Genomic DNA, 57,671 nt, shown 5'->3' with positions numbered 1-57,671 from the left:
CTGGACAGGAGAGGGCGTCACAGAGTCTACGGCATCATCAGGCAGGTGGACGATGAACTGGATGCTCTGGCCCGGGAACTTGTTAAGGATGAGAAGGACAATATAGCCATCCTGGCTAAAATAGGACAGATACAGGGGCTCCTATTGGATATCTTTACCTGATAGGCCCATAGCTTAGGGACTTCTTGGTGGAAGCCCCTAATAATCTGCCAACCTTTTCGAACAATACAGATTATGATAGCGTCCATTAAGGAGAAGAGGCGAAATGGCAGATTTTTCTGATATCATAGATCAACAGCAGATGAAGGAGCATATGCAGAATGCTCTTAAGACCGGCAAGGTATCCCATGCGTATATCATCTCAGGGGAGAATGAGGCGGGCAAAGAGTATATTGCAAGGATCTTTGCCAAGGCACTTCAGTGCCAGCACAGGAAGAATGAAGGCGATTATATCGAGGCCTGTAATGAGTGTCCCTCCTGCATCAAGGCACTTTCCGAGAACCATCCGGATATCATCACAATTACCCACGATAAGCCAAACAGCATAGGTGTTGATGACATCAGGGAGAAACTTCGTGATGACGTTGTCATACGCCCCTATGAGAGTGATTATAAGATCTACATTATTCCTGAAGGGGAAAAAATGACCGTAGCGGCCCAGAACGCTCTTTTGAAAACCCTGGAAGAGCCTCCGGCCTATATCGTAATGATAATTCTTACCAATAACATCAATGCATTCCTGCCCACTATCATAAGCAGATGCATAGTGCTTCCCATGAAACCCGCCAGGGACGAAGCCATTACAAAATTCCTGATGGAGACCTGTAAGATTGTGGATTACAAGGCCATGGTATGTGCCTCTTTTGCCAGGGGAAATGTGGGTAAGGCCATCAGTCTTGCCTCCAACGAGAGGTTTGAGAATCTCAAGAACGAGACCATAGAGCTGGTGGGGAAGCTTAAGAACCTTGAGATATATGACATCATGAACAGAGTCCACGCCATTCTGGAGCCGGAGGAGGAAGATTCCAAGACGGCCAAAAAGGGTATCGACCTGGTTGCGCTTGAGGACTTCATGGATGTGCTCCTGTTCCTGTTTCGTGACATGCTGGTTTATAAGGCTACAGGAGAGGATGTTCACTTGATTTTCACCGACAAGGTATCGTATATTAGTAGTGTTACGAAAACTACCACCTACGAGGGGATAGATCGTATTATTAAGAACATGGAAACTGCGAAGAATCGCATTAGTTCCAATGTTAACATAGATTTAGCTCTGGAGCTGATGCTTCTGGGCATTAAGGAGTGTTTATGACAAGAGTTATCGGCGTAAGATTCAGATCCGCCGGAAAGATATATTTCTTTTCACCGGGTAAGTATGAGATCAAAAAGGGTGACCACGTTATTGTAGAGACCGCAAGAGGTGTTGAGTACGGAACAGTAGTGGGCGAGCCCAGAGACATTGAGGACGAACAGGTTATCAAGCCCCTTAAGACAGTCCTCAGAACAGCCAGCACCAAGGACGATGAGCAGGAGAGAAGCAACAGAGAGAAGGAGAAGGAAGCCTTCAGAATCTGTCTCGAGAAGATCAAGAAGCACAATCTTGATATGAAGCTCATTGATGCTGAGTATACCTTTGATAACAACAAGATTCTCTTTTATTTCACTGCCGACGGCAGAATAGATTTCAGAGAGCTGGTAAAAGATCTGGCTTCTGTATTCAAGACCAGAATCGAGCTTCGCCAGATCGGTGTAAGGGATGAGACCAAGATAATCGGTGGCTACGGCATCTGCGGCAGACCACTGTGCTGCCATTCATATCTTTCAGACTTCGTGCCAGTATCAATCAAGATGGCCAAGGAGCAGAGCCTTTCCCTTAATCCCACCAAGATCTCCGGAGTATGCGGAAGACTTATGTGCTGCCTCAAGAACGAAGAGGATGTATACGAGGAGCTTAACCGCAAGATGCCCGGAATCGGCGATTTCTGCAAGGCTAAGGACGGACTTGAGGGCGAGGTATCAAGTGTTAATATCCTTCGTCAGACCCTGAAGATCCTTGTTGAAGTGGACGATGAGAAGGAAGTTCACGAGTACAAGCTCGAGGACATCGAATTCTTCAAGAAGAAGCAGAAGAAAAAGAACAATGGTAAGAAGAGTGCCCAGGAAGCCGAGGAGATGAAGGAACTTGAGGCCCTGGAGAAGATTGAGAAACAGGAAGGAAAGTCAAAGCTTGGCGACAATTGAGCTAAAGAGCACAGAGCGACTGGACGATCTTCAGAGAAACGGATATAAGATCATACAGGATCCTGAGAGATTCTGTTTTGGAATGGATGCGGTTTTGCTGTCAGGCTTTGCCTCAGCTCCCGAGGACGGGAGAGTACTGGACCTTGGCACCGGAACCGGCATTATTCCCATACTTATGGCGGCCAAGACGCCCGCCAGTGAACTGATCGGTCTTGAGATTCAGGAAGAAAGCGCTGACATGGCCAGAAGAAGCGTTCTTCTTAACGACCTTCAGGACAAAGTGAAAATAGTTAACGGCGATATCAAGGAGGCAGGACATTTATTTGATGCTGCCTCTTTTGACGTTGTAACAAGCAATCCTCCCTACATGATAGGAGGACACGGGCTGCAAAATCCCGATGCGCCCAAGGCCATCGCAAGACATGAGATACTGTGTGATCTGGAGGATGTCATTTCGGCAGCAGCCAGATGTCTTAAAAGCGGAGGTAAGTTCTATATGGTCCACAGGCCCTTCAGACTGGCAGAGATCATGGTGCTGATGCATGAGTACAAGGTGGAACCCAAGAGGATGCAGCTTGTTTATCCTTTTGTGGACAAAGAGCCCAGCATGGTGCTGATCGAGGGAGCACGAGGCGGAAAGAGCCGCATTACAGTGGAAAAGCCGCTTATCATCTATGAAGAGCCGGGGAAATATACTCCCGAGATCTATGACATTTATGGCTATTAATACAGATTTATCATGTTATCGTTGTTAATTATTTTGTGCTTTTATAGAAAGAGAAAATATGCAGGGTAAATTATATCTTTGTGCAACTCCAATCGGAAATCTGGACGACATGACCTTCAGAGTTCTTGAGACTTTGAAGGAAGTTGATCTGATCGCTGCGGAGGACACAAGAAACAGCATAAAGCTTCTGAATCACTTTGATATTCATACTGAGATGACCAGTTATCATGAGTATAACAAGTATGACAAGGCACAGTGGCTTATTCAGAAGATGCAGGAAGGCACCAATGTCGCCCTCATCACTGATGCGGGAACTCCTGCCATATCTGATCCCGGTGAAGTTCTGGTGGCAGAGTGCCACAAGGCAGGAATAACCGTAACTTCCCTTCCGGGACCTGCGGCATGTATCACTGCGCTGACACTTTCGGGACTTAGCACAAGGAGATTCTGCTTCGAAGGTTTTTTACCATCCCAGGAGGATAAGAAGGTAAGGAAGAGAATCCTGGAGGATCTTAAGGATGAGAGCAGGACGATAATTGTCTATGAGGCGCCCCATCATCTGAAGGCGGTGCTGAGAGACCTCTATGAGGCTCTTGGTGACAGGCGAATTACCATATGCAGGGAGCTGACCAAGAAATTTGAGGAGGCTAATCCGACAACTATCGCCGCAGCCATAGCTTTTTACGAACAAAATGAACCAAGAGGCGAGTATGTCCTTGTAATTGAGGGGAAGAGCCTGGAGGAGCAGGACGCGGAAAAGCAGCTCTCCTGGCAGGAGATGAGTATAGAGGAGCACATGAAGATCTATGAAGATCAGGGGATATCTCATAAGGATGCCATGAAGAAGGTGGCAGCAGACAGAGGAGTCGGCAAAAGGGAGATCTATCAGGCACTTCTTGAGAGTGAGAAGTAAAGACGAATAGTTTTGGCAAAGTTGGAGGGCATTATGGCAGAAAAGACTTATGTGGCTAAAAGACCACCCATGGGTTGGAACAGCTGGGATTGCTACGGAGCAAGCGTCAATGAGGAGCAGCTTCTTGGAAATGCCAGATACATGGCAGAGCACCTTAAGGAATTCGGCTGGGAATATGTGGTGTGCGACATTCAGTGGTATGAACCCACAGCGGATTCCCACTGGTATCACAAGTTCACCGAGCTTGAGATGGATGAGTATTCAAGGCTTATCCCTGCAGTGAACAGATTTCCTTCTTCGGCAGGGGGCAAGGGGTTTGGACCTATCGCCAAGGAAATTCACGATATGGGGCTTAAGTTCGGAATCCACATTATGAGAGGAATTCCAAGGCAGGCAGTGCATAGGAATACGCACTTACTGGGGACAACAGCAACAGCCAGGGATATCGCCCAGACCGGTTCCATCTGCATGTGGAATACAGATATGTACGGAGTTGACGCTTCTGTAATGGGAGCGCAGGAATACTATAATTCCATTTTTGAAATGTACGCCGAGTGGGGCGTTGACTATGTAAAGGTTGACGATATCGCAAGGGTTGATGTGGGACCGGAGGCTCCCGGAGCAGGTTTTTCTGAGATCGCCATGATCAAAAAGGCCATTGAGAACTGCGGAAGGCCCATGGTTCTCAGTCTTTCACCGGGCCCGGCAAGAGTGGATCAGAAGGACTTCCTTCTGGAAAATGCAAACATGTGGAGAATGACCGATGATTTCTGGGATAAGTGGGAACATCTCTATGGGATGTTCGAAAGGTGCCATGCCTGGGAAGGTATCGGCTGCAAGGACCACTGGCCTGACTGTGATATGTTGCCTCTTGGCAAGCTCTGTCTTATAGAAAAAGAAGGCGGAGGTCATTATACCTCTTTTACCAAGGATGAGCAGAGAGTTCTCATGACGCTGTGGTGCATGTTCAGATCGCCCCTGATGTTTGGCGGTGAGATGAGAGAGAACGATGACTTCACCCTGGAGCTTATGACCAATACAAGGCTTCTTGATATGCACCGCTACGGAAGGAAGGCAAGACAGATATCCAGGGAGGATGATCTGGTTGTCTGGAAGAGCCTGTCCAAGGATGGGAAAAAGGCCTATGTGGCTTTCTTTAACATCAGTGAGGAAAAGAAGAAGTTCAAGATAAGATTCAAGGATCTGGAGATCAAGGCAAAGAACGAGCTTCCTGCTGCAAATATGTGGACCGGAGAGGGCCTTACCTTAAAGAATAAGACCCAGGTTGAGCTCAAACCGCATTCTGTACTTTGCTATGAGTTAGGAATATCAGAATAAGGCGTGAGTTAAAGATTATTGCAGGAAAATGAGAATGAATTCTCAAATAGGGAAATTTACAGTTATTTTATACAAATTTGCCCTGAAATTCTTGTGAAAATCTTGCCTTTGTAGTATAAATGTAGTAGTGGGCTCAATTTGGCCCAACTTTTAACAGTGTATCTGCGAATTTTCTGCATATTATTCAATTTATTAACTGCAAACTGATAATATCAGACTATTTGCGCAAAAAATATTTAAAGAAAAGAGGTCACAGAATGGCAAACATTGATTTAACTCAGTATGGCATCACAGGCACAACCGAGCTGGTTTACAACCCTTCATATGAGCTTCTTTACGAAGAAGAGAAGAAGCCAGATCTTACAGGATATGAGGTAGGTGTTGACACAGAGCTTGGCGCAGTAAACGTTATGACAGGTATCTACACAGGTCGTTCACCTAAAGATAAGTATATCGTAATGGATGCTAACTCAAAGGATACTGTTTGGTGGACTTCTGACGAGTACAAGAACGACAACCACCCTATGAGCGAAGAAGTTTGGGCTAAGGTTAAGGACATTGCAAAGAAAGAGCTTTGCAACAAGAGACTCTTTGTAGTTGACGCTTTCTGCGGAGCTAACAAGGATTCCCGTATGGCAGTTCGTTTCATCGTAGAGGTTGCTTGGCAGGCTCACTTCATCAAGAACATGTTCATCCAGCCTACAGATGCAGAGCTTGCAGAGTTCAAGCCTGATTTCGTAGTTTATAACGCTTCCAAGGCTAAGGTTGATGACTATCAGGCACTTGGTCTTAATTCAGAGACCTGCGTAGCATTCAACATCACAAGCCGTGAGCAGGTTATCATCAATACATGGTACGGCGGAGAGATGAAGAAGGGTATGTTCTCAATGATGAATTATTACCTTCCTCTTAAGGGCATGGCTTCCATGCACTGCTCAGCTAACACAGATATGGAAGGTAAGAACACAGCTGTATTCTTCGGCCTTTCAGGAACAGGTAAGACAACACTTTCTACAGATCCTAAGAGACTTCTCATCGGTGATGACGAGCACGGCTGGGACGACAACGGAGTATTCAACTTCGAGGGCGGCTGCTATGCTAAGGTTATCGGCCTTGACAAGGAGTCTGAGCCTGATATCTACAACGCAATCAAGAGAGATGCTCTTCTTGAGAACGTAACTGTAGCTGCAGACGGCAAGATCGACTTTGATGATAAGAGCGTTACAGAGAACACTCGTGTATCTTATCCTATTAACCACATCAAGAACATTGTTCTTAATGTTAATCCTACATCTTCAGGCCCTGCTGCTAAGAACGTTATCTTCCTTTCTGCTGATGCGTTCGGAGTACTTCCTCCTGTATCAATTCTGACACCTGAGCAGACACAGTACTACTTCCTTTCAGGCTTCACAGCTAAGCTTGCAGGAACAGAGAGAGGAATCACAGAGCCTACACCTACATTCTCAGCTTGCTTCGGACAGGCATTCCTTGAGCTTCATCCTACAAAGTACGGTGAGGAGCTCGTTAAGAAGATGCAGAAGAGCGGAGCTAAGGCTTACCTTGTAAACACAGGTTGGAACGGCACAGGCAAGAGAATCTCCATCAAGGATACTCGTGGAATCATCGATGCAATCCTTAACGGCGACGTTCTCAAGGCTGAGACCAAGAAGATCCCGATCTTCGATTTCGAAGTTCCTACATCTCTTCCCGGAGTTGATCCTGCAATCCTTGATCCTCGTGATACATACGCTGATGCTTCCGAGTGGGAGACAAAGGCTAAGGATCTTGCTGAGAGATTCACCAAGAACTTCAAGAAATATGAAGGCAACGATGCCGGTAAGGCACTTGTTGCAGCAGGCCCCAAGCTTTAATTTGAAGGCTTCTGCTTAATACGATTTTTAATGAGGATGGTTTTCCTTTGGGAAAGCCATCCTTTTTATTTGGGTTAAGTTAAGCAAAAAATGCAATGTTTTTTCCAAAATCCGCAAAAAAACGAGTATAAAATGTGCAATATATCTAATAAACTTGTTATTAATTGAGGAACCGTTAGTAAACTCGTGACATAAACATAAGAGTTTATAGATGAGGTTTAGCTTAAGAAGGAGGATTTATGAGAAAGAACATTAAGACCAAGGCATTATCTGCAGTGCTTACGGCAGCAATGTCCGTTTCAATGCTTACAGCCTGTGGCGGTGCGGCTACTCCCGCAAACACAGATGCCGGCACTGACACTCAGACAGAAGCTCCTGCACAGACAACAGATGCGCAGACTGATACTGCTACTGAGGTTGCTGCTGACCCTGTTGAGGTAACAGGCTATCAGGAAGCACCTATGCTTGCAGAGCAGGTATCAAGCGGCAAACTTCCTGCAGTTGCAGACAGACTTCCAAGCACCAGCGATGTATTCGTTGAGACACTTGATGCAACAGGCAAGCCCATTGAGATCGGTAACTACGGCGGCGTTATCAATCTTACAGGCGCAGGCGGTGGCTGGGGCCTTTCAAGACCTACACTGGAGTCTATTATCAGATATAACACAGATGGATCTTATTATCCCAACGTTATCAAGTCCTTTGAGCACAACGATGACTTCACAGAGTGGGTATTCCACTTAAGAGAAGGCATGAAGTGGTCAGACGGTGAGGACTTTAACGCAGACGATATCACATTCTGGTACTACATGTGCCATCTTACCAACTACGACGGCAAGAAGAGCTGGGCAGCTCTTAAGGAGACCGTTGATGGTGAGGATGCATGGGCTAAGCTTACTAAGAACGATGATTACACAGTAACCTGGACCTTTGTAAATCCCAAATATCCCGCAGACTTCATCGAGAACGGTGACTTCAAGTGGTGCTGGGCTCCCGAGCATTATCTCCATGATCTCATTCCCGACACAGAGGAAATTCCTTATGTAGAGAATGAATATTATGAGTCCACAGGACTTTCCGAGGAAGATGTCCTTGCAAATGCTCAGAAGAAGAACATCGATGCAGCTACAGTTAAGGATCTTGGTAAGGCTGTATCCTATAACTTCTGGAATACATCAGGACTTCCTACACTTAACTCCTTTGTACTTTCAACAGTACCCGGCAACAGCTCCAAGGACGACACACTGTGCATCATGGATCGCAACCCTTACTTCTGGAAGGTTGATGCAATGGGCAATCAGCTTCCTTATGTAGATGCACTTCACTTTAACACAACCTCCGAGGATGGACAGGATCTTCTTATGTTCCGTTCAGGAGAGATCGATATCATCACCATTGCAATGCAGGATATCGCAGCAACCCTTGCTGATCTTGGAGATCAGGCTTCACTTCGTGAGTGGGGAACCACTGACTGGGGTGCTTACCAGATCACCTTTAACTACACAAACACAGACAAGAACTATGCAGAGCTTTTTGCTAACAAGGACTTCAGAGAGGCAATGTCCATCTGCGTAGACAGATCACAGGTATCTGAGCTTCTTACAGACGGATTCCTTGAGCCCGGCCAGGCAGCTCCTGCTGAGGGCAACGTTGGCTACAGCGAAGAGTGGTCTAAGAAGTGGACAGAGTATGATGTAGATAAGGCTAAATCATTGCTTGAGGGCTGCGGCCTTGTAATGGGATCAGATGGCTTCTACGATTTCGCAGACGGCTCAGATCTCATGATCACCTTCCTTGCATACGACGGTGGCGCAGATGATTCTTATCCTGTATTCGAGCAGTACTACAAGGCCGTAGGTATCAACTGTGCACTTAAGGATCTTGAGGTATCAGCATTCGATACACAGATCGATAACAACGACTGGATTGCAGTTATGGGACCTCACACACCAATCGGCGGCGCATCACTTAAGGACAGAGCAGCACCGTTCGTTCCTATCGCACAGGCAGCTGAGTGGTATGGTGAGTACGGCACATATTACAGCACAAACGGCGCACAGGGCGTTGAGCCTACAGGCGATATGGTCAAGCTCGTTGAGCTCTATGACAAGTGGCGTCTGACTCCCGATGAGGCAGAGAGAGATAAGTATCAGGAAGAGATCTTCAAGATCCATGAAGAGAATCTCTGGTCAATCGGTTATCTTAAGGCTGAGAATTCTTACGAGCTTATCAGCAACAAGATTAAGAACTATGCTGACAACCTTGTATGGGCTGACTGCTATCAGTACGCTAACATGGCACATTACGAAGTAATGTTCAAGGCAGAGTAAAATTTTTTCCGGATTCGGATCAATCAAGTAATAAGTTGGGGGCGTGAAGTAAGTTCCACGTCCCCATTTAAATGAGAAGGGAAGATTTCAATGGGAGAGGCGATAAAGAATTTTTTCAAGAAGGACCTTGTTCAGTACATCGTTAAGCGTGTGCTGATGTTTATCCCTACTTTGATACTGATTTCTATATTGGTTTTCTTTGTTATTCAGCTGCCACCCGGGGATTACGTGTCAGCTCACATTGCAGCACTTGCAACTGAAGGAGAACTTGTAGATGCGGATTACGCCGCATCAATGCGTGCGGACTATGGTCTGGATCTGCCTGTCTGGCAGCAGTATCTTAAGTGGGTCAAAGATATCATTTGGACACCTACGGATTCCGCATACTACAGACTGTACCATTCACATCATAACTGGAAATACTCTTTTGCCTATGGTCGTGATGTCTGGAGCGTTGTTAATGACAGGCTCGGACTTACCATAGGAGTAACAGCGATAATCATGCTGTTCCAATATCTTGTTTCTATTCCAATTGCGGTATATGCCAGCACCCATCAGTATTCCGTGGGAGATTACATATCTGCCATCATCGGATTTTTGGGAACGGCCATACCGAACTTTATTCTGGCTATTGTGCTGATGTACATTTCCTATAAATGGACAGGCAATGCCAACGTTGGTCTGTTTACACAGGAAATGCTGCAAAACGGCATTCACTTATACAATTTCGGTGATTTCTTAAAGAGAATGATAATCCCCATCATAGTAATCGGTACCAGCGGAACCTGCGGTATCATCCGTTCCGTTCGTGCCCAGATGCTTGATGAAGTTGCCCAGCAGTACACACTTACAGCAAGAGCTAAGGGCGTATCTGAGGGAAAAATAATTATGAAGTACTGCTTCAGAGCAGCCATCAACCCTACAGTATCAGGTCTTGGCGGAGTTCTCTCAAGCCTGTTCTCAGGTTCAACTGTTACTGCTCTCGTACTTAACATGCAGATTCAGGGCCCTGTTCTGTACAAGGCTCTTCAGTCCCAGGACATGTATCTTGCGGGCGCCATCGTTATGATCCAGGCTGTACTGGTTGTTATCGGTGTTCTTTTCTCCGATATCGCACTGGCCTTCCTTGATCCAAGAATCCGTTACTCAGGAGGTGGAAGATAATGGCAAAAAAGAAAAAGACAAAAGAAGATTATTATCTTGCCTCCCAGTGGACACTGATGGCAAGAAAGCTTAGAAGACATAAGCTTGCAAGAGTATCCCTTTTTATACTGGCAATTCTGTATCTTGGAGCGCTGTTTGCAGACTTTTTGGCACCCTATTCTCTGGATGAGTTCGACGGACTCTACAGAAATTCAGCTCCAACCGCTATCTATACAATATTTGAGGGCGAGCATGTAGGTCCTCACGTATACAAGCTTGATAAAGCAATCGACAAAAAGACCTTTGAAGTTCAGCTTGAGCCGGACCTTTCCGAGTATTACAAGATCGAATGGTTCGTTCACGGCTGCGAATACAAAATCCTGGGACTTATCCCCTGTGACCTGCATCTTTTCGGAGTGGGGCAGGGATCCAACGGAGGTACGGGAGCCAAAGTATTCCTCTTTGGTGCGGACTCCCTTGGGCGAGACATATTTTCAAGAGTCCTGCTGGGAGCAAGGATATCACTGTCGATTCCCTTCGCCAGCGCCATCATCAGTTTTTTCCTTGGCGTAGCGATCGGATCCATATCAGGATACTTCGGCGGAGTTATCGATATCGTGATCCAGCGTATCATCGAGGTTATCGGAGCAGTTCCCCAGATTCCTCTCTGGATGGCACTTTCAGCAGCTATCCCTGCGGGAATCTCAACAATTAAGATGTATTTCTACATGACCATTATCCTGTCCTTCATCAACTGGACCGGAATGGCAAGAGTAGTTCGTGGCAAAATGCTTTCCTTAAAAAATGAGGACTATGTTATGGCGGCAAGGCTGTCAGGTGTATCCACCTGGAGCATTATCTGGAAGCACCTGGTACCCGGCTTTATGAGTTACCTTATCGTATCTCTTACACTGGGAATTCCCGGATCCATCGTAGGTGAGACATCAATGTCCTACCTTGGCCTGGGTATCAAGTCACCTGCCACCAGCTGGGGCGTACTTCTTCAGGAAGCAAGCTCAGTTACTGACGTAGCGGCTAACCCCCACAAACTGATTCCAATTATTTTCGTAACAATTACGGTTCTTGCGTTTAACTTCCTCGGAGACGGAATGAGAGACGCGGCAGATCCTTACAAGTAATCAGGAGGGATTTATGGAAAAAGACAACATTATAGAAGTAAAGGACCTCCATGTTGATATCAAGATGCTGGACGGAACCCTTACTCCCGTAAGAGGAGTTAATTTCGAGATAAAAAGAGGCGAAACACTGGGCCTTGTAGGCGAGTCCGGTTGCGGTAAGTCAATCACCTGTAAGTCAATTCTGGCCATCAACGACCGCAAGTGCATCCCCAGCGGACAGATCATGTTCAGAAACGAGGATGACACCGAGGTGGATATCCTTAAGATGGACCCCAAGGGAAAAGAGATCAGAAACGTCCGCGGCAAGCAGATCTCCATGATCTTCCAGGAGCCCATGGTAGCTTTTTCTCCTATGTACACCATAGGAAACCAGATTAACGAATGTACACTTCTTCATATCACCAAGGATAAGAAGAAGGCAAAAGAGATATCATTAGAGGTTATGAGAAAGGTTGGTATCGCCAATGTTGAAAAGCGTTACAACCAGTATCCTCATGAGTTCTCCGGCGGTATGTTGCAGAGAGCCCTGATCGCTATGGCTCTTGTATGTAACCCCAAGCTTCTGATTGCGGATGAGCCCACAACAGCTCTCGATGTTACAATCCAGGCACAGATCCTGGAGCTTATGAAGGAGCTTCAGAAAGAATTCAACATGGCAATCCTGTTCATCACCCACGACCTGGGCGTTGTTGCAAGAATGTGCGACAGAGTTGCCGTTATGTACCTTGGAAAGGTTGTTGAGACCGGTGATTCCAAGACAATTTATGCCAATCCACAGCACCCTTACACAAGGGGACTTATCGGATCTGTTCACAAGATTGGCGGTAAGAAGGAGGACAGACTCTTCTCAATCGAGGGTACTGTGCCTCTTGCCATGAATCTTCCTGAGCAGTGCGGATTCTATGACAGATGTGATGCCAGAATAGAGGGCCTTTGTGATAAGGCTGAGCCTGAGCTTGTTGAGATCGAGCCCGGACACAAGATTGCCTGCTTTGCCTGCAACAACCCTGCCTGTGCAGCCCACAGAGCTGAGGTAGAGGCAAGAATCAAGGCTAAGGAAGGAGGAAATTAACGTGGAGAATAATGCAATACTTGAAGTAAAAAATGTTCACAAGCGTTTTACCTCCAAGAATGTAGTAGTTAAGGCTGTTACCGATGTCTCTTTTTCCGTTGAGAAAGGACAGACCATCGGTATCGTAGGTGAGTCGGGCTGTGGCAAGACAACCCTGGGCCGCTGCATCGTAAGAGCCTATGAGGCTTCCGAGGGCGAGGTTTACTATAGAACCGAGGCCGGTGAGGAAGTTGACTTTTTAAAGATCGATAAAAAGAAAATGAAGGAGATCCGCAAGGAGATCCAGATGATCTTCCAGGATCCATATTCTTCACTGGATCCCCGAATGACTGTACTTGATATTATCAAGGAACCCCTGAAGGCAAACTATCCCAAGATGTCCAAGGCAGAGATGGATAAAAAGGCAATAGAGATGGCCGTTAAGGTCGGACTTAACCCCTCATATCTTATGAGATATCCACATGCTTTCTCCGGTGGTCAGAGACAGCGTATCGGAATCGCAAGGGCGCTGGTTCTTAATCCCAGGATTATTGTGTGTGATGAGGCGGTTTCGGCTCTGGACGTGTCCATTCAGGCCCAGGTAATCAACCTGTTAAAAGACCTTCAGAAGGAATTCGGTCTTACGTATTTGTTCATTTCCCACGATCTGTCGGTGGTTGAGCACATTTCCGACAGAGTTGGTGTTATGTACCTTGGTAAGATGGTGGAATACGGAGAGACAGAGCAGATATTTGCTCATCCCAAGCACCCTTACACTGAGGCGCTGATGTCTGCTGTGCCGGTTGCTGATCCCACCTTCCGGCAGGAGAGAATTCCCCTTAAGGGCGAGATTCCCAATCCCGCCAATCCGCCCAGCGGCTGCTATTTCCACACCCGCTGTAGGTATTGCCGGCAGAAATGTAAAGAAGTCGCACCTGAATATAAGGAGATTGAGCCCGGACACTTCGTGGCTTGCCACTATGCTAAGGAGCTTAATCTGCGCGGATTTGAATACACTGAATAAGACCTTAACCTAAGACTTTATCAAAGCCGCTTTCTATTATGGGAGGCGGCTTCTGTGTATCGGAAGGAGCGCAGTTCGTGAAAAATCTGCGTTGGCCCAAATCTACAAGAGATAAGGAAGGGAGATATGGAAGAGAGAGAATATGTACTGCGTCATGCCCCAATTATATATATGGACGAAAAGGAACCTTTCAGTATAAAGAGGGTGGGGTATGAGGTGTATGAAGAGGATGGCGCTGTCAGCAGATCCTTCAATCGCAAGTTTGATTTTTTGAACTACAAAGGGGCGGTTAAGGTTATCGAATACGCTTATTATTTGGACTATGATATTCAGCATCTCTACGACCTTGAGCATATCTGGGTATATCTGGATGAAAAGGATAACCTGGTGGGAGCGGAAGGTAGCTACCATGGCAGGTTTCTCAGAGCTACGCTGCCGGAATTTACCAGTGTGTACAAGAAGGATGAGATGGAAGAGGAATATCTTGTACATGATGGAACGATGGCGAGGGTGATATATCCTGACGGCAGCAGGCTCATCATGTACTCTCAACCGGGAAAGCATGCGATGCTGGCTAGTCCCAGGCTCATGCATCTTTATCCGGAACTATTCGAAGCCTGCACAAGGCTTGCGGGAATCAGTGGACTGGATGCGCCTGAGGAATATCTTAAGGACATTCATATCACTGAGGAAGAGAACAGGAAGGTTGTAGAGTATATAAAAGAGAATTTTGTGTTTGAACCCTCAATGAGATTCGAGGAAAACGAGATAAAGCATGAGGATTATATCCCTTTAGCGGAGCTTAAGAGGGAGATCCCGGGGTATATAAAGAAACAGCTGGAGGACATTGGGGTTACGCCAAGAAGCATGAATACAAGACAGTGTATTGTTAGAGAAGACTAAGATCAGAAGACTATAAGCAGGATATCATATTCAGATACTTAGACAGGAGACTAGATGCCGGATTACATTACAAGAATAAATGGTCTTATAGAGAAAAAGAATGCCCTTGGAAAGCAGATTTTTTCTGATGTTATGCCTATTGATAAGGTCATGACAAAGGAAGGAATAAGGTTTACCGAGATTCCCTACGACAGTAGAGAGACCATATTTGAGGAGCCAAAGGACTGGGAGGAATTTAAGGCGGGAGGCGCTTGGGGTAAGCCTGATACCCATTTTTGCTTTAAGCTTAAGGTCCGGATCCCGGAGATATATCGGGGAAAAGAGGTGCTTTTTTTCCTGTCCACCGGAGCTGATGATATCTGGAATACGGATAACCCTCAGATGCTTCTATACATAGATGGCATAAGGCGCTGCGGCATGGATATGAACCACAACAGCGTTGTCGTCTATGAAAAAGAGGATTGGGAAAAGGGTCGTGACAGGGCTGTTGATATTGGAATCTATGCCTATTCCAACCTGGCAGAAAATGAGAATCTCCTGAATATGGAGCTGGCAGCCAGAAATGAGGCGGTGACCAGGGCCTATTTTGACGTACTGGTACTGCTGGAGGCGGCGGAGGCGCTTCTTGGTATCAGGAAAGAAGAGGAACTTCCGGAGGCGTTTTCGGCTGAAGTTCTTGAAGAAAAGATAGATGACCGATTTAGATTTTCCAAGAAGGAAATATTGGATGAGCTGATAGCAGGTCTTGAAGAAGCTTTTCGAATTCTTGGAATGGCTGGGGCTTTTGACGAGGCAGTGATAACAGAGAAGACTGATATCTTAGATGAGCTGGCGATCAAGGCCTCGGAGTATCTAAGGAAGAACCTCTACGGCAGAGATTATCTTCCTGTGACGGTGGCAAGTACCGGTCATACCCATATCGACGTGGCCTGGAAGTGGCAGCTTTGCCAGACCCGTGAAAAGGCCATCAGGAGCTACGCCACAGTGATGGAGCTGATGAAGCGTTACCCCGAGTACCGTTTCATGATGAGTACTCCCCAGCTCTATGAATATATCAGAGAGGATGAGCCGGAGCTGTTTGAAGAGATCAAGGAGAAGGTGAAGGAGGGCAGGTTTGAGCCCGAGGGAGCCATGTGGCTTGAGGCGGATTGTAACCTGACTTCGGGGGAATCGCTGGTTCGACAGATACTTTACGGAAAACGGTATTTTAAAGGAGCCTTTGGAATAGACAGCGATATCCTGTGGCTTCCTGATGTTTTCGGATACAGTGCTGCAATGCCTCAGATTCTTAAAAAGAGCGGAGTCAGAGCCTTTGTCACCACCAAGCTTGCCTGGAATGATACAAATAGACTTCCCCATGACTTTTTTTACTGGGAAGGAATTGATGGGACTAAGATTCCCACCTATCTCATAACAACCTGTGACTATCCCCTGGCGGACAAGGCCATGAAGACCGGCGGCCTTCTGGAGTACACCTACAACGGAAGACAGAACCCGTCGCAGATTCTTGGAACTTACAGGGCTTTCAGGGAAAAAGAGCTGACCGATGAGCTTCTTACTGTTTACGGGTTTGGAGACGGTGGAGGCGGCCCCACCTGGGAGATGCTGGAGATGGACAGGCGCCTTGAAATGGGAGTGCCCGGGTGCCCGAGAACAGAGCTCAAAAGTGTTACAGCCTTTTTTGATGATCTTCTGAAAAAGCTTAAGAAGCCTGAGAAAATTCCTAAGATATCCGGAGAGCTTTACCTCGAATACCATCGGGGAACCTACACCTCCATGGCCAAAAACAAGCGCTACAACAGGCAGCTGGAGTATCTGCTTAAGGAGGCTGAGCTTATTTGCAGCTACGGACTTTTGGCAGGAAGGATCAGATATCCTGAGAACGACCTCTATGAGATATGGAAGGTTCTGATGCTCAATCAGTTCCATGACATTCTGCCGGGTTCCTCTATAAAAGGAGTCTATGAGGATTCCTGGGAACAGTATGAGGATGCCATCAGCGATTGCAAGGGAATTATCCGCTTTGCCTACGAGCAGGCGACAGGCTTTGACTGCGAATTTGACGAGGATTTTGACGAGGATTATGAGGCGGACTTTGAGGCTGATGCTGAAGATGGGCCTGTGGAAGCCCTTAAGCAGGGGCAGAAAACTGAACTGGAGACGCCTTTTTATAAAGTTGTTTTTGATGAGAACGGAGAAATCGAGTCTCTGTTTGATAAAGAGCTTGGCAGGGAGATCAGGGATCTGTCCCAGCCGCCCCTCAACAGGCTGATGGCCTTTGAGGATAAGCCCAAGGATTATGATGCCTGGAACATAGATGCGGATTTTGAAAAGACCAGCTGGAACATCACGGATCTTCAGTATATTGAGCTGCCGGAGGTTCCGAAGGAGGACGCTGAGGATTTTGATGTGGCTGCCTATGTAAATATTGAAAGGAACTTCAGAAAATCCGTTATTGGTCAGAACATCATTTTTTACAAGCATTCAAAGCGAATTGATTTCGAGACCGATGTTGACTGGCATGAGCACCAGACCCTTCTCAAGGCCGCATTCCCGGTGGAAGTGGAGGCTTCCAATCTGGACTGCGATATCCAATTTGGCAATCTTCGAAGGAAGATAAAGAGAGATACCAGCATAGAAAAAGCGAAATTTGAGTGCTGTGCCCACCGTTGGATAGATATGACGGCGGACACCGGTGAATATGGAGTCGCCATCCTGAATGACTGCAAGTATGGCTATGATGCAAAAGAGAAGCTCATGAGACTAACCCTTATCAAATCAGGTATCTTCCCTAATCCGGATGCGGACCAGGGAGTGCATCTTTTCACATATTCGCTGCTTCCACACAGAGGCGATTTCAGGGAAGGCCTTGTTATAGAGCAGGCAGAAGAGCTTAACGCAGAGAGTATTGGATTTTTACCTTTCCTGCAGGAGAGTATGGCCAAGGATCTGGCAAAGCTCCGGGAGGGCATCATAGACCTGGGTGATGAGAAAGGTGTCTATGTAAGCGCCATCAAGAAGGCAGAGGATACCGGCGCCATCATCATCCGCCTATACGAAGCCCACGGCCGTAGCCATGAAGTGAAGGCACAGCTCTTTAAGGATTTTGAAAAGGTGGAGATTCGTAACGTCCGGGCCTGCAACCTACTGGAAAAAACAAGCCGGGTAGAGCAGGACTTTGACAGGAACACCGGAATACTATCTTTTGCTATAGCACCCTATGAGGTCAAGACCTACAGCATTACCTTCTGGTGACAGGCACTTCACCCCGCGAAAGTGACAGGCACTTTAGCAGATGAAAGTGACAGGCGCTAAGCAAAAAATGCAATATTTAAGTGAACATAACATAAAAACCGCGTAGATAATGCCGTAATTTGACCCTAAAATGGGATTAAAAGTGGAGGAATCATGAGTAAGGAAACCAAATTTTTATCCATCGCAATAGGACTTTTGCAGGGACAGCTACGGGAAAAAGGGCAGTCCGATCCTATTGTGGATGGGATGGATGCCGAGAGGCTTGTAAACTTCATAAGATATGCCAAGGTAGTATGCCCCGGTGGCAAGGCAAGGACCAATGAGGTTGACTATCCTGCCCCCAATAAAAGGAACAGATTTCACCGAAACGGAATCCCTGAGAATTGCACAGAGCTTGGAGATGTGTTCATAGAGACCACCTGTAAAGGACTGGGAACACCTTCCCAGGTCAAATTCTTCAAACTTCTTGAGGGAGAAAACTTCGAGAATTTCGACAGGGTTAACGGCAAGATAACCATGATAAGGGATATCACCGGCTTTGACGGAACGCTCCACAGATATCTGCCGGAAGGCCGCTATTTCATCGAAGTATCCAAGGGCAGTGAATATGAGATCATCACAGACTCTATCGAGGTGAAAAAAGACACCCTTGAGAAGAGATACTATGAGCTAAACCGCTTCATAGACCTTGAAAAAATGGGATGGATAGCCGGAGACAACCATCATCACAGCATATATTCCAGCCCCGCCTTTGGCGGAGATGATGACGTTGTTGAATCCCCGCAGGATATCGCCAATTCCATGATGGCCATGGGCCTTGGCTACGGAGCCCTGTCAGACCACCACAATATCCTTGGTCACAAGGCATGGCAGGCTTTAAAAAGAGAGGACTTCCTTCCCGTAATATCCAAAGAGATCTCCACCTCCAACGGCCACGTAATGGCTATGGGAGTTGACACAGATGTTATCTACAACATACCGGAGCAGAAGGACAGAACCGATGAGTACCTGCGCTCCGAGTTTGTAAGGATTACAAATATCATCAAGGACAAGGGCGGCCTTGCTCAGATCAATCACCCAAGAGATCTGCAGAGAGCAATCTCCTGGAATCCTGCATTTAACGATATGCTGGACATCTTCGAGACCATGGAGATATGGAACGGCTCCAATCCCATGTTACCGGGAAGTACCAACGATCTGGCAAGAAACCTGTGGCATGAGTGCATGAAGAAGGGCCTTTTCCTTCCTGCCACCACCGGAAGCGATACCCACAACATCTGCGCCGATGATTATCATGTTCTGTATGATGAGATCCTTGATACAAGAGACCTGATACAGCTAAACACGCAGGAACTCTCAAGTAAATATCCCGAAGAGGTCAAGGTATACACGCTGATCTGCGAGAGCCTCCTTCCAATATTGGAAAAATGGGCTGAGACCAACCTTACCAGCGGCGGCGTCAGAACCTATGTGAATATAGGAATAGGCAGTGAACATGGCAAAGCAAGGACTCCGCAGAAGGTCATGGACGCCCTTCGCTGCGGCCACAGTTTTTTGACCAACGGACCTATTCTTCTTACAACAGTTAATGGTAAGCGCCCCGGAGAAAAACTTGGGGATGAAGATAAAGAAGATAACAAACTTGATATAAAAATTAAGCTATATTCCAACAGACCCTTGAGCAAGCTTCAGATCTGCACCGAGAACGGAGTAGTTAAAGAGATCATTCTCAAGGCAACCGAAGAAAACGGCCATTACGATTACAGCTGCAGGCTTACAGAGAATCCCCTGGAATATCCCCACGACCACTACATTTACTTTGTGGCCATGGATGATTGCACCAATATGGCCATCACCAATCCGGTGTGCATGTAAAAACATAAGTGCCATCAGTTATCACAAAGGATTATTTGTTAAGCACCGCAGACTGGCGATATTCCCTCGGGGACGAGCCGCTGATCCTGTTGAAGATGCGGTTGAACTGAGAAAAGGATGCAAAGCCGCAGTCCGAAGCAATCGCAGAGATCTTGTCATTGGTGGAGACCAGCCTGTACTGGGCATTCTTGATCCTGGTCAGCTGAATGTAGTTGGAAATATTGAAACCCGTAACCTGCTTGAACTCACGAGATAAATAGCTGGGGCTGATAAAAAAGCGCTCAGACAAAGAAGCGAGAGAAATATCATCCTTATAATTGGCATGAATAAAGGAGGAAATCTCATACATCTTCTGTTCTATGGAGTTGTAGGCCTGATCATTGGTATAGATATTTTTACCCGAGAGCTCGTAGAGCCCGTACAAAAACTCCTGGAACTTGTTGTGGATGTAGAATTCATCCGCTGCATTGCCGTAGTAGTCATGATTTTTGGAAAAACTAAAAAGGTCATTCAGGATATCAATCAGGCGCTGCCTGTCCTCCAGCTCAAGGCGGAGGATCGGAACCTCAGTATGGAAGGGCTTAAGGATCTCCTTGTAGGCCTCGGCGGTTTCCGGTTTGTCCAGCGGATACATGAAATCGATGATGACACGCTTACTTGGCTCACCCTTGTAATATACGGATTTGTGCATAACGGAAGGGGCCAGCAGAACCATATCGCCCATATGAATATTGTAGGGAGTACCCTCAATGAGATGGGTTGCATTTGGGGCAAGAAGCAGCATGACCTCGTAGTAGGGGTGGAGATGCTGGAATTCCATGTTGATGGAATAGTCCCTTTTATCATAATCAATGTAATAAAAAATATTGTTGGCTATGTTGTTGATGATTATATAGTGGTTGTCTTCGTAGTAGACACTGTCATTGATCAGCATTGGTTCACCATAAACGAAATTTGAATAATTAGTTTCACAGTAAAAGTATAAAGGAAATAGAAAGAGGTAGCAAATGAAAGTCGAGAGAGAAAAAATCCTGAAGACCCTGGAGGTACTGGCAGACAGTTTTCAGAAATTCCTGTACGAGGATGATGAGAAATTTCTTGAAAACATGAAGACCAAGAGCCTTGCCGGGGACGATATCTCCAGATATCAGCACTGGGAGTGGACCCAGGGCGTGGGACTTTACGGCCTTTTGCAGATGTATGAGGAGACCGGAAACAGGAGCTATCTTGAGACTCTGGAAAAATATTATGAGAAGGAGGTAGGCCTTGGGCTTCCCGCCAAGAATATCAACACAGTGGCGCCCATGCTGACATTGTCTTTCCTTCTTAAGAATTCTGATAACCCGGTGTACAGGGGCGTATGCCATGAATGGGCTGTTGCCATAATGAACGACTTTGCCAGAACTCAGGAAGGGGGACTGCAGCATCGTACCTCCGACAGCGAGAACACAGAAGAGCTCTGGGATGACACCCTGTTCATGACGGTAATGTTCCTCGCCAGCATGGCAGAAATTGAGGATAACGACGAATGGAGACAGGAGGCAAGATACCAGTTCCTTCTTCATATCAAATATCTGTGCGACAGAAAGACCGGCCTTTTGTTCCACGGCTGGACCTTCCTTGAGCATGGCAACTTCGCTGAGGCCCTCTGGGGAAGAGGAAACAGCTGGTTCACCATCGCAGTTCCTGAATACTTCTCAGTTACAGAAGTTAAGGGGGCTGACAGACGTTTCATCACTGAGGCCCTTAAGGCCCAGGTGGAGGCCCTCGCCAAATACCAGGATGAGAGCGGAATGTGGCACACCCTTGTGGATGATCCCACTTCCTATGTTGAGACCAGTGCCACCTGCGGATTTGCTTACGGAATACTGAAGGCAGTGAGAATGGGACTTATCGATGAGAAGTATAAGGAAGTCGGATTGAAGGCTTTGGAGCCTGTGCTTAACTACATCGATCCCGACGGAACGGTGAATCAGGTGTCCTATGGAACGCCTATGGGTAGGATTACCAAGGACTTCTATAAAGAGATTGAGATCAAGCCCATGCCCTACGGACAGGCCGTGGCGATGCTATTCTTGATGGAAGTGTTGAAGGCGTGAGTTGGTGGGCGGTTGCGAGTCAATGGGGACGGTTGTGAGTCAATGGGGACGGTTCTCTGTGACTCACGAAGCGAGTCACAGAGAACCGTCCCCATTGACTCGCAACCGTCCCCATTGACTCACAACCGTCCAGGAGCACATAAGAGGTAAGTATGTACAGAATAGGAATAGATGTAGGCGGAACCAACATCGCCATGGGCGTGGTGGACTCCGAATTACACATAATAAAAAAGAATTCCATAAAGACCAAAGAAGCATCTGAACCGGAGGCCATGATCGCCGCCATTGCACAGGGCGTAAAAGACCTCATGGCTAAAGCCCGGATCACCGAATCCGAGATAGAATCCATCGGCGTCGGTGTCCCCGGAACCGCAGAGCTTGACACAGGCCGTATCCTCTATGCCAATAACCTCGGCTTTGAGGAAGTTCCTTTTTTGCCAAAGCTAAGAACAGCTCTTGGAGAGCCCCTGGGCAGCAGGACCTTTTTTGACAACGATGCCAATGCTGCGGCCATCGGCGAGTACGTGGCGGGAAAATACAACGTTCCCGTATTTGTCATGGTTACTCTGGGCACCGGAATCGGCGGCGGAATCATCATTGGTGGCAAGGTTCTACGAGGCCTTAACTATGCGGCAGCAGAATTTGGCCATATGTCCATTAACATTGACGGCTGTGACTGTAACTGCGGAAGAAAAGGTTGTTTTGAGGACTACGCTTCAGCAACAGCCCTCACAGAGATGGCTAAGGAAGCGGGAATGCCTGAATATACCGATGGCGAGAGCTTTTTTGCCGCAGTAAAAGATGGAGATGAAACAGCGAATAAAGTTCTGGATGAGTTTGTCTACTACTTATCCGAAGGACTTACCAATCTTATAAATATTCTGCAGCCCGATGTGCTGGTCCTTAGCGGCGGAATCACAAGGGCAGCGGACCTCTTTCTTGATAAGGTAAGGGAGAGAGTATACAGAGATGTTTATTCAAGGAGCAGTGCCAAGAATACTGAGATCCGCATAGCAAGCGGCATTCCGGATGCAGGGGATGTAGGCATCATCGGAGCTGCACTGATCTCAGAGTAAATATCAGAAACATGAACAAGCAAGAATTTCTGATACGAGCATACAGAATTAACATTAAGTGATGTCAGATAAGACAGGAAGGGTATCGATGAAGAATCATTATCAGATAATCTTAACAGACACAGAGGAGCTGGTGTACGAATCCATGCGGGTTCAGATCATGGATGAGAACGACGAGAACTACGGCGCCTTCATGGATCAGGACCACATCCTTGATGCCAAGTACACAATTTACAGAACCGCATCAATGATAGCAGTGTATTGCAACGAGGACAGCTCTTTTCATGAGGACGAAGCGCTCTTTAAGCGCATAATGGCAGGACTTCGCTTTGCAAGGATGATGCAGCACGACAGCGGACTTTTTGACTATGTGACCTGTAATTTTTCCTCAGCGCCGGACACAGCTTTTTGCATAAAAAAGATAATGCCGCATTTCTTCTATCTGAAGGATATCAAGGCCGCTAAGAGAACGGATAAAGAGGATCAGATATTCACTGCTCTTAACGAGATCATAAGAGACGCCGCAAAAGGCATTATGACAGGGGGATTCCATACTCCCAACCACAGATGGGCCATAGCCTCAACTCTTATGGAGTGCTCCAAGATCTACGACAGCAAGGAAATGGCCGATTGCGCAAACAGATATCTGGCAGAGGGCATCGACTGCAACGAAGACGGAGAGTATGCGGAGAAATCAGCCGGAAACTACAACCGCGTCAACAACGATGCCATGATAACCCTGGCTGAGGCCACAGGCGATAAGTCCTACGAGGATCACGTTATCAGAAACCTCCACATGATGCTGCACTACTGGGAGCCCGACGGATCTGTTTTTACCGCCAACTCCACCCGTTTTGACAAGGACAGACTGTCCTATCCTACAGATTATTACACAGAGTATGTGCTGATGGCGCAGCGCCATGACATCCCTGAATTCTATGATATGGCCAACACCATCATAGACATTTGTTTAAAAAAGAATCTTCACACCCCGGACTGCCTCATTTTCTTCATGTGGCATCCTGAGTGGAAAAACATAGAACATGAGGGCCTGTACGGCAATCCCGACTACAAGGTCTTTTACCAAAACTCCGGTATCTCAAGAAACAGAACAGGAAGATACACCTACACAGTGATGAGTGGCAAGTCCAATTTCCTCTATTTCCACAACGGAACCATCAAGGTGGAGATGAAGGTTGCGGGGAGCTTTTGCGAGCACAGAGCCTTCAAGGCTGAGAAGATGGTTCAGGAGGGAGAGACACTGCACCTGTCCCAGACCATGCACGGTTGGTATTACCTGCCCTGGAGCCCTGATAAGATCCCTGAGACCAACGACTGGTGGCAGATGGACAATGCAGCCCGCGATAAGAAGATGGGCCCCGACATGGATATCGACGTCTGGGTTAGGGAGAGCAAGGACAACGACGGAATCGACATAAGAGTTAAGACCAGCGGCGTAGAAGGCGCTCCCTGGAGAATCGAGCTCTCCGTTACAGGTGCAACCTTCCTTGAGAACGGACACCTTGCCACAGCTCTTGTGGGCGGAGAAGCCATCACTGTCAAGGATGAGATGGTTGAACTGTCAAACAGTAAGGACACACTCACCATCGGACCTGCCTTTGGAACCCATAGATTCATGGAGGGCAAGGAGGATTCGGAGCTACGAAACGGCGGAGCTTCAACAATTTATTTTACCGACTACACAGGCTTTGACCATATCATATCTATCAGAAATGAGAGGAGCAGGTTCTAGGGAATGAAACACACAGACGTGCGTGATAAAAGAAAAAACGGAGTAGCTTTGGTCAAGGAGTTTACCACGCCTTCTAAGATTGTCACCGGAAGGGGAGCACTTACCAAGGCGCCCGGATATATGGATGGTTTTGGCCAAAAAGCCCTCATCATCAGCGATCAGATAATGGTCAAAATGGGGAAAGTCAGAATCATCACCGATGCGCTGTCCAAAAAGGGAATAGGCTATACTATATTCCACGATTTTCTTGAAGACCCTACAGAAGCTAAGGCGAAAGCAGCTTATGAGGTCTATAAAAAAGAAGGCTGCGACTTTCTCATCGGTATCGGCACAGGAGCCGCCCTTGATCTGATGAAGGCAGTAGCTGTTCTTGACGGCTGCGGCGGAGAACTTGCGGATCACATGGGAGAAGAGATAACAGGTATCAGGACCAAAATGGCTGCAATCCCTACTGCTTCGGGGACAGGCGCAGAGGCTACAGCTTTTACATATATTACAGCTGCCGATGCCACAGAGCCGATCTTCCTTAGGGGACAGGAGTTAATGCCGGATGTTGCCATCATAGATCCTGAGCTTACTACCACTTTGCCCGTCAAGGCTACGGCTGTTTTCGGGCTTAACGCACTGATTCTGGCAATAGAGGCTTATATATCTAAGAATTCACAGCCTATTACCGATACACTGGCACTTTCTGCAATCAGGAGGATATTCCGTTATCTTCCGCTTGCTTATCATGACGGAGAAAATGAGGTTGCCAGAAACCAGATGTCAATTGCAGCGCTGGAGGCCGGAGTAGCCTATAACAGCACAGGAGCTGCCCTTATCAGCGCAATGAGTAGACCTGTTACAGGAATCTTTCATGTGCCAATGGGAATGGCTGAAGCGATGCTGGCGCATCTATGCCTTGAATATGTCAAGGACGGAGCTAAGGACAGATTCGCAGAGATGGCAAGAGCCACAGGAGCAGCCACGGAAGGCGATAATGACGATGGGGCAGCAGAGCTCTTTTTGTCCCAGATAAAAAAGATCTGCAGAGTCTGCCAGATTCCAACAGCCGCGGAATCTGGAATTTCGAAGGACGACTTTTTTGCCAAGATAGATGAGATGGCAGAGATTGCAGTAAAAAGCGGAGGGCCTGCCAACACAATACGAGAGCCTGATTCGGAAGTGCTGAAGAATCTATATATGAAATTATATGAGTGAGTGTGGACGGTTGCGAGTCAATGGGGACGGTTCTTGCTGACTCGCTTCGTGAGTCAGCAAGAACCGTCCCCATTGACTCACAACCGTCCCCATTGACTCACATCTCAACCATAGAATTTCGGAGGTAACAATGAAAATATATCGAGCGCATGACTACAAGGATATGAGCAGAAAGGCGGCCAACATCATCTCCGCCCAGATCATCATGAAACCCACCTGCGTACTGGGCCTGGCCACAGGCTCATCCCCCATAGGAATCTATGAGCAGCTGGTGGATTGGTACCGCAAGGACGATCTGGACTTCTCCAGAGTTAAGACCGTGAACCTCGACGAATACAGAGGTCTGTCCGCAGACAACGATCAGAGCTATCGCTACTTCATGGACAAATACCTCTTTTCCAAGGTAAATATCAAAAATAAGAATATCCACATCCCCGATGGAAGCAACGAAGATGCGGAGGATGAATGCCGCAAATATGAGGAACTGATTGACAGCATGAACGGCATCGATCTGCAGCTCCTGGGCCTTGGCCCCAACGGCCACATCGGCTTCAACGAGCCCGCAGACTGCTTTACAAGAAGAACGCACCTCGTAGACCTTACAGAGAGCACCATCGAAGCCAACAAGCGCTTTTTCGAGGATGTCTCACAGGTTCCGCGCCAGGCTTACACCATGGGCATCGGCACCATCATGAAGGCCAAGAAGATCCTGATGGTGGCGGAGGGTGAGAAAAAGGCTGAGATACTTAAGAAGGCCCTCACCGAAGAAGTAACACCCCGGGTGCCGGCGTCAATATTGCAGCTCCATCCTGATTTCACGCTGGTTGCTGACGATGCAGCGCTGAGTTTGATGAACATTACATGACTGAAAAAGAAATTTGAGTGTTATTTTGCCATTTTAGTGGTATTATAGTTCCGAGAATTTGTTTATAATTTCTTTAGATTTTGTTTAGAAATTAATTAGAGGTACATGATGGAAACAATAACACTTTACGAGAATTTATCCGTAGTTCTTGGCGTTCTCGGATTTATATTCCTTTTAGCTGCAGTATTTTTATTCTTTTTCCTGGATGTAGGTCACTACATCGCAGTACTAACCGGTTCAGAAGCCAAAAAGGGTGTCGGAATGATCAGACAGGCCGCTACAGCCGGACAGGTTCAGGCAGATGTACAGATGATGCGATCAACCGGCGCCGTAATTTCCTGGAACAATACTTCAGGATCGCTCAACATGCAGCCCGTAAGAAATACCGGCCGCATGATGCCGGGTATGAACCCGCAAGGCAACAATAACATGACAGTCCTTATGACTGACAGCAGTGACGAGACACAACTTTTGATGGAATAAAGAGAGGTCTTACAGATCTCTCTTTTTTTTTGGATGTTATTCGTCCGATTTCAAGTGTCATTCGTCAGAAAAGAGGCACAAGCAAAAGTTTTTTTGGTATATATAATTGGTCAATTTTATGAAATGAGGTATGTAATGAAGCTTGTCTTAGTACAGCTTAGATTTCCTGAGGGAAGGATGGACCGCGAGGCGGAGGGCACAGGCAGCGTAGGGATAGAAATATTCGCCTGTGATGGAGCGTATAGATTCATGAGCGTTTCATAAAGGCCTCGATGGGTCTGTCCGCTGCTCCGTTGTTTGACGTCCGGCCAAATCCCATCCGGGAAACCACTTAATATTACTCCGGACGGAGTTTAGGAGCTGCAGACCCATCGGGGCCTTTATGAAATGCCATGTAATCTAAGCGAAGGAGCGGTGAATATTTCTATCCCTACGCTGCCTGTGCCCTCCGCCTCCGGGTCCACCCCCCGAAATCTAAGCGTCCGGGTATCCAAACATTTACAGCTCTTCAGCGCGGACTATTACGGGGCGGGAGCAGCTTACTTCCAGGTTGCCGTTTCGCTGGCGGATCTCATCCATCATGGCCTTGGTGCTGGCTTTCTGACGAAGTGAGATTTTGTAGGTCAGCTTGTACAGGCTTCCCATGCCGGAAGTCTTTACTTCTTCAAGATCCGCTTTTGTCGTAAATCTTTCAAATATATCATCAAAAACTCCTTCAAAATCAAGGCTTTCGGGGATTGTGATCTTAAGGGTCTTTTCCTCGGAAGCTTTATTATTGAGGGAAAGACTGGAGAGAATCAGATTGGCAACAGTGATGATCACTGCAAATATCGCTGCAATACCAATGTAACCCATTCCTGTAGCAAGACCAACGGCCATAGCAAGGAAGATGCTGGTTATCTCTTTGCCGGAACCGGGGGCGGATCGGAACCTTACCAGCGAGAAGGCTCCCGCTACTGCGATGCCGGCTCCTATGTTGCCGTTTACAAGCATTATTACTACCTGAACAATTGCAGGAAGAAGTGCCAGTGTTACGATGTAGCTCTTGGAGTAATTATTTTTTAGCGTATACATAAATGCTATAAAACAGCCGATGAGAATTGAGCATATAGTTGCTGTTACAAAACCGGCCCCTGTGATCGTGCCGCTTTCCATTATGCTTTCGAAAATAAAATCTGTAGTCATTGTATATTTACCGTATCCTTTCTTTTAACTTAAGTTCACACAGCCCTGGGAAATGCTGCGATCTTGTTCTCAGGTTCAGTGGTGGCAGCAGTGCTGCTATACATGTAGTCCAAGTACCCTCTGCCATATTTGGAAAAACTGGTCTGTCTGATATTAAGTTCATCCAGTATCCTTGCAATTTCCATGGACATCGCCCCTGCGATCTTGAGCTCCATCAGATGCTGCCCGGGAAGAAGAATGTCTTTTCCCACGTTTCCTTTAGTCAGTGAGAGGTCTGTGGTTCGCCATCTGATGTTTGTGTCAAAGGTGATGCGAAGTTCAGGATCTTCTATTCCGGCCATTGCTATGCGGTCATAGGAGATTGCCATGGCGGGCCGGATTCCTTTGTAATACTGTAGAAAATAGTCGATCTCCTTAGAAATCTGGCTTTCTTGGGCAGGTTTTTGACCTTCCGTAAGATAAGCCATGGCCTCTTTGTAGGGCATATTGATCCTTCTTTTGTAGACTATGCCTTTGTATTTTTTCTTGATCTCGATAAAAGCGTTGGTATCATCCGATGCAACTTTGTAGGTGCGAAGCCTTAGCTTTTCTTTGTAGACGGGCTTTTCCAGAGAGCGCTCAATGAGCCTATAGTCAGGAGTGTCAAAGTAGATATTGAGGATTGAGGTCTCGCCGTAGCTGTCGATGGCTGCGATGGGCTCTAGCCTCTTCATCAGCTCTCTGTACTGCATCTCGTCCAGAAGATATTTGGTCTCTATTCGTTCAAAAACTTCTTTAAATCCTGCCATGTTTAGTTTCCTTTATTTCCCTTGGTTCCACGGTTTCCTTTATTGCCGGTATTATTTTGCTGATTTTCTGAATCATTCGATCTTTCGGGCATGTTACTTGGGTCAAAATTCTCAGGCATGTTGCCCTTTTCAAATCCCTCAGGCATATTGCTGGGATCGAAGTTCTCAGGCCTCTGGGATGAATCGTCGTTTCCTGACTGGTCACCATTTGGACCACCCTGTCCGCCTCTGCCACCAAATCCGCCTTGTCCGCCGGGGCCACCGCCCGATCCTCCAAAGGTCATGGAGTTGGTGATTTCTGTAACCTCTTCGCCGTTAACTGTGACTGTGCCGCTGTTTATCTGAGCCTCGCCGTCGAAATCAAAGGCAAACTGTGCAGTGATATCCACTGTGCCGCCATTGATGTAGAGATTGCCGTTAGCATCAATGGCGTCGGTGTCGCCGGAACCCATATTGATCGTAAGCTCTCCGCCGTTTATCTCTATTACGACGTTGTACTGACTGCTCTTATTTGATGCGTTGATACCATCGTCACTGGCTTCAATGCTGATTTTTCCATCGTTTATCTGTACGAAGGTGGCTTCAAGTCCCTCAGAAGCTGATATTTCAAAGGTTCCACCATCCATCATCAGAACAGTGGTTGCCTGGATGCCGTCATCGGAGGCTGTAATATCAAAGGTGCCTCCTGAGATATAGATATAACCAAGGGAATCGTCATCTGAATTTTCACTGTGGAGAGCATCTTTTTTAGCATTTATGGTAAAAGAGCCATCGCTTATCCTTATGGAATCCTTAGCTTCAATGGCATCCTCTTCGGAAGTGATATTGTAGGTGCCTCCGGTGAACTTCACGTCGTCTTTTCCTGAGATGCCGTTGGCTGTTGATGTGATGGTAAGTGTTCCTGTTCCGTTAAATACCACATCGTCCTTGGAATAGATCACTGCGTCTGTGCTGTTGTCGCCGTCTGCGGTGAAGGCTCCTGTAACGGTAAGTGTATTTTCGGAATCCGTAGTTGTTATAAATACCTTGTCTGCAGCCTTTACATAGATCGCAGGACTGTCTGCATTTGTTATTGAAACTCCGTCCAGCACCAGCTGAACTTTGGCTGAATCCGCATCAACAATTATGGAGCTGTCTGTTGCCGTTCCCCGGATCACATATACACCTTCGCTGTCTATCGCTACATCTTTACCACTCTCTAATGTGATATAGTTGGCATCTGTAAGGTCAGCTTCCTGCTCAAGATCCCTATCACTGAACATTTCCTCGGAATTAAGAAGCCCGGAGGTTGCTGTCACAGCATCGCCGCTTGAAAGGTATTCTGTAGATCTGTTCTCGCCCTGAGTTAGCTCTTCGGGGGAAGCCTGGTCACCTGAACCTGCGTTGTCCTGAGATTCTTTTGTATCAGTTGAAACTGTCACGCTATCGGTAGATCCCGAAGTGCTTGCTCCGCAGCCGCCTACTACCAGGGCTGTACTAAGGAATAATATTGCCAAAAATCTATTTTTTCTCTTCATGATTGTTTTCTCGCTTTCTTTGAAGTGTATTTTTGTTATCTGATGATGCCATTCTATTAGCGCTACCTAAAACAAACCTAAAGAAAAAAATAAAGAAAGTATAAATAAAAGGCACTTTTTTGCTGAAAAGGCTATGTTGGTTTAAGTGAGGATGCGATATAATTGGTGCACTACTGCATCTGAATGGATGAAAAAAGTTTGGGAGGAAACCTATGAGTAAGTATGAAACGCTGTCCGCGGAGGATATAGCCAAGAGATATAGGATTTTCAGAGTCCTGAGGCATATAGCCACAGCAGTATTTGTTCTTTTTGTGGCACTTGATCTGTTTGTGATTATATTTTCATTAGTAAATGGAATTGAACTGAACTTTGCTCTCGAGTACTTAGGCAACACTGCAAAAGCCGGAGTTTTGATCATATTCTGCATGCTGTGGTTTGGGATAAGAGACATAGCTCAAAGAGCCGGAATGTCCAAGATAGGATGGGCCTACGGCGATTATGAAAAGAGTAAGCAGCTGTACACAGTCCTGGGTGATAAAATAAAGAACAGAAAACTCAGGAACTATTTCAGATACATGAAGGCCAGAGCCTGTGCAGCCCTAAAGGAATATGACGAAGTCGTGACACTTTTGAATCAGCAGGGAGACAAGCATATTGCAGCAGGTTCCAAGTATAACGAGTATCTTCTCCTTGAAGACGCTCATTTTTGCACCAACAATTATGCAGAATTTGAAAATGTACACTCCAAATCCATCGAGGCAGCGGGGAAACTTGGCGACAAGAAATACTACAAATGGCTCATCGAATGCAATAATAAATTATATGATGCAAGAAAAGCCTTCATCGATAAGGACTACGAGAACTCCAAAAAACTCTACGATGAAACCCTGCAGATCCTGCGTCAGAAAGAATATGGCTCATTAAACGCCGACATAGCACTCACAAGCTACGAAGCCGCCAAAGTCTCCTTCGAACTTGGCGATACAGACGACGCCTACCACAAAGCCCGCACCGCCGTAGAACTCGGCAAAACCGGCTGGTTCGCTAAGGAAGCAGAGGAAATGCTGGAGAATTTTGAGAATACTAAAAGGATTATAGACTAATACATCATTTCACCAATGAGGATAGTTCTAATTGATGCACGTAAAAAATGCACCATTAAGAACCGTCCCCATTGGTGAATTTTTTGTTCCAACGCGCAGCAAATCCGGAGGCAGGGGCATGAAGGTGGCAGGCAGATAGAAATATTCGCCTCTGATGGAGCGTATAGATTCATGAGCATTTCAAAAAGGTCCCGACGGGTCTGTTCGCAGCTCATTTGTCTGACGTCCGGCCAGATACCATCCGGGAAACCATATTAGTATAATCCGGACGGAGTTTATGAGTTGCAGACCCGTCGGGGCCTTTTTAAAATGCCATGTAATCTAAGCGAAGGAGGGGCGAATATTTCTATCTGCCTGCCACCTCCATGCCCCCTGCCCCGGGTTAGCGTCCGGGAAACCAATTTCCCAAGGCTTCAATTCGGATCATTCGACTCCAGGTGACGCTCCTCGAGGAGTTGTTCCATGAGGAGGAGGTGATCTTTGTCCATTACGGGGTTGCTCTTGGGAAGGGATTTGCGGTAGGCTGACGGAGTTATCTTCTTTTCCTGCCGAAATGCCTTGGAGAACACCAGCGGATCCGTATATCCGCAGGACAGAGCAATCGACTCGATAGGCAGCTGCGTCAGCTGTAGAAGCTCAGTGGCCTTCGATATGCGATAGCTCGTCAGATACTGCTGAGGCGAGATGCCAAGAGTTTTTTCAAATAATGTATATAAGTAGCTGCGGTTGATGCAGACATAGTTTGCGATGTCCGTAACCTTGATGGGGTTGCAGTAGTTGCTGCGAACGAAGGCCTGGGCCTTGGATACATAATAATTGGCACTACCAGAATCGCTTCTTTGAGTAACACTGATACCGCTGGCTATTACTGATAAAAACAGCGACAGAAGTCCGTTTCTTCTAAGGGAATCCTCCACCGAGAAGGTGTTGTGATCCATCATATCTTTTACCAGATCATAGATGGCGTTGCCGGCGCTACTCTTAAATACCGGCTGTTGCAGGGAGAGCCCCAGCTGCGAAACAATATCCTGCGCTCTTTTTCCACCAAATCCAACCCATACGTAGGTCCATGGATCCTTTTCATCGGAAACATAGTAGGCAAGCTCATCCGGCACAATAAGAAACCCGTAGTCCTTCTCCAAAGGATAGGTCTCTCCTCCTATATTAAAGCTTCCCTTGCCACTCATTATGAAATGTATCATGAAATGGGGCTTCAACGCAGGGCCGAAACTGTGGCCCGGAAGTGTCTGCGAAATACCGCAGCAATATACGTAAAGATCGTCGGATTCTTCGGTGTTAAATAGCAACTTATAGGCTTTTTCCATTGAATAACCTCTGATAAACTGATAATCAGTGAAACTGTCTTAAAACCACATTTAATATGATAGCATAAAAACACAGATTTCATTGTTATTTTGAAACGAATGCTGTAAAATTGTGAAATGTAAAAGTGCAATTATTTTGGAGGAAGAAGTGGATAAACAGACACAGGACCTGATTGATGCAGGTAATGATATTTTAAAAAGTGTGTCCAGCGCCATAGACAGGAATGACTACAGTACGCTGGCCGCAGACATCAGCAGGACTCTTAAAACAGTTAGTATAGAGAAGAGAACAACTTACGCAAGCAGGAACTACAGCCAGGTACGCAGAAACAACTACACCTACGTGAACAGGGCACCTCAGGTTAAGAGAGTCAACTATCCGTTTTTGCAGAAGAGAGTCAGCAGATACAGCGGACTGGGACAGCTTATCGCAGGAGCCACAGTGGGACTTGCAGTAGTTTTTCCCACCTTTGCAGCAATGATCGCAGCGAATCTTATACCCGGAATTGCTATCAGCGGAGCTTTTCTTGTAGCATGTACCTTCATTTCATGCAGAGGAATCAGAAAGCTTCAGATGTCCAAGAAGCTCTATCAATACGGTAACATTCTTAAGGAAGCTGAATATTTCAAGATCAGTGATCTTGCCAAGGTCACCCTCAAGACTGATGAAGAGGTTCTTAAGGATATCAAGGCACTTATTAAAGAGGGATATGTACCAAGGGCCAAGCTTGATTCTTCCGAGACCACCTGTATGATCACAGACAACGCATATCAGATGTACCTCGGAGCCGAGCAGGACAGACTTGCCCGTGAGCAGAAGGAACAGAACAAGCAGAAGGCTGAGGTTACCCGCAGCAAGAACCTTTCCAAGGATCAGGCAATTATCGCTGAGGGCGAGGAATATGTTAAGTTCGTCAGAGAGATCAATGACGTTATTCCTGATACAGACGAAATGTCCAACAAGCTGTACCGCCTTGAGAATATCATGAACAGGATCTTTGCACAGGTTGAGAAGGATCCCGACAGTGCGGAAGAGCTTCACAAGCTGATGAACTATTATCTTCCCACCACCAAGAAGCTTCTTACGGCTTATGTAGAGCTGGACAAACAGCCTGATGTGGGCGAGAACATCACCAAGACCAAGAAAGAGATCGACGCAGCAATGGATACCATCAATGAGGCTTTTGAGAACCTTCTTGACAGCCTTTTCCAGGATATGGCGTGGGATATTTCTTCGGATATTTCCGTTATGAAGTCAATGATGGCTCAGGACGGACTTACTGCTGAGGGGCAGGGAGTTGCAGCCCAGATGCAGATGAAACAGTAAACAATATTAGTTTAAATAAATGTATGAATCGGAGGAGAAAGTAATGGCAGATCTTGAATTCGGAGCAGCACCCGCTGCACCTACATTATCATTTGGAGCAGAGGCAGCCGAGGCAGTAGCTGAGGCACCTAAGGCAGAGGCACCCAAGGACAACGGCAACATCGCTCTGGAGGCACAGCTCACACCTGAAGAGCTCAAGCAGGTTGAGGATTTCAGCAAGCAGATTGATATCAACAACAGCACAGGAATCATGAACTTCGGTGTTGGAACACAGAAGAAGCTCGCTGATTTCTCAGAGAAGGCTATCGACAATGTTAAGACCAAGGACATGGGCGAAGTTGGAGACATGATCACAGGCCTTGTTACTCAGCTTAAGAGCTTCGAAATCGATGAGGATGAGAAGGGTCTTAAGGCTCTTTTCAAAAAGAGTGCAAACAGAGTCGAGGCTATGAAGGCTAAATATGCCAAGGTTGAGACCAATGTTCAGACCATCAGCAACGAGCTGGAGAGACATCAGGTTACCCTTATGAAGGACGTTGAGCTTCTCGACAGAATGTATGACCTTAACCTCAACTACTACAAGGAACTGTCAATGTATATCCTTGCCGGTAAGAAGAGACTTGAAGAGGAGCGCACCACAACACTTGTAGAGCTTCAGAAGAAGGCTGCTGAGTCAGGACTTCCTGAGGATGCTGAGAAGGCTAAGGACTTCGCAAGTAAGTGCGACAGATTTGAGAAAAAGATCTACGACCTTGAGCTTACAAGAACCATTGCAATGCAGACAGGTCCTCAGATCCGTATGGTACAGAGCTCAGACACAGTAATGGCTGAGAAGATCCAGTCAACCATCGTTAACACAATTCCTCTTTGGAAGAACCAGATGGTTATCGCAATCGGTATCGAGCACGCTACACAGGCAGCTCAGGCCGAGAGAGAGGTTAATGATATGACTAACAAGCTTCTTCGCAAGAACGCTGATGCTCTTAAGGTTGCTACAATCGAGAGCGCCAAGGAAGCTGAGAGAGGAATCGTTGATATCGAGACCCTCAAGCACACCAATGAGACACTTATCACAACTCTTGATGAAGTGCTCAAGATCCAGACAGAAGGTAAGACCAAGAGACGTGAGGCCGAGGCTGAGCTTTCACAGATCGAGTCACAGCTTAGAGACAAGCTCCTTGAGGCTGCTAAGACACAGAACCAGTAATACGGGGATTATAAGAATAAACGGAAGGCGGTATGAGAATTATCTCATACCGCCTTTTTTGATTAAGAAAATTAACATTATGACTGATTATTCAAACAAAGTGATATTTATGGGAAGGTGTATAATATGGTATATATAAAGCAAGATAACAAATAAAAATAATTTGGAGTTAAACATAACAACACATAACATTAGGAGGGTATTATGATCGATCAGAGCATGAAGCAGGCTGTACTTGACGGATTTAAGGCGCAGTTTGGTGAGAAAGAGGGCGTTAAGGCATACTTTGCACCGGGACGTGTGAATCTCATCGGTGAGCATACGGATTACAACGGAGGACATGTTTTTCCCTGTGCACTGACAATCGGAACTTATGGCGCCGCAGCTAAGAGAGAGGACAGAACAATCAGACTGTTTTCCATGAATCTGGACAGGTTCGGGGTATATGAGGTTTCTCTTGATGATATCGAGACCCCTTCACCCAAGGCAGGATGGACCAATTATCCCCTGGGAGTTGTATGGGCCTTTGCCAAGAGAGGAATGAAGCTTGATAAGGGCTTCGATATGGTTATCAACGGAAATATCCCCAACGGTTCGGGACTTTCTTCATCAGCTTCACTGGAGGTTCTCACAGGATTTATCTTAAGAGATCTGTATGGCTTTGAAGTATCCAATCAGGACATTGCTCTTATCGGACAGTACTCAGAGAATAACTACAACGGCTGTAACTGCGGTATCATGGACCAGTTTGCTTCCGCTATGGGCAAAGAGAATAACGCTATCTTCCTTGATACAGCAGATCTTTCATTTGAATATGCTCCGATCAAGCTTGAGGGTGCCAAGATTGTTATCGCCAACACCAACAAGAAGCACAAACTCACAGATTCCCAGTACAACGCAAGACGCAGCATGTGCGAGGAGGCTCTTGCAATTCTTCAGAAGAGCCTTGATATCAAAGGACTTGGCGATCTTTCAATCGAAGAATTTGAGGCCAACAAGCATCTTTTGACAGACCCTGATATGCAGAAGAAGGCTAAGCACGCCGTATACGAGAATCAGCGCACAATTGAAGCGGTTAAGGCTCTTAAGGACGGAGACATTGAGCACTTCGGCAAGCTTATGAGACAGTCCCATGAGTCCCTTCGTGATGACTACGATGTTACCGGCATCGAGCTTGATACCCTCGCTGAGGAAGCCTGGAAGATTCCCGGAGTTATCGGATCCAGAATGACAGGTGGCGGCTTCGGCGGCTGCACAGTTTCTATCGTAAAAGACGAGGCAATTGAGAATTTCAAGAAGACTGTAGGCGAGGAGTATCGTAGGAAGATTGGCTACGATGCAACCTTCTACACAGTCGAGATCGGTAACGGACCTCAGGTAATCTAAGAAAAAAGTGCGCCGTGAGTCAATGGGGACGGCGCACTTTTGGCAATAAGAAAGGAAGAAAAAATGAAGATTCAGGAAGCTATAAATAATCTTGCTGCCTACGCTCTTAAAACAGGTCTTATAAAAAAAGAAGACATCATCTACACCATCAATTCTCTGCTGATCCGGCTGGGAATTGATGCTGCGGAGTTTGACAAAGCAGATATCATCGCCCTTGCGGACAAGATCCCGGCAAACGGCATCGAGGACGGAACATACCTTGAGGAAGTCCTTAAGGTTCTTGACGACTATGCTGCAGAAAACGGTCTTATCGAAAATAACAGCGTTGTCTACAGAGATCTATTCGATACTAAACTCATGGGCGAAGTAACTGAGAGGCCAAGTGCAGTGATCAAGCGCTTCAATGAGCTGTACAAAGAAAGCCCGGAGAAGGCTACGGATTACTATTACAATTTTTCCAAGAATACAGATTACATCAGAAGATATCGTATCTCCAAGGATATGAAGTGGATCGCACCCACGGAGTACGGGGATCTTGATATCACCATCAACCTCTCCAAGCCTGAGAAGGACCCCAAGGCCATCGCTGCAGCAAGAAACGCCAAGCAGTCAGGCTATCCCAAGTGTCAGCTGTGCTGGGAAAATGAGGGCTATTCGGGAAGAGTCGACCATCCCGCCAGGGAGAATCACAGGATCATCCCCGTAACCATCAATGGAAGCGAGTGGGGATTCCAGTATTCACCTTATGTATACTACAACGAGCACTGCATCGTGTTTAACTCGCAGCATATTCCCATGAAGATTGAGCATGACACATTCTGCAAGCTCTTTGACTTTGTTAAGCAGTTCCCCCACTATTTCGTGGGATCAAATGCTGATCTTCCGATCGTTGGAGGCTCAATCCTTAGCCACGACCATTTCCAGGGCGGACATTACACCTTTGCCATGGCGAAAGCACCTGTGGAAAAAGAGTTTGCGGTTAAAGGCTTCGAGGATGTTAAGGCCGGAATTGTAAAGTGGCCCATGTCTGTTATCAGACTTTCCGGCCCGGATACACAGAGAATCATTGCCCTTGCGGATGTGATCCTTGAGAAGTGGAGAGGCTATAGCGATGAAGCAGCATTTATTTTCGCTGAGACCGACGGTACTCCTCACAATACCATCACTCCCATAGCCAGAAAAAGAGGCGATAACTACGAGCTGGATCTGGTGCTTAGAAATAACATCACCACCGACGAGCATCCTCTTGGAGTTTATCATCCCCATGCAGAGCTTCATCATATAAAAAAGGAAAATATCGGTCTTATCGAAGTAATGGGACTTGCGGTTCTGCCGGCAAGACTTAAGGGTGAGATGGCTGATCTGAAAGAAGCAATTCTTACGGGAAAAGATCTTAGGGCCGATGAAGTGCTGGAAAAGCACGCTGATTGGGTAGATGCCTTCAGCAAGAAGTATGACAAAATAGATCAAGATAATATTGACGAGATTGTCCAGAATGAAATCGGTGAAGTGTTCATGCATGTCCTTGAAGATGCCGGAGTTTATAAGAGAACCCCGGAGGGACAGGCGGCATTTATGAGATTTGTAGAGAGTATATAATGAGCTAAATGGGGTGGTTGTGAGTCAGCAAGAACCGTCCCCATTGACTCATAACCACCCCATTCATTCAGGCTGCGGTTCAACTCCCTCGGCTGCCAGCATATTCAGTATCTGATTGCGGCTGAGGGCATTTAAGTTCTTGGCTATAGGAAGGAGACCTTCAAGCTTTTCCTTTATCCTGGCTTCGTTGTAGCCAAGCTTGGTCTTGTACATATCTATAAGAAGTCTGTAGGTTGCAGAGATGTCTGTTCTTGTTTTGACAGCAAATTCCAGAACATGACAGGCATCCTCGAAGCGGCCTGCGTTGTAGAGGGCTTCGCCCCATTTCTGCAGGGATACCACAAGGGCTGTATAGTTCTGATCATACTGTGAAAGAGCAGTGATATTGGCTGTTCCGTATTCCAGTTTGAGATCTGTGTTGGTAATTCCAGTAAAATTCACGATCTTTTCGTCTTTGAGAGCAAGAACTTCCTCTTCTGCAGCTTCAAGCGTTGCGTTGTCCTCAGCTGTTCCGAAGGGAAGAAGGTCAACAGGGATGTGAATGTACTCAAGGGCATCCAGACTTTTTTTTCTGACATTATTGGATTCACGTTCTCTGTCCCAGAAATTTTGTTCTTTTTGTTCAAACTTTCTGGAGGTCCTTCTCATGCCGATTGCAGCGAATACGCACATCAGTATGAAGCTTGCTAAAATGGGGAATTTCATCTATAATATCCTTTCAGTAAAATCATGGATTCTCTTTTTACATAATAGCACAGAGGAAGCATTATGAAAAAATTTTTTGGCGGAGCGGTTCTTGTGATACTGCTGACATTCCTATTGCCGGGAGTGTGCTCACAGGCAGCTGATTCAAGGACTATCGCAAACGGTGTTTATATCGGAACCGTGGATGTTTCAGGCATGACAGTGAGTGAAGCTCAAGCTGCCGTTGACAGCAGAGTCCAGCAGCTAAGGGACAGAGAGCTTGTGCTTGAAGCTTCAGCGGATCAATCCATAACAATTACAGGCGCAGATCTTGGTATCGCCTGGGACAACAGGTTTGTTGCCAATCAGGCTTATCAGCTCGGACATCAGGGCAATATCGTTCAGAGATACAAGGCGCTTAAGGACCTTGAGAAGTCCAATCAGGTTTACGAGCTCAAGCTTTCCTATAACAATGAGGCTCTGCAGGAAGTACTGGGAAGATGCAGCGAGAGCTTTAATAAAGAGAAGGTTAACTTCACCTTATCCAGAACCGAAGAGGGATTCAATATATCAGACGGTCAGATCGGTTACCTGGTCGATACAGATGAATCCGCCAATGTTATCAAAAATGTTATCAGCAGCGAGTGGAGCGAAGATGCAGAGCATATTCAGCTCTCCGTAAAAGAGGACAAGCCCCTCGGAAGCCATGAAGAACTTGCCATGGTCAAGGATGTCCTTGGTACCTTCACCACCAGCTATAAAACCTCGGGTTCAGCCAGAAGTGCCAATGTTGCCAACGGCTGCTCACTTTTAAACGGAACAACGATCTATCCCGGGGAGGAACTTTCAGTACTTGATAAGATTACTCCTTTTACTGAGGCCAACGGATATTTTCCCGCAGGCTCATACCTCAACGGACTTGTGGTTGAGAGTGTTGGTGGCGGTATCTGCCAGGTTTCAACAACGCTTTACAACGCAGTTCTCTTGGCAGAGCTTGAAGTTACAGAGCGTCATAACCATTCTATGATCGTCAACTATGTTTCACCTTCCGCAGATGCGGCTATTGCCGAGTCCGGAGGTAAGAACTTCAGATTTGTTAATAATACGGAACATCCTATTTATATAGACGGATACACAACGCCGGATAAGCACATTACCTTCACTGTGTACGGAGTTGAGACAAGACCTGCCAGCCATCAGGTATCTTATGAGAGTGAGGTTCTTGAGACGATTCCAGCTTCCGCCGATGATTTCAGATTTGACGGATCACAGGGCGTTGGCTATGTGGGCGTTCAGTCAGCTCACGTCGGCTATAAGGCACAGCTCTGGAAGGTTGTTAAGGAAGACGGTGTTGTAACAGAGAAGACTGTGGTAAACAGCAGCACCTACAAGATGGTGCCCAGAATCGTGACCATCGGAACCGCAGGCGCTGATGATGGTGCAATGGCACAGCTTAACACAGCGGTAGCAACAGGCGATGTCAACACGGTCAAGGCCGTGGCAGGTGCAATCCTCGGAGCAAGACAGGCCGCAGGCACAGAGAATGCAGCAGCCGCCAATCAGGCAGCCCAGGATGCGGTGAACGCCGCCAACGCACAGCTTGCCGCCCAGGCAGCAGCCGCTCAGGCAGCAGCCGCTCAGGCTGAGGCACCGTCAGAGGACCTGGAGTCAGTTAACAGCAACGGGTAATCATTACCTGATAAACGAGTGATCTTGATATGAGAATCGGAAAAATAACAGAGAACGCTTTGAAACGCTCAGTTTTGAAGCCATTGAAGACAGAATACAAAAAGAATGCGAGCGCAGCTGTAGGGACAGACTGCGCTTTTTCTTCAAATAGACGGGTTTTTTCCGCCACAAGCCCCATGACGGCGGATGCGACGGATGCCGGCTTCTATGCGGTAACCAAGGCAATTAACAGTATTGTATGCCAGGGAATCACACCGGATCATGTGACAGTTTCGGTGCTGCTTGATCCCGATTCAGAGGAGCAGGCACTTAAGAAAATAGTAGCAGACTGTCTTGAAGCCTGCAAAGAAGCAGGTGTACCCTACGCCGGAGGTCACACAGAGGTTACAACTGCAGTGAACAGACCGGTTATTACCGCAACCTGCGTAGGCTATGCGGAAGGAACTTCAGATGAGGAGAAGACCTTTTTTGAAGCTAAGGGTAAGGCCGGACAGGCCATTGTCATCAGCAAGTGGGCAGGCCTTGAGAGCACAGCCATGTTGGCAAAGGATCGCTATGACGAGCTTATAACCAGATACCCTGCACCCTTTATTGACGGCGCTGTCAGGTTTAAAGAAATGGTAAATATCGGCAGAGAGGCTGCAGTCGCGATGAAGGCCGGAGCCTTGAGTATCCATGACGCTTCAAACGGCGGTATTTTTGCCGCACTCTGGGAGCTGTCAGGTAGAGCAGGCTGCGGTCTGAAAGTGGATTTAAAGGCAATTCCCATCAGACAGGAAACAATTGAGATCTGCGAATTTTTTGAGATCAATCCATATCAGCTATTGTCAGGAGGCGCACTTCTTTTTACCGCAGATGACGGTGAGAGGCTTGCAGATGCCCTCAGGGAAGAAGGAATTCCCGCGGCAGTGGTGGGTTTTTTGCAGGAAGGGAACGACAAGATCATTGTAAATAATGACGAGACCAGGTTCCTTGACATGCCTCAGACTGACGAAATACACAAGGTTTTGGGCTGAGGGAAATTGCCGCTTTAGTAATGTACTAAAGTATAGTAAGATTAAAAGAAAGTAGCGTAGACGAGTGTTTAAATAGGAGATTATTAATGGGGACAAGAGAAGAAATCCTTAAAGTTATTGAGAAAAACAGCCGCATCGAAATCAAGGAGCTTGCGGTTTTGATCGGAGCAGAGGAGATCACTGTGGCTAATGAGCTTAAAGCCATGGAGGAAGAGGGCGTTATCTGCGGATTCAACACAATGATCGACTGGTCCAAGACTGATATCGAGAGAGTAGATGCACTTATCGAGGTTAAGGTTACTCCCACAAGAGGCCTTGGCTTTGACAGCATCGCTGAGAGAATCTATAAATATCCCGAGGTAACCAGTGTTTATCTTATGAGCGGCGGCTTTGACCTTATGGTAATCGTTGAGGGCAAGAGTCTTCAGGAGGTTGCGGGTTTTGTTAACAACAAGCTGGCAGTTCTTGATACCGTTCAGAGCACAGCCACCCATTTCATCCTTAAGAAATACAAGGACCACGGAACAATACTGGCCAAGCAGTACGAAGATACAAGGGAGATGATGTCATTATGAGAAATCCCATAGGAAGTAAAGTTGTAGACATCAAGCCCTCGGGTATCAGGAAGTTTTTTGACATAGTTCATGAGACAGAGGGGGCTATTTCGCTTGGTGTCGGCGAGCCGGACTTCGATACGCCCTGGCACATAAGAGACGAGGGCATTTATTCACTGGAGAAGGGCAGAACCTTCTACACCTCCAATTCAGGACTTATTGAGCTTAGAAAAGAGGTTTCGAATTATATTAAGAGAACTCAGGGAATCGACTATGATCCTATGAGCGAGGTGTTCATCACTGTTGGTGGATCCGAGGCAATCGATCTGGCTTTCCGCGCAATGATAGATCCCGGGGATGAGGTTCTTATCCCGCAGCCCAGCTACGTATCCTACGAGCCCTGTGCTATTTTGGCAGATGCCAAGCCCGTTATTATTGAGTTAAAAGAGGAAAATGAATTCCGTCTGACCGCTGAGGAGGTTCTGGAGAAGGTAACGGACAAGACCAAGATTCTTGTACTGCCTTTCCCCAACAATCCCACAGGTGCCATCATGGAAAAAGAGGACCTGGAGAAAATCGCCAAGGTTGTCATCGAAAAGGACCTCTATGTTTTGTCAGATGAGATATACGGAGAGCTTTCCTACAAGAGTAAGCACGTATCCATCGCATCCCTTCCGGGAATGAGAGAGAGAACTATTCTCATCAACGGTTTTTCCAAGGCCTATGCCATGACCGGCTGGAGACTTGGCTACGCCTGCGGACCGGAAGTTATCATGAAGCAGATGGTCAAGATCCATCAGTACGCCATCATGTGCGCTCCCACCACCAGCCAGTATGCTGCGGTAGAGGCACTTAAGAACGGCGACGAGGATGTTAAGGTTATGCGCGAGGAGTACAACAGGAGAAGAAGATATCTTCTGAATGAGTTCAAGAGACTTGGTCTTCCCTGCTTTGAGCCTTACGGAGCATTCTACGTATTTCCCTGCATCAAGAAGTTCGGTATGAGCAGCGACGAATTCTGCACCAGACTCCTTCAGGAAGAGAAACTGGCGGTAGTTCCCGGCAGTGCCTTCGGCGACTGCGGTGAGGGCTACATCCGTATCTCCTACGCCTACTCCCTTGAGAACCTCAAGACAGCAATGGGACGACTGGAGAGATTTATTTCTAAATTTTAATGATAGAGCCACTAAGGGGCCTGTCTCCATCAACAAATTGTGAACTTCACAGACTGGCGGAGTTCATTGTTGTTCACAGTTTGTTAATGGGGACAGGCCCCTTTATTGCTGTTTTTGCGGTAATCAACACTGTTAATTGGAAATAATTGTGGTTTTACATCCCATAGTGTTGTATTATTCTCTAGCTATAAGATGTTTATGAGCGTAATAAGCTAAGGAGATATGGAATGAAAAACAGGATTATCGCCCTTTTACTGTGCATGAGTATGGCAGGAACAGCAATGGGCTGTGGGGCAAAGGGGAATGATGACAGAAATAATGAAGCAGAAGCCAAAGAGGCGGTGGAGGAGTTGATTTCACAACTTGGTTCCGGGCAGGAGTCCTCGCAGGAAGCTGATAACGTGGTGGAGGCAGATGCTGAAGATACTACGGGAACAGTGGCTTCGACTGATCTTGGCGAGGCATATGTTACAAGATATTCTGCTGGCAGTGAATTGTTCATGTGTGACAGCGATGAGTTCTACAAGAACCTTATGCTGACCAGTATTGATGCAAAGCTTGCTCTAGCTGAAAAAGGCGAATATATTGGATTTCAGAGTGAAGTGTGGAACGAGAAGATAGAAGGAACCATCGCTTCACTCAAGGAATCGGGGAAGCTTAGCGATTCCGATAAGGAAAAACTGGATGAGATAGAGGCACAGTGGTCTGATTTCGATACAAGATACCGTAAGCTCTGGGGAGAATTGTACGATGCAGACGGATACATACACGGAAGTATGTACCGTGAGATGGAAACAGATGTCGCCGCCTGCAAGTACGAGCTGTTCGAAGGAGCACTGATGGCTCTTGAGTATGAGGTTACAGGAAGCAACAAGCTTACACTTAGTGTCCTTTCGGAGGATACTGACCTTAGTAGCGTACAAGGATATGATTTTGAGGACGTCTCTGTGTGCATGGAGGCAGGTTCTGATTTCGTGGAGATGGTCGAGGAGACAGGACTTCTGACCATGGGTGAGCATGAATGGCGTAATATTGCAGCCGACAGTGCCAAGATCATGAAGGAGATTGGCTCTGAAGAGTCCGATGGAAGCCCTTATGTAGTTAATTACGTTCGCCTTACCAAACTTATGAATGAGCTTGAGGAGAGCGTATCAGGAAACTCAGACAAAGCCTTGGCCCTTAGGGAACATCGTTTTAAACTGCTGGCCATTGAAATGCTTAATCTGCAGGCTCTCATGTTAAGAGATGTTGAGGGATTGGCTGATGGCGATGTCATGAATGCAGGCTTTGTTGATGAAGCAAAGGAATGCTATCACATTGGCATTCAGAGGCCCTACGAGGTTGAAGGAGAGTATTATCATTTCTTTGACTGCTTCTTTGCTGATGGCACCTACACGGGCGTTTTTTACCCATCTAAAAAAGATGATGTCAGCTCCGACAGATATGTTAATAGCGGCTGCGACTTTAGCTGCGAATACATAGACGTTACCTTTGATGGTCACGAGGACATCGTGATATCTTTGGGAGCTGCGGGGAACTGCTTAGTACATTGTGCTTATGTCTATGACAATGGCGAATTTACATACGTGAAGTCATTCGAGAACATACCTGACTATAGAATAGATGAGGAAGCACAGTGCATTACCGGTATGGGCTATGACGGCAGTGAGCATAGCTACATTTATGACAATGGAGAATTTGTGGAGAAATAATATGGCTGAAGAAAAGAAAACACATAAGAAATCCAAGAAGAAAAAACGACATATTTTCAGGAATATTATCCTTTTCATAATCGTATTTGTATTATGGTTTGAGATTCCTGTTACGGAGGAGATTCATATTGATGACGGCGGCAATGAACAAGAGCAGCCTGCCCGCTTTGCATTGGTGACAGATCTTCATTCCTGTTATTACGGAAAAAACCAGAAGACTCTTGTAAAGATGCTTAAGAAGGGAAAGGCAGATGCAGTGCTGCTGTCCGGAGATATTTTTGACAACAAGTTTGGCGATAAGAATGCCAAGATATTTCTGGAGCAGATTGCTGATTCATATCCATGCTTTTACGTTGCGGGTAATCATGAGTTCTGGAGTGACAGCATGGATGAGTGGAAGGAATATCTGCGGGGCATAGGCGTTACTGTTCTTGAAGGCAACTTCGAAACCATCGAGATCAAGGGGAAAACCTATGAAATATGCGGCGTTGATGATCCTACCTACATGTCAGATGATGAATGGAGAGCTCAGCTGGACGGTGCATATTCAGGATCAGATAATTACAAGATCCTCTTATCTCACAGACCGGAGAGGGTAGATTTCTATGATGACTACAATTTTGACCTTGTGGTCTGCGGACACGCCCACGGCGGACAGTGGATAAATCCTTTTACCGGCCTTGGAACCTTGGCTCCGGATCAGGGATATTGGCCTAAATATGTGGACGGTCTCTACACCCTCAGTAACGGAACCAATATGGTAGTCAGCAGAGGCCTTTGCAGAGAGCGCATGCCCTACCCCAGATTTTTTAATCATCCGGAGATTGTGATGATTGAAATATAGGAACTTGCATATTTTTTATATTAGTAGTAGAATGTGTGCAATATGTAATAAAGGCTGTGACGAAGACAGTAACAGGTAAGGGAAAGCTCCAGAGAGCTGCCGGAAGGTGCGAGGCAGTGCAAGTAACTACCAGGTGAAAATCACTTCTGAGCTGCGGGATTGAAGGTAATATCAGTAGATTCCGACGTTGGCTTTGGCGTTAACGAAGCGCGTATTCAACCGCAGTTCTGCGGCGCGTATGTGTAAACAGGTGGTACAACGAAGTATATTATTAGCCTCGTCCTTTTTACAAGGGACGGGGCTTTTTATATTTGCGTGTGAAGCAGAGCCATGCAGTGATGTACAAATACATGCTGGCATGCATTTGTACATCAATATATGGCGAGTAACACGAACGAGGAAATGCTTGTCATTTCCGAGTTTGGGGCTGATTCATACGCGTGTGATGAAAGGAGAGAGTATGTATAACAAAGTCGAAACTGACATGAATTTTGTCGGCAGAGAAAAACAGATTGAAGAGTTCTGGAAAAAAGAAAACATATTCCAGAAGAGTGTGGACACAAGAAGCAAGGGCGAGATGTATATGTTCTATGACGGACCCCCTACAGCTAACGGTAAGCCCCACATCGGACACGTGCTTACCCGTGCCATCAAGGATATGATTCCTCGTTACAGAACCATGAAGGGTTATACAGTTCCCCGTAAGGCAGGCTGGGACACACACGGTCTTCCTGTTGAGCTTGAGGTTGAGAAGCTTCTTGGCCTTGACGGCAAGGAGCAGATCGAAGAGTACGGTATGGAGCCTTTCATCAAAAAATGTAAGGAATCCGTATGGAAATACAAGGGAATGTGGGAGGATTTCTCCGGCACAGTAGGTTTCTGGGCTGATATGGAGCACCCCTACATCACCTATGATGACAATTTCATTGAGTCCGAGTGGTGGGCTCTTAACGAGATCTGGAAAAAGGGTCTTCTCTACAAGGGCTTCAAGGTAGTTCCTTACTGCCCTCGCTGTGGTACCCCTCTTTCATCTCACGAGGTAGCACAGGGCTACAAGGTTCTTAAGGAGCGCACAGCTGTTGTTCGCTTCAAGGTTAAGGGCGAGGATGCATATTTCCTTGCATGGACAACCACACCCTGGACACTTCCTTCAAACATCGGCCTCTGCGTAAACCCTGACGAGAAGTACGTTAAGGTTAAGGCAGCAGACGGCTATACATATTACCTTGCAGAGGCTCTGGCTGATACAGTTCTTGGCTCTCTGGCAAAAGAGGAAGGTCAGAAGGCCTACGAGGTTCTTGAAACCTACGTTGGAACAGACCTTGAGTATAAGGAATATGAGCCTCTTTACCAGTGCGCAGCTGACGAGGCTGAGAAGCAGCACAAGAAGTGCTTCTTCATCTACTGCGACAACTATGTAACTATGTCAGACGGTACCGGTATCGTACATATCGCTCCCGCCTTCGGTGAAGACGACGCAAGAGTTGGTCGTAAGTACGACGCTCCTCTTGTACAGATGGTTGACGGCGAAGGCCGCCTTAAGCCTGAGACTCCTTTTGCAGGCTACAGATGTAAGCCCACTCAGAAGGAAATCGATGAGGGTGCAGTAAGTGCCGATCCTGAGGTACTTAAGGACCTCGACAGCAGAAGTCTTCTCTTCTCTGCACCTAAGATGGAGCACGATTATCCTCACTGCTGGAGATGTTCAACACCTCTTATCTACTATGCTCGTTCATCATGGTTCATCAAGGTTACAGAGGTAAAGGACGATCTTATCCGCAATAACAAAGAGATCAACTGGGTTCCCGAGTCAATCGGTAAGGGACGTTTCGGCGACTGGCTGGAGAACATCCAGGATTGGGGTATCTCCCGTGACAGATACTGGGGAACACCTCTTAATATCTGGGAGTGTGATGACTGCGGTCACCAGCTTTCAGTAGGTTCTAGAAAAGAGCTGGCTGAGCTTTCAGGAGACCCGTCCGCTGAGACTACAGAGCTTCATAGGCCCTATATCGATCAGTTCGAGATCACCTGCCCTAAGTGCGGTAAGAAGATGCACAGGGTAAAAGAGGTTATCGACTGCTGGTTTGATTCAGGAGCAATGCCTTTTGCACAGCTCCACTATCCATTTGAGAACAAGGAGCTCTTCGAGAAGCAGTTCCCTGCTGAGTTCATCTCAGAGGCTGTAGATCAGACCAGAGGATGGTTCTACTCACTTCACGCAGAGGCTACACTTCTTTTCAACAAGCCTGCATTTAAGAACGTTATCGTTCTTGGTCTTGTTCAGGATGAGAACGGACAGAAGATGAGTAAGTCCAAGGGCAACGCCGTTGATCCTTTCGACGCTCTTGAGAAATACGGTGCAGATGCCATCAGATGGTATTTCTACACCAACTCAGCACCCTGGCTTCCTTCAAGATTCTCAGGAGATGCTGTTATGGAAGGACAGCGCAAGTTCCTTGGTACACTGTGGAACACCTACGCATTCTTCACACTGTATGCTAATATCGACGGATTCGATGCAGCTAACTACAAGCTGGAGCTTGATAAGCTCACCGTTATGGACAAGTGGCTTCTTAGTAAGCTTAACAGCTGCGTAAAAGCTGTAGATGAGAACCTTAATAACTACAGAATTCCTGAGGCTGGTAAGGCTCTTGACAACTTTGTAGACGAGATGTCCAACTGGTATGTACGCCGCAGCCGTGAGAGATTCTGGGCTAAGGGAATGGAGCAGGACAAGATCTCTGCTTACATGACACTTTACACAGCTCTTGTTACAGTATCCAAGGCAGCTGCTCCCATGGTTCCTTTCATGACAGAGCAGATCTACCAGAACCTTGTAAGAAAGAGCTTTGCAGATGCACCTGAATCAATCCACCTTTGCGACTTCCCTGCAGTAGATGAGTCTCTCATCGACGCTAAGCTTGAGAAGGACATGGAGGAAGTTCTTGATATCGTAGTTCTTGGACGTGCCGGCAGAAATGCAGCCAACATCAAGAACCGTCAGCCTATCGGACAGATGTATGTTAAGGCTGAGCAGACAGTAGGTGAGTTCTACACAGATATCATCAGAGAAGAGCTCAATGTTAAGAATGTTGCCTTCACAGATGACGTTCGCGACTTTACAAGCTACACCTTCAAGCCACAGCTTAAGACCTTGGGACCTAAGTATGGTAAGAACATCGGAGCAATCAAGGCTTACCTTGAGACTCTCGACGGAAATGCAACCATGGATGAGCTAGGCACTAACGGCTCCATCAAGTTCAATGTCAACGACGTTGACGTAGAGCTTGTCAAGGAGGATCTCCTTATCGAGATGGCTCAGAAGGAAGGCTTCATTTCTCAGGAGAACTGGGGAATCACAGTGGTTCTTGATACCAACCTTTCAGAGGAGCTTATCAAGGAAGGTTTCGTCCTTGAGGTTATCAGTAAGGTTCAGACCATGCGTAAGGATTCAGGCTTCGAAGTAATGGATCACATCAAGGTTTCACTTAACGGTAACGACAAGCTTGCTGAGATTGTTAAGGCCAACGAGAGCAGCATCTCCACCAAGGTCCTTGCAAACGAGGTGGTATACGGATCTGACGTTGCTAACGCAAAAGAGTGGGATATCAACGGCGAGAAGGTTACTATCGGCGTTGAGAAGGTTTAATTATCTGAAGACATAAGATAAATATTTAGGGGGCTGACTTTTTCAAAAAAGTCAGCTCTCTTTATTTTGTGAATTAACAGGTTTTAACTGACCGTTTCCGAGGCTTATTTATTCGGATGCATCAATTACAATTGGCAGTAGTTGATAAAAAAATTAACGGGGTAAAAAAAGTAATGAAAAAGAGAATAAGTTTTTTAACAGCTGTTTTGGCAGCATCTATGCTGGCCGGTTGCGGAGCGGTACCGGTGACAGAAACTGAGCCTGAAGCTGAGAAGTCAGATCTTCGAGAGCTCTTGGAGGAGACTACTTCAGATAAGGCTTCTTCAGATGATACTACTTCGAAGGAAGAGTTGACAGCACCGGTTCGAAATGAAGAGACGTCATACGCTTATGACATTATGGTAAAGACAGCAAGACCTTTTGAGGGTTATGAGGAAACAGGAACAAGGACTGCCGAAGAAAAAACGGATAATGCCTATGCCATGGCAAGAGAAGAGGGCGAAGGAGACTTTGCCAAGTACATGGATGGATATGCAGAATCCTCATTAAACGGTAAGCTTTCCCTCTATCGCAGAAAATCCGGGGATGAAAAGTTCATCTATGAGATTCAGGAAAGTGGCGAGACTGTCATCACAACTCCTGAATTTGATAATTCCATCTATTCTTATCACTATTTTCAGGTGGCTGATATGGACCGTGATGGAACAGAGGAAATACTGGTGGCTGACTATATACCCACTACAGCAATAATGGCAGTTGGACAGTTTTATGTTTATAAGAAATCAGGAGAGACCTGGGATCTTTTTGCCGGAAACAGCTGCGACGGGCAGGGAAATATTGAAACCCTTCTGGAGGGACGCTCAGAATACCAGGATGCCCGCATTGACGATGTGGAACTGATGGAGGATGGCCTGAGAGTTATCACTGACAAAGGAACCAAGATAGATGCTGTGTTTTATGGTGAGGAATATGAGCTTATGATCACAGAGCGTCAGGAAGGTGAGAGTGATGCTCCAGAGAGTGAGAGTGCCATGACTCCCAGGACATTTTTTGCCGAATGCATGGGAACTTATTCCTATGAGGGATGTACTCTTGACGGATCTGATGGCATCCTGGTCATCGAAGAAGGCGATTACTCCTTCATAGAATTCAGCGATTATATCGGAGGAGATGATTGGAATTACCGTTTTGAGGCCAATGACTCCAACTGCAAAGAGATAAAGGGAAACAAGGCATATGTTGAATATCCCGAGATGGTATATGCCGATGATACAGCCATTTTTTCCTATTACATATTTGAGAAGACCGATGAAGGCATAAATGTATACTTCAGTAAGAACTCTTTTGATGAAGCAGAGCTTATATACTCAGCTGTAAAATGATCAAGGGTAATGTCATTCGTCCCATTTCGAAGTCGTTTCGTCAGAAAATAGTCGGTAGAAGAAATAAAAGTGATAAAATTATCTGGCTGTGATCAGAGTATAGATTAATTATCACAGCTGAAAGAGAGAAAAAAGAATGTCGCAGTTTAGTATTAAGCCTGAAAGCGTAGGAAACAATGTGCAGACTTTCAGGTCAGCAGCAGAAACAATCAGAAAATGCTCAACGGAGTTAGAAGAAATCAAGGAAAATCTTGATCCAAGTTTAATGGAGGTGGCTCCTGCTCTGACGGCGGTGGCGTCATGGTAGTTGAAGCTGCCAATTCCAAGAAAGGAATGAAATACCGTTCTTTGGATGAGTGGAGAGGTGAGGAGCTTCTTTTTGCCAAGGTGGTTAAGAACTAATAATTTGGGATAAATGAGGATTTGATTATGAAAAAAAAGTTAATGGCAGTAATGAGCATGGCGCTGGTTCTTGCTTGCACCGCTTGTGCGGAGACAAACACAGCTGGCAGTGTGCCGGTTGATAACGAGGAACAGGTAAGCGCAGAACAGATTATTGCGGAGTTACCTCAGGAAACGTCGGATGAGGCAGCTAAGGCTGAGAGCAGCGAAGGAGATAATGATACAGATAGTTTGGTAGCTGAGCAGACTCCATCTGGGTATGAGCTTGTGGGAGAGGCACTTTCCGAGGAGGAGCTGACAGAAATCTCTGAGAAGATTTCATCTGCAGAGTACAATGGTTTTTTAACAACTGCCTATGAGACGGCTGAAGATATAGATTGGACTAGGGTTTTGTACTGCGGAGCCGATATCGGAGCGATTAATGAGGCAAGCGATGAGGAAGTTGCTGCTTATCTGGAAACAGCGGGTACTGAGGAGTACGGTGATATCCTTTCCATCAAGAGAGCGGATCTGGAGGCATATGTTCAAAAGCATACGAAGACAGATTATAAGTCTGCAAAAAATCCTTATAAAGGGACCTATGTTGAGGCCTACGATACCTATTATGTTCAGCGCTCAGAAGGTTATCTCTATAACTACAAATGCCTGGAGGGAGCAAAAGACGGCCCGGTGTATACGGTAATTGTTGAGAACACCGAATATGGAAGCTATGACAAGAGATCTGAGTTTTGCTTTGAGAAAGAAGGAGATACTCTTGTAGTAAGATCCAACAGAATCCTGTGGGAAGAGCAGGCAAAGAGCCGGTTCGATGTGGCTTTTACACAGTATGTCGATAGCAAATGCGAGATATATTGCTATGAGAACGGATATGTGCTCCTTGTAGTTGATGGTAATTCCAAGGATCACGTCTTTGCAGAATATGATTCTAAGCGCATGGAAGTTAAAGATGTGGCAAGCTTTGATGTAAACGGCGATGGATATGAAGATCTGGTACTTATCGGAAGTGCAGATAACTGTGATCATGTAAATATATTTAAGTATGATGAAAAAAGAGTCGGCTTATTCCCTGATGAGGAATGTGATCTTGAGATAGATGGCAAGCTGGGCACTTCAATTGATATGGATTCCGTAAAGGCCTTAATTGAGACGTAAATCTGACGAATCTGTAATCTGATATTGAAGAAAATGTGGAGAAGTATGTATGAAAAAGAAGTTTATTGCACTTATGATGGTTGGTGCTATTTTGACCGGTTGCGGTCAAAGTGAGACTGTCGCAGATAATCAGCAGAGCGTACAGGAAAGCACCGCAGCAGAGTTAAATAGCCAGGTAGAGGTAGATAGAAGTGCTGAGGCAAATAGCAATGTAGGGCCGGACCGCTTCGGACGTTTTTCCAAGGTCATGGATAATGAAGAGCCCTTCTTTTGTTTCGAGTGGGCAGATGAGGAGATGACCCTTGAGGAGTACGGGATAAGCATTATGGCGGAAGGAATCCCTGAGATCAAGGAATATACCTTTGTTGATCTTGACGGTGAGAACGGAGAGGAGCTGATTCTCTATTGTCCTCAGGGAGGTAGCAACTTCCTCATACTTACGGAAGTAGACGGTAAGTTCTATGGTACAAGCAGGGGCTACCGATGCTTCGAGGAGCTTCAGAAGGACGGCAAATACCTGGGAAATGGCGGTATTGGAGACAACTACTATTACACCATGAAGATTGGTAAAGACGGCGTTACTGAAAACATGTTTGCTGAGCAGCATACAGAGTGGCCTGAGGAAGGTGAACCTATCGACAATCTGGTTGTTAACGGAGAACCTGTTGATGATCTTCAGGGGTGGCTTGATCAAAATTACTCAGATCCGGCTGAGTGGATAGCATACTAATAAGCTGCAGAATCAGAACCTGTTACCTCTGATCCTGCAGCTTTTTTACCGGTGTTTAGAGTTTACGCTAATTTTATAAATTGGTGTACGGTTTTGCGGTAAAATAGTTACATACATATTATACTGAGCCATAAAAGGACTTGATTTTTGTGCGAAAAGTGCGTATATCATAGTATTAACCAGAACCGGTCAATATTATTTCAGATAATACGCGGGTTTATGGCATAAGTGAGGAGGCAACATGAAGAAAAAACAGCTATCTTTTGACAAAGACCTATTCAAACGAAGTGTGCAGTACAATGTAAAGACTCTGTACCGTAAGACCATGGAAGAGGCAACGCCCCAGCAGCTCTATCAGGCAGCAGCCTACGCCATCAAGGACGCCATTGTCGACCACTGGATGACAACCCAGAAGGCGGCAGCAGAGCAGGATCCCAAGATTGTGTACTACATGTCAATGGAATTCCTTATGGGAAGGGCATTTGGTAACAACCTCATCAATCTTCAGGCTTACAAGCCGGTTAAAGAGGCTCTTGATGAGTTGGGAATCGATGTTAACCTTATTGAGGATCAGGAGCCGGATCCGGCCCTTGGAAACGGTGGTCTCGGAAGACTTGCCGCATGTTTCCTGGATTCTCTTTCAACCCTGGGATATCTGGCCTATGGCTGCGGTATCCGCTATAAATACGGTATGTTCCGTCAGGTTATTCAGGATGGTTATCAGGTTGAGGCACCGGATACCTGGCTTGAGAACGGCAATCCTTTTGAACTTAGAAGAAATGAGTACGCCAAAGAGGTTAAATTCGGCGGCTACGTAAATGTTTATACAGATGATTACGGCAGAACAATATTCAAGCAGGAGGGATATCAGGTTGTAAGAGCAGTTCCCTACGATCTGCCGGTTATCGGATATGGCAACGGCGTTGTTAATACCCTTAGAATCTGGGATGCCGAGCCTGTACAGTGTTTCCAGCTTGACTCTTTTGACAAGGGTGATTATCAGAAGGCTGTTGAGCAGGAGAATCTTGCCAGCCAGCTGTGTGAGGTTCTGTACCCCAATGACAACCATATTGCAGGAAAAGAGCTGAGACTTAAACAGCAGTACTTCTTTATCTCAGCTTCAGTTCAGACTGCGGTTAAGAGATATCTTAAGAACCACGAGGATATCAGAAGATTTTACGAAAAGGCTGTATTCCAGCTCAACGATACGCACCCTACTGTGGCAGTTGCAGAGCTCATGCGAGTTCTCATGGATGAATATTATCTTTCATGGGATGATGCGTGGAATGTCACTGTGAATACCTGCTGCTACACCAACCATACAATTATGTCGGAGGCTCTTGAGAAATGGCCTATGGATCTGTTCCAGAGACTTCTTCCGAGAATTTTCCAGATTGTGGATGAGATCAACAGAAGATTCGTGGATCAGATCATGCGCCAGTATTCAGGCAGCGCAGGAATCGATGTTCAGGCCAAGATCCGCAGCATGGCTATACTTTACGACAATCAGGTCAAGATGGCTCACCTTGCCATAGTAGGCGGACATTCCGTTAACGGTGTAGCAAGGCTCCATACCGAGATCCTTAAAAAGAGAGAGCTTAAGGATTTCTACGAGATGATGCCGGAGAAGTTCAACAACAAGACCAATGGTATCACCCAGAGAAGATTCCTTATGCATGCCAATCCGCTTCTGGCAGACTGGGTAACGGATAAGATCGGAGATGACTGGATCACAGATCTGTCTCAGATGGACAAGCTCAAAGCCTATGCAACCGACAAAAAGGCTCTTGCGCAGTTTATGGATATCAAGCTCAAAAACAAGGAACGTCTTGCGGCATATATCCTTGAGCATAACGGAGTTAAGGTTGATCCTAAGTCAATTTTTGATGTACAGGTTAAGAGACTTCATGAGTATAAGAGACAGCTCCTGAACATCCTGACAGTTATGTACAAGTATCATGACATTAAGACTCATCCCAGCAAAGATTTTTATCCGAAGACCTATATCTTCGGTGCCAAGGCGGCTGCGGGATATCTTACAGCCAAGCTTACCATCAAGCTTATCAACTCGGTTGCGGATGTTATCAATAACGATAAGGATATCAAGGGCAAGATCAAGGTAGTATTCATCGAGGATTACAGAGTATCCAACGCAGAGCTTATCTTCGCTGCAGCAGATGTCTCCGAACAGATATCCACTGCAAGTAAGGAAGCTTCCGGAACAGGTAACATGAAGATGATGCTTAACGGCGCAGTTACCTTGGGAACTCTTGACGGAGCTAACGTTGAGATTGTTAATGAGGTTGGAGAGGAGAACGCCTTTATCTTCGGTCTGACTTCACAGGAAGTTATGGATTATGAGAAGAACGGCGGCTACAACCCTCAGGATATTTATCACTCTGATCCAAACGTCAAGGTTGCTCTGGATATGCTTGTAGATGGCACCTTCTCCAAGGACAGAGAGCTGTTCAGACCTCTGTACAACAGCCTTCTTACAGGCATTGGCGGAAACAAAGCGGATCAGTACTTTATTCTGAAGGATTTCGAGTCTTATCTTGAGGCTCAGAACCGCATTTCCGATGCTTATGCAGACAAGAAGCGCTGGGCTAAGATGGCATTTCTCAACACAGCAAGCTGTGGCAAGTTCTCATCCGACAGAACCATTCAGGAATATGTTGATGAGGTTTGGCATCTGGATAAATTGCAGATTGAAGTTAAATAAAAACTATTGGGTCAGGTTTTAATACCTGGCCCTTGTTGTTGTTATTATTAAACGGCCATACGAACGCCAAATAATGATAAAACATCAAATTCTTATGACTTTCTTAAGATTTGTTTAAGACTTTCTTAAGATTTGGCCAAAACTATTTACAACATACTATATTGGTGCTAATCTTTCCTCATTGAAAGCAACGTATAGTTCTACTCCCAACCGGGAGTGATCCACGAGTGCGGACGATGTGTCTAATTCATCGTTATACAATCTTGCATTCGGGATATCTTTCATTCAACCACTGAATGTGCAGGGCAGATCCTTGCTTACCTATCACCTACACCCGTCTTGCATGTTCTTTTTGTAGACATTCTGTCTATGAGTCTATTCTCTCTGCATGTTCAGTGGATTGTCTTCATAACTGGAAAGGAAATAAATCTGAAATGAGTACGGAAATTAATATGATATTGTCGTCGAATACCCCTATTACCTTTGATGAGGCCAAGAAACTGCCAACCAACACCAGCTACAACGAACTACCGGACTATTTTTCGGTAACGATTCTGTCTTATGATCCCTTTGGCGCAGGTGATATGTATTATGAAGTACGCTCGGTTATAACGACTCACCCGAAGATAGAGTATATGGACGGAATAATGCGCATTTTTCTCTACTGTAAAGGTAAGAATAATCTGTCAGAAAGAAAAGAATATGGAGAAAGACTACAGGAGGTGCTAGAATATATAGTAGATGGGGCTGTGCGAGAGAATCCAAGCCGTATTGTGACACAGATGAATGATATTGTTACCGAAACTAAGGAAAGAGCGGAGGTTACAGAGAGATATATGCAGAAGTGGGATGAACTTGAGCACATAAAGAGGGATCTTCGGAGTGCGATGGCGGATGATGTCAGGCGGGAGGTTATTAAGGAAGTAAGGCAGGAAGTAAGGCAGGAAGTAACGGAGGAAGTGACTGCGAAAGCTTATAAAAAGAGTGCCAAAGAGCTCATTGACTATGGACGTTTACTAGGGGACTCCGAGGAAAACATTCGGAAACGAATTGTTGAAAAATATGATTTTGATGATAAAACCATAGAAGAATTGCTTGTTCGATAATTGTACCTGTTGGTTTGATATGAGAAATTTGTATAGAGGGAGGGTGCCATGGAAGAAGTATATCAGACTGCGGAGAGCATACTGAGATATATAGTTGAGTTTTCGACGTTGCTTCTGGAGTTTGC

General features: G+C 46.3%; 47 protein-coding genes and 1 other annotated feature (2 of these 48 cut by a window edge). Of the genes, 41 read left to right on the top strand and 6 right to left on the bottom strand.

Annotation, left to right across the window (positions count from 1 at the left end):
• From NXH67_RS02715 to NXH67_RS02645, 15 genes are all read left to right on the top strand, one after another.
• Window positions 1-162, top strand: partial view of a YaaR family protein gene (locus NXH67_RS02715; protein WP_022778019.1) — the 3' portion only. 279 nt of this gene lie to the left of the window's left edge; the window shows 162 of its 441 coding nt (coding positions 280-441); its start codon lies off the left edge, out of view; its stop codon occupies window positions 160-162.
• A gap of 103 nt (window positions 163-265) precedes the next feature.
• Window positions 266-1,312: a DNA polymerase III subunit gene (locus NXH67_RS02710; RefSeq protein WP_272796284.1), complete on the top strand. Its 1,047-nt coding sequence runs from the start codon at window positions 266-268 to the stop codon at window positions 1,310-1,312.
• A complete protein-coding gene (locus NXH67_RS02705) occupies window positions 1,309-2,241 on the top strand; it encodes a PSP1 domain-containing protein (protein WP_272796283.1) in 933 nt (310 codons plus the stop codon). Before NXH67_RS02710 ends, NXH67_RS02705 begins: the two co-directional genes overlap by 4 nt.
• An 82-nt stretch (window positions 2,242-2,323) precedes the next feature.
• Window positions 2,324-2,968, top strand: a complete 645-nt coding sequence (locus tag NXH67_RS02700) for a tRNA1(Val) (adenine(37)-N6)-methyltransferase (protein WP_242830345.1) — start codon at window positions 2,324-2,326, stop codon at window positions 2,966-2,968.
• Window positions 2,969-3,026: 58 nt separating this feature from the next.
• Window positions 3,027-3,881, top strand: a complete 855-nt coding sequence (gene rsmI / locus NXH67_RS02695) for a 16S rRNA (cytidine(1402)-2'-O)-methyltransferase (RefSeq protein WP_022778015.1) — start codon at window positions 3,027-3,029, stop codon at window positions 3,879-3,881.
• A 33-nt stretch (window positions 3,882-3,914) separates the two neighbouring features.
• Window positions 3,915-5,219, top strand: coding sequence for a glycoside hydrolase family 27 protein (locus tag NXH67_RS02690; protein ID WP_272796282.1), 1,305 nt, complete (start codon window positions 3,915-3,917; stop codon window positions 5,217-5,219).
• A gap of 257 nt (window positions 5,220-5,476) precedes the next feature.
• Window positions 5,477-7,090 (top strand): phosphoenolpyruvate carboxykinase (ATP), encoded by a 1,614-nt coding sequence (gene pckA / locus NXH67_RS02685; protein ID WP_272796281.1) that lies wholly within the window; start codon window positions 5,477-5,479, stop codon window positions 7,088-7,090.
• A 239-nt stretch (window positions 7,091-7,329) separates the two neighbouring features.
• Window positions 7,330-9,420 (top strand): ABC transporter substrate-binding protein, encoded by a 2,091-nt coding sequence (locus tag NXH67_RS02680; RefSeq protein WP_272796280.1) that lies wholly within the window; start codon window positions 7,330-7,332, stop codon window positions 9,418-9,420.
• A gap of 90 nt (window positions 9,421-9,510) precedes the next feature.
• Window positions 9,511-10,584, top strand: coding sequence for an ABC transporter permease (locus NXH67_RS02675; protein WP_022778010.1), 1,074 nt, complete (start codon window positions 9,511-9,513; stop codon window positions 10,582-10,584).
• A complete protein-coding gene (locus tag NXH67_RS02670; RefSeq protein ID WP_022778009.1) occupies window positions 10,584-11,702 on the top strand; it encodes an ABC transporter permease in 1,119 nt (372 codons plus the stop codon). Before NXH67_RS02675 ends, NXH67_RS02670 begins: the two co-directional genes overlap by 1 nt.
• A gap of 13 nt (window positions 11,703-11,715) precedes the next feature.
• Window positions 11,716-12,774 (top strand): ABC transporter ATP-binding protein, encoded by a 1,059-nt coding sequence (locus NXH67_RS02665; RefSeq protein ID WP_022778008.1) that lies wholly within the window; start codon window positions 11,716-11,718, stop codon window positions 12,772-12,774.
• Window position 12,775: 1 nt separating this feature from the next.
• On the top strand, window positions 12,776-13,777 hold the full coding sequence (locus tag NXH67_RS02660; RefSeq protein WP_272796279.1) for an ABC transporter ATP-binding protein: 1,002 nt from the start codon (window positions 12,776-12,778) through the stop codon (window positions 13,775-13,777).
• Between the two features lie 171 nt (window positions 13,778-13,948).
• A complete protein-coding gene (locus NXH67_RS02655; RefSeq protein ID WP_272796278.1) occupies window positions 13,949-14,680 on the top strand; it encodes a hypothetical protein in 732 nt (243 codons plus the stop codon).
• Window positions 14,681-14,734: 54 nt separating this feature from the next.
• On the top strand, window positions 14,735-17,935 hold the full coding sequence (locus NXH67_RS02650) for an alpha-mannosidase (RefSeq protein ID WP_272796277.1): 3,201 nt from the start codon (window positions 14,735-14,737) through the stop codon (window positions 17,933-17,935).
• Between the two features lie 153 nt (window positions 17,936-18,088).
• Window positions 18,089-19,810, top strand: coding sequence for a CehA/McbA family metallohydrolase (locus NXH67_RS02645; protein ID WP_272796276.1), 1,722 nt, complete (start codon window positions 18,089-18,091; stop codon window positions 19,808-19,810).
• 31 nt (window positions 19,811-19,841) lie between these two features.
• Here NXH67_RS02645 and NXH67_RS02640 read toward each other — a convergent pair whose 3' ends face one another.
• Window positions 19,842-20,744 carry a helix-turn-helix domain-containing protein gene (locus NXH67_RS02640; RefSeq protein WP_022778003.1) on the bottom strand — a complete coding sequence of 301 codons (903 nt, stop codon included), beginning with the start codon at window positions 20,742-20,744 and terminating at the stop codon, window positions 19,842-19,844.
• Between the two features lie 73 nt (window positions 20,745-20,817).
• Between NXH67_RS02640 and bglB the strand changes: the two genes are divergently transcribed.
• The 7 genes from bglB to NXH67_RS02605 all read left to right on the top strand — a co-directional run bounded on the left by bglB (window position 20,818) and on the right by NXH67_RS02605 (window position 27,553).
• Window positions 20,818-21,909, top strand: coding sequence for a beta-galactosidase BglB (bglB, locus tag NXH67_RS02635; RefSeq protein WP_272796275.1), 1,092 nt, complete (start codon window positions 20,818-20,820; stop codon window positions 21,907-21,909).
• Between the two features lie 152 nt (window positions 21,910-22,061).
• Complete coding sequence (locus NXH67_RS02630; RefSeq protein ID WP_022778001.1) at window positions 22,062-22,985, top strand: ROK family protein; 924 nt, start codon at window positions 22,062-22,064, stop codon at window positions 22,983-22,985.
• A gap of 88 nt (window positions 22,986-23,073) precedes the next feature.
• Window positions 23,074-24,738, top strand: coding sequence for a hypothetical protein (locus NXH67_RS02625; protein ID WP_272796274.1), 1,665 nt, complete (start codon window positions 23,074-23,076; stop codon window positions 24,736-24,738).
• 3 nt (window positions 24,739-24,741) lie between these two features.
• Window positions 24,742-25,941 (top strand): iron-containing alcohol dehydrogenase, encoded by a 1,200-nt coding sequence (locus NXH67_RS02620; RefSeq protein WP_272796272.1) that lies wholly within the window; start codon window positions 24,742-24,744, stop codon window positions 25,939-25,941.
• Between the two features lie 130 nt (window positions 25,942-26,071).
• A complete protein-coding gene (gene nagB / locus NXH67_RS02615; RefSeq protein ID WP_272796271.1) occupies window positions 26,072-26,806 on the top strand; it encodes a glucosamine-6-phosphate deaminase in 735 nt (244 codons plus the stop codon).
• A gap of 105 nt (window positions 26,807-26,911) precedes the next feature.
• Entirely contained in the window at window positions 26,912-27,289 is a 378-nt protein-coding gene (locus NXH67_RS02610; protein ID WP_272796270.1) for a hypothetical protein, read from the top strand.
• Window positions 27,290-27,424: 135 nt separating this feature from the next.
• On the top strand, window positions 27,425-27,553 hold the full coding sequence (locus tag NXH67_RS02605; protein WP_272796269.1) for a hypothetical protein: 129 nt from the start codon (window positions 27,425-27,427) through the stop codon (window positions 27,551-27,553).
• A gap of 234 nt (window positions 27,554-27,787) precedes the next feature.
• Here the strand turns inward: NXH67_RS02605 and NXH67_RS02600 are convergent, their stop codons facing one another.
• From NXH67_RS02600 to NXH67_RS02590, 3 genes are read right to left on the bottom strand one after another with little or no spacing between them, the layout of a single operon-like run.
• On the bottom strand, window positions 27,788-28,474 hold the full coding sequence (locus NXH67_RS02600; protein ID WP_272796268.1) for a DUF4956 domain-containing protein: 687 nt from the start codon (window positions 28,472-28,474) through the stop codon (window positions 27,788-27,790).
• Window positions 28,475-28,509: 35 nt separating this feature from the next.
• On the bottom strand, window positions 28,510-29,262 hold the full coding sequence (locus NXH67_RS02595) for a polyphosphate polymerase domain-containing protein (protein WP_272796267.1): 753 nt from the start codon (window positions 29,260-29,262) through the stop codon (window positions 28,510-28,512).
• Window positions 29,263-29,264: 2 nt separating this feature from the next.
• A complete protein-coding gene (locus NXH67_RS02590; RefSeq protein WP_272796266.1) occupies window positions 29,265-30,779 on the bottom strand; it encodes a carbohydrate-binding domain-containing protein in 1,515 nt (504 codons plus the stop codon).
• Window positions 30,780-30,991: 212 nt separating this feature from the next.
• On the opposite strand from NXH67_RS02590, the gene NXH67_RS02585 reads away from it, so the two are divergent.
• Window positions 30,992-31,882, top strand: a complete 891-nt coding sequence (locus NXH67_RS02585; RefSeq protein WP_272796265.1) for a hypothetical protein — start codon at window positions 30,992-30,994, stop codon at window positions 31,880-31,882.
• Between the two features lie 413 nt (window positions 31,883-32,295).
• Here NXH67_RS02585 and NXH67_RS02580 read toward each other — a convergent pair whose 3' ends face one another.
• Window positions 32,296-33,207 carry an AraC family transcriptional regulator gene (locus NXH67_RS02580; protein ID WP_022777987.1) on the bottom strand — a complete coding sequence of 304 codons (912 nt, stop codon included), beginning with the start codon at window positions 33,205-33,207 and terminating at the stop codon, window positions 32,296-32,298.
• A 148-nt stretch (window positions 33,208-33,355) separates the two neighbouring features.
• On the opposite strand from NXH67_RS02580, the gene NXH67_RS02575 reads away from it, so the two are divergent.
• From NXH67_RS02575 to galT, 4 genes are all read left to right on the top strand, one after another.
• Window positions 33,356-34,534: a 5-bromo-4-chloroindolyl phosphate hydrolysis family protein gene (locus NXH67_RS02575; protein ID WP_272796264.1), complete on the top strand. Its 1,179-nt coding sequence runs from the start codon at window positions 33,356-33,358 to the stop codon at window positions 34,532-34,534.
• A gap of 43 nt (window positions 34,535-34,577) precedes the next feature.
• Entirely contained in the window at window positions 34,578-35,741 is a 1,164-nt protein-coding gene (locus NXH67_RS02570; protein ID WP_022777985.1) for a toxic anion resistance protein, read from the top strand.
• 204 nt (window positions 35,742-35,945) lie between these two features.
• The gene (locus tag NXH67_RS02565; protein WP_022777984.1) at window positions 35,946-37,127 is read left to right on the top strand and encodes a galactokinase; all 1,182 of its coding nucleotides are present in this window, start codon (window positions 35,946-35,948) and stop codon (window positions 37,125-37,127) included.
• Between the two features lie 63 nt (window positions 37,128-37,190).
• The gene (gene galT / locus NXH67_RS02560; protein ID WP_272796261.1) at window positions 37,191-38,726 is read left to right on the top strand and encodes a UDP-glucose--hexose-1-phosphate uridylyltransferase; all 1,536 of its coding nucleotides are present in this window, start codon (window positions 37,191-37,193) and stop codon (window positions 38,724-38,726) included.
• 63 nt (window positions 38,727-38,789) lie between these two features.
• Here galT and NXH67_RS02555 read toward each other — a convergent pair whose 3' ends face one another.
• On the bottom strand, window positions 38,790-39,431 hold the full coding sequence (locus tag NXH67_RS02555; protein ID WP_022777982.1) for a hypothetical protein: 642 nt from the start codon (window positions 39,429-39,431) through the stop codon (window positions 38,790-38,792).
• A gap of 63 nt (window positions 39,432-39,494) precedes the next feature.
• On the opposite strand from NXH67_RS02555, the gene NXH67_RS02550 reads away from it, so the two are divergent.
• The 14 genes from NXH67_RS02550 to NXH67_RS02485 all read left to right on the top strand — a co-directional run.
• Window positions 39,495-41,099: a VanW family protein gene (locus NXH67_RS02550; RefSeq protein ID WP_022777981.1), complete on the top strand. Its 1,605-nt coding sequence runs from the start codon at window positions 39,495-39,497 to the stop codon at window positions 41,097-41,099.
• Between the two features lie 83 nt (window positions 41,100-41,182).
• On the top strand, window positions 41,183-42,115 hold the full coding sequence (locus NXH67_RS02545; RefSeq protein WP_272796259.1) for an AIR synthase related protein: 933 nt from the start codon (window positions 41,183-41,185) through the stop codon (window positions 42,113-42,115).
• Between the two features lie 86 nt (window positions 42,116-42,201).
• Window positions 42,202-42,690 (top strand): Lrp/AsnC family transcriptional regulator, encoded by a 489-nt coding sequence (locus NXH67_RS02540; protein WP_022777979.1) that lies wholly within the window; start codon window positions 42,202-42,204, stop codon window positions 42,688-42,690.
• Window positions 42,687-43,844, top strand: a complete 1,158-nt coding sequence (locus NXH67_RS02535; RefSeq protein WP_022777978.1) for an aminotransferase class I/II-fold pyridoxal phosphate-dependent enzyme — start codon at window positions 42,687-42,689, stop codon at window positions 43,842-43,844. Before NXH67_RS02540 ends, NXH67_RS02535 begins: the two co-directional genes overlap by 4 nt.
• 227 nt (window positions 43,845-44,071) lie before the next feature.
• Window positions 44,072-45,556 carry an XAC2610-related protein gene (locus tag NXH67_RS02530; protein ID WP_272796258.1) on the top strand — a complete coding sequence of 495 codons (1,485 nt, stop codon included), beginning with the start codon at window positions 44,072-44,074 and terminating at the stop codon, window positions 45,554-45,556.
• Between the two features lies 1 nt (window position 45,557).
• Window positions 45,558-46,400 (top strand): metallophosphoesterase, encoded by an 843-nt coding sequence (locus NXH67_RS02525; protein ID WP_272796257.1) that lies wholly within the window; start codon window positions 45,558-45,560, stop codon window positions 46,398-46,400.
• A 47-nt stretch (window positions 46,401-46,447) separates the two neighbouring features.
• Window positions 46,448-46,688 (top strand) — a binding site (T-box leader).
• 172 nt (window positions 46,689-46,860) lie between these two features.
• Entirely contained in the window at window positions 46,861-50,052 is a 3,192-nt protein-coding gene (ileS, locus tag NXH67_RS02520; RefSeq protein WP_272796256.1) for an isoleucine--tRNA ligase, read from the top strand.
• 173 nt (window positions 50,053-50,225) lie between these two features.
• Window positions 50,226-51,434 (top strand): LptM family lipoprotein, encoded by a 1,209-nt coding sequence (locus tag NXH67_RS02515; protein ID WP_022777974.1) that lies wholly within the window; start codon window positions 50,226-50,228, stop codon window positions 51,432-51,434.
• Window positions 51,435-51,570: 136 nt separating this feature from the next.
• Window positions 51,571-51,741, top strand: a complete 171-nt coding sequence (locus tag NXH67_RS02510) for a hypothetical protein (protein ID WP_022777973.1) — start codon at window positions 51,571-51,573, stop codon at window positions 51,739-51,741.
• A 122-nt stretch (window positions 51,742-51,863) separates the two neighbouring features.
• Complete coding sequence (locus NXH67_RS02505; RefSeq protein WP_272796255.1) at window positions 51,864-52,988, top strand: hypothetical protein; 1,125 nt, start codon at window positions 51,864-51,866, stop codon at window positions 52,986-52,988.
• A gap of 49 nt (window positions 52,989-53,037) precedes the next feature.
• Window positions 53,038-53,718 (top strand): hypothetical protein, encoded by a 681-nt coding sequence (locus tag NXH67_RS02500; RefSeq protein WP_272796254.1) that lies wholly within the window; start codon window positions 53,038-53,040, stop codon window positions 53,716-53,718.
• Window positions 53,719-53,959: 241 nt separating this feature from the next.
• Entirely contained in the window at window positions 53,960-56,440 is a 2,481-nt protein-coding gene (locus NXH67_RS02495) for a glycogen/starch/alpha-glucan phosphorylase (protein WP_022777969.1), read from the top strand.
• Window positions 56,441-56,874: 434 nt separating this feature from the next.
• Window positions 56,875-57,546 (top strand): hypothetical protein, encoded by a 672-nt coding sequence (locus NXH67_RS02490; protein ID WP_272796253.1) that lies wholly within the window; start codon window positions 56,875-56,877, stop codon window positions 57,544-57,546.
• Window positions 57,547-57,594: 48 nt separating this feature from the next.
• Window positions 57,595-57,671: the beginning of a DUF1622 domain-containing protein gene (locus NXH67_RS02485; protein WP_272796252.1), read on the top strand. 271 nt of this gene lie beyond the right edge of the window; only the first 77 of its 348 coding nucleotides appear in the window; its start codon is at window positions 57,595-57,597; its stop codon lies beyond the right edge, outside the window.

The organism is Butyrivibrio sp. DSM 10294 (assembly GCF_028539135.1).
GTDB lineage: Bacteria > Bacillota > Clostridia > Lachnospirales > Lachnospiraceae > Butyrivibrio.
This window is presented reverse-complemented; position numbering and strand designations above follow the sequence as displayed.

Bases quoted from the DNA above. Each gene is read 5' to 3' on its own strand.
- NXH67_RS02710 (WP_272796284.1), top strand. From the start codon at position 266: ATGGCAGATTTTTCTGATATCATAGATCAACAGCAGATGAAGGAGCAT.
- NXH67_RS02705 (WP_272796283.1), top strand. From the start codon at position 1,309: ATGACAAGAGTTATCGGCGTAAGATTCAGATCCGCCGGAAAGATATAT.
- NXH67_RS02700 (WP_242830345.1), top strand. From the start codon at position 2,324: ATGGATGCGGTTTTGCTGTCAGGCTTTGCCTCAGCTCCCGAGGACGGG.
- rsmI (WP_022778015.1), top strand. From the start codon at position 3,027: ATGCAGGGTAAATTATATCTTTGTGCAACTCCAATCGGAAATCTGGAC.
- NXH67_RS02690 (WP_272796282.1), top strand. From the start codon at position 3,915: ATGGCAGAAAAGACTTATGTGGCTAAAAGACCACCCATGGGTTGGAAC.
- pckA (WP_272796281.1), top strand. From the start codon at position 5,477: ATGGCAAACATTGATTTAACTCAGTATGGCATCACAGGCACAACCGAG.
- NXH67_RS02680 (WP_272796280.1), top strand. From the start codon at position 7,330: ATGAGAAAGAACATTAAGACCAAGGCATTATCTGCAGTGCTTACGGCA.
- NXH67_RS02675 (WP_022778010.1), top strand. From the start codon at position 9,511: ATGGGAGAGGCGATAAAGAATTTTTTCAAGAAGGACCTTGTTCAGTAC.
- NXH67_RS02670 (WP_022778009.1), top strand. From the start codon at position 10,584: ATGGCAAAAAAGAAAAAGACAAAAGAAGATTATTATCTTGCCTCCCAG.
- NXH67_RS02665 (WP_022778008.1), top strand. From the start codon at position 11,716: ATGGAAAAAGACAACATTATAGAAGTAAAGGACCTCCATGTTGATATC.
- NXH67_RS02655 (WP_272796278.1), top strand. From the start codon at position 13,949: ATGGACGAAAAGGAACCTTTCAGTATAAAGAGGGTGGGGTATGAGGTG.
- NXH67_RS02650 (WP_272796277.1), top strand. From the start codon at position 14,735: ATGCCGGATTACATTACAAGAATAAATGGTCTTATAGAGAAAAAGAAT.
- NXH67_RS02645 (WP_272796276.1), top strand. From the start codon at position 18,089: ATGAGTAAGGAAACCAAATTTTTATCCATCGCAATAGGACTTTTGCAG.
- NXH67_RS02640 (WP_022778003.1), bottom strand. From the start codon at position 20,744: ATGCTGATCAATGACAGTGTCTACTACGAAGACAACCACTATATAATC.
- bglB (WP_272796275.1), top strand. From the start codon at position 20,818: ATGAAAGTCGAGAGAGAAAAAATCCTGAAGACCCTGGAGGTACTGGCA.
- NXH67_RS02630 (WP_022778001.1), top strand. From the start codon at position 22,062: ATGTACAGAATAGGAATAGATGTAGGCGGAACCAACATCGCCATGGGC.
- NXH67_RS02625 (WP_272796274.1), top strand. From the start codon at position 23,074: ATGAAGAATCATTATCAGATAATCTTAACAGACACAGAGGAGCTGGTG.
- NXH67_RS02620 (WP_272796272.1), top strand. From the start codon at position 24,742: ATGAAACACACAGACGTGCGTGATAAAAGAAAAAACGGAGTAGCTTTG.
- nagB (WP_272796271.1), top strand. From the start codon at position 26,072: ATGAAAATATATCGAGCGCATGACTACAAGGATATGAGCAGAAAGGCG.
- NXH67_RS02610 (WP_272796270.1), top strand. From the start codon at position 26,912: ATGATGGAAACAATAACACTTTACGAGAATTTATCCGTAGTTCTTGGC.
- NXH67_RS02605 (WP_272796269.1), top strand. From the start codon at position 27,425: ATGAAGCTTGTCTTAGTACAGCTTAGATTTCCTGAGGGAAGGATGGAC.
- NXH67_RS02600 (WP_272796268.1), bottom strand. From the start codon at position 28,474: ATGACTACAGATTTTATTTTCGAAAGCATAATGGAAAGCGGCACGATC.
- NXH67_RS02595 (WP_272796267.1), bottom strand. From the start codon at position 29,262: ATGGCAGGATTTAAAGAAGTTTTTGAACGAATAGAGACCAAATATCTT.
- NXH67_RS02590 (WP_272796266.1), bottom strand. From the start codon at position 30,779: ATGAAGAGAAAAAATAGATTTTTGGCAATATTATTCCTTAGTACAGCC.
- NXH67_RS02585 (WP_272796265.1), top strand. From the start codon at position 30,992: ATGAGTAAGTATGAAACGCTGTCCGCGGAGGATATAGCCAAGAGATAT.
- NXH67_RS02580 (WP_022777987.1), bottom strand. From the start codon at position 33,207: ATGGAAAAAGCCTATAAGTTGCTATTTAACACCGAAGAATCCGACGAT.
- NXH67_RS02570 (WP_022777985.1), top strand. From the start codon at position 34,578: ATGGCAGATCTTGAATTCGGAGCAGCACCCGCTGCACCTACATTATCA.
- NXH67_RS02565 (WP_022777984.1), top strand. From the start codon at position 35,946: ATGATCGATCAGAGCATGAAGCAGGCTGTACTTGACGGATTTAAGGCG.
- galT (WP_272796261.1), top strand. From the start codon at position 37,191: ATGAAGATTCAGGAAGCTATAAATAATCTTGCTGCCTACGCTCTTAAA.
- NXH67_RS02555 (WP_022777982.1), bottom strand. From the start codon at position 39,431: ATGAAATTCCCCATTTTAGCAAGCTTCATACTGATGTGCGTATTCGCT.
- NXH67_RS02550 (WP_022777981.1), top strand. From the start codon at position 39,495: ATGAAAAAATTTTTTGGCGGAGCGGTTCTTGTGATACTGCTGACATTC.
- NXH67_RS02540 (WP_022777979.1), top strand. From the start codon at position 42,202: ATGGGGACAAGAGAAGAAATCCTTAAAGTTATTGAGAAAAACAGCCGC.
- NXH67_RS02535 (WP_022777978.1), top strand. From the start codon at position 42,687: ATGAGAAATCCCATAGGAAGTAAAGTTGTAGACATCAAGCCCTCGGGT.
- NXH67_RS02530 (WP_272796258.1), top strand. From the start codon at position 44,072: ATGAAAAACAGGATTATCGCCCTTTTACTGTGCATGAGTATGGCAGGA.
- NXH67_RS02525 (WP_272796257.1), top strand. From the start codon at position 45,558: ATGGCTGAAGAAAAGAAAACACATAAGAAATCCAAGAAGAAAAAACGA.
- ileS (WP_272796256.1), top strand. From the start codon at position 46,861: ATGTATAACAAAGTCGAAACTGACATGAATTTTGTCGGCAGAGAAAAA.
- NXH67_RS02515 (WP_022777974.1), top strand. From the start codon at position 50,226: ATGAAAAAGAGAATAAGTTTTTTAACAGCTGTTTTGGCAGCATCTATG.
- NXH67_RS02510 (WP_022777973.1), top strand. From the start codon at position 51,571: ATGTCGCAGTTTAGTATTAAGCCTGAAAGCGTAGGAAACAATGTGCAG.
- NXH67_RS02505 (WP_272796255.1), top strand. From the start codon at position 51,864: ATGAAAAAAAAGTTAATGGCAGTAATGAGCATGGCGCTGGTTCTTGCT.
- NXH67_RS02500 (WP_272796254.1), top strand. From the start codon at position 53,038: ATGAAAAAGAAGTTTATTGCACTTATGATGGTTGGTGCTATTTTGACC.
- NXH67_RS02495 (WP_022777969.1), top strand. From the start codon at position 53,960: ATGAAGAAAAAACAGCTATCTTTTGACAAAGACCTATTCAAACGAAGT.
- NXH67_RS02490 (WP_272796253.1), top strand. From the start codon at position 56,875: ATGAGTACGGAAATTAATATGATATTGTCGTCGAATACCCCTATTACC.